Annotated in this window: 36 protein-coding genes and 1 pseudogene; 12 read left to right on the top strand and 25 right to left on the bottom strand. The window is 71.8% G+C overall.

The window, feature by feature from the left end:
* Window positions 1-620 precede the first annotated feature (620 nt).
* Window positions 621-1,652 (top strand): lytic polysaccharide monooxygenase, encoded by a 1,032-nt coding sequence (locus J7E91_RS29790; RefSeq protein WP_214909824.1) that lies wholly within the window; start codon window positions 621-623, stop codon window positions 1,650-1,652.
* A gap of 186 nt (window positions 1,653-1,838) precedes the next feature.
* Here J7E91_RS29790 and J7E91_RS29795 read toward each other — a convergent pair.
* The 4 genes and pseudogenes from J7E91_RS29795 to J7E91_RS29810 form a co-directional block, all read right to left on the bottom strand.
* Window positions 1,839-2,098, bottom strand: a pseudogene (locus J7E91_RS29795) (LLM class flavin-dependent oxidoreductase); the annotation flags it as partial.
* A 37-nt stretch (window positions 2,099-2,135) separates the two neighbouring features.
* Entirely contained in the window at window positions 2,136-2,999 is an 864-nt protein-coding gene (locus tag J7E91_RS29800) for a triacylglycerol lipase (protein WP_214909826.1), read from the bottom strand.
* Window positions 3,000-3,165: 166 nt separating this feature from the next.
* Window positions 3,166-4,143 (bottom strand): helix-hairpin-helix domain-containing protein, encoded by a 978-nt coding sequence (locus J7E91_RS29805; protein WP_214909828.1) that lies wholly within the window; start codon window positions 4,141-4,143, stop codon window positions 3,166-3,168.
* Entirely contained in the window at window positions 4,140-7,700 is a 3,561-nt protein-coding gene (locus tag J7E91_RS29810; RefSeq protein WP_214909831.1) for a DNA polymerase III subunit alpha, read from the bottom strand. Before J7E91_RS29810 ends, J7E91_RS29805 begins: the two co-directional genes overlap by 4 nt.
* A 159-nt stretch (window positions 7,701-7,859) precedes the next feature.
* On the opposite strand from J7E91_RS29810, the gene J7E91_RS29815 reads away from it, so the two are divergent.
* Window positions 7,860-8,882, top strand: a complete 1,023-nt coding sequence (locus J7E91_RS29815) for a DUF3533 domain-containing protein (RefSeq protein ID WP_214909832.1) — start codon at window positions 7,860-7,862, stop codon at window positions 8,880-8,882.
* A gap of 123 nt (window positions 8,883-9,005) precedes the next feature.
* Here the strand turns inward: J7E91_RS29815 and J7E91_RS29820 are convergent, their stop codons facing one another.
* The 4 genes from J7E91_RS29820 to J7E91_RS29835 form a co-directional block, all read right to left on the bottom strand.
* A complete protein-coding gene (locus tag J7E91_RS29820) occupies window positions 9,006-10,178 on the bottom strand; it encodes a S1 family peptidase (protein ID WP_374224799.1) in 1,173 nt (390 codons plus the stop codon).
* A 298-nt stretch (window positions 10,179-10,476) separates the two neighbouring features.
* A complete protein-coding gene (locus tag J7E91_RS29825; RefSeq protein WP_214909834.1) occupies window positions 10,477-11,379 on the bottom strand; it encodes a S1 family peptidase in 903 nt (300 codons plus the stop codon).
* Between the two features lie 262 nt (window positions 11,380-11,641).
* On the bottom strand, window positions 11,642-12,433 hold the full coding sequence (locus tag J7E91_RS29830; RefSeq protein ID WP_214909835.1) for a DUF1684 domain-containing protein: 792 nt from the start codon (window positions 12,431-12,433) through the stop codon (window positions 11,642-11,644).
* A gap of 60 nt (window positions 12,434-12,493) precedes the next feature.
* Window positions 12,494-13,717: a DUF5685 family protein gene (locus J7E91_RS29835; protein ID WP_214909838.1), complete on the bottom strand. Its 1,224-nt coding sequence runs from the start codon at window positions 13,715-13,717 to the stop codon at window positions 12,494-12,496.
* Window positions 13,718-14,008: 291 nt separating this feature from the next.
* Here J7E91_RS29835 and J7E91_RS29840 point away from each other — a divergent pair, with 291 nt between their 5' ends.
* Complete coding sequence (locus J7E91_RS29840; RefSeq protein WP_028815634.1) at window positions 14,009-14,449, top strand: cell division protein SepF; 441 nt, start codon at window positions 14,009-14,011, stop codon at window positions 14,447-14,449.
* Between the two features lie 13 nt (window positions 14,450-14,462).
* Here the strand turns inward: J7E91_RS29840 and J7E91_RS29845 are convergent, their stop codons facing one another.
* Together J7E91_RS29845 and J7E91_RS29850 are read right to left on the bottom strand one after the other, a co-directional pair.
* Complete coding sequence (locus J7E91_RS29845) at window positions 14,463-15,671, bottom strand: acyl-CoA dehydrogenase family protein (RefSeq protein ID WP_214909839.1); 1,209 nt, start codon at window positions 15,669-15,671, stop codon at window positions 14,463-14,465.
* 82 nt (window positions 15,672-15,753) lie between these two features.
* Window positions 15,754-17,469: an MFS transporter gene (locus tag J7E91_RS29850; RefSeq protein ID WP_214909840.1), complete on the bottom strand. Its 1,716-nt coding sequence runs from the start codon at window positions 17,467-17,469 to the stop codon at window positions 15,754-15,756.
* 459 nt (window positions 17,470-17,928) lie between these two features.
* Here J7E91_RS29850 and J7E91_RS29855 point away from each other — a divergent pair, with 459 nt between their 5' ends.
* Window positions 17,929-18,966, top strand: coding sequence for a phosphatase PAP2 family protein (locus J7E91_RS29855; RefSeq protein WP_214909841.1), 1,038 nt, complete (start codon window positions 17,929-17,931; stop codon window positions 18,964-18,966).
* A 133-nt stretch (window positions 18,967-19,099) separates the two neighbouring features.
* On the opposite strand, the gene J7E91_RS29860 is transcribed toward J7E91_RS29855, so the two are convergent.
* Window positions 19,100-19,315, bottom strand: coding sequence for an I78 family peptidase inhibitor (locus J7E91_RS29860; protein ID WP_214909842.1), 216 nt, complete (start codon window positions 19,313-19,315; stop codon window positions 19,100-19,102).
* Window positions 19,316-19,755: 440 nt separating this feature from the next.
* Here J7E91_RS29860 and ctaD point away from each other — a divergent pair, with 440 nt between their 5' ends.
* Window positions 19,756-21,486, top strand: a complete 1,731-nt coding sequence (gene ctaD / locus J7E91_RS29865) for a cytochrome c oxidase subunit I (RefSeq protein WP_251016465.1) — start codon at window positions 19,756-19,758, stop codon at window positions 21,484-21,486.
* On the opposite strand, the gene J7E91_RS29870 is transcribed toward ctaD, so the two are convergent.
* The 5 genes from J7E91_RS29870 to J7E91_RS29890 all read right to left on the bottom strand — a co-directional run bounded on the left by J7E91_RS29870 (window position 21,419) and on the right by J7E91_RS29890 (window position 26,616).
* Window positions 21,419-22,393 (bottom strand): YafY family protein, encoded by a 975-nt coding sequence (locus tag J7E91_RS29870; protein WP_214909844.1) that lies wholly within the window; start codon window positions 22,391-22,393, stop codon window positions 21,419-21,421. The genes ctaD and J7E91_RS29870 overlap by 68 nt on opposite strands.
* A 60-nt stretch (window positions 22,394-22,453) precedes the next feature.
* Window positions 22,454-23,341, bottom strand: coding sequence for a transferase (locus J7E91_RS29875; RefSeq protein ID WP_214909846.1), 888 nt, complete (start codon window positions 23,339-23,341; stop codon window positions 22,454-22,456).
* Complete coding sequence (locus J7E91_RS29880) at window positions 23,338-24,621, bottom strand: glycosyltransferase family 4 protein (RefSeq protein ID WP_214909847.1); 1,284 nt, start codon at window positions 24,619-24,621, stop codon at window positions 23,338-23,340. Before J7E91_RS29880 ends, J7E91_RS29875 begins: the two co-directional genes overlap by 4 nt.
* Before the next feature lie 164 nt (window positions 24,622-24,785).
* On the bottom strand, window positions 24,786-26,087 hold the full coding sequence (locus tag J7E91_RS29885) for an ABC transporter substrate-binding protein (RefSeq protein ID WP_214909850.1): 1,302 nt from the start codon (window positions 26,085-26,087) through the stop codon (window positions 24,786-24,788).
* Window positions 26,062-26,616, bottom strand: coding sequence for a hypothetical protein (locus tag J7E91_RS29890; RefSeq protein WP_251016466.1), 555 nt, complete (start codon window positions 26,614-26,616; stop codon window positions 26,062-26,064). The genes J7E91_RS29885 and J7E91_RS29890 overlap by 26 nt, the downstream gene beginning before the upstream one ends.
* Before the next feature lie 176 nt (window positions 26,617-26,792).
* On the opposite strand from J7E91_RS29890, the gene J7E91_RS29895 reads away from it, so the two are divergent.
* The 3 genes from J7E91_RS29895 to J7E91_RS29905 are packed head-to-tail and all read left to right on the top strand — an operon-like array spanning window position 26,793 to window position 30,668.
* Window positions 26,793-27,242, top strand: a complete 450-nt coding sequence (locus tag J7E91_RS29895) for a hypothetical protein (protein WP_214909880.1) — start codon at window positions 26,793-26,795, stop codon at window positions 27,240-27,242.
* 4 nt (window positions 27,243-27,246) lie between these two features.
* Window positions 27,247-29,955 carry an ATP-binding cassette domain-containing protein gene (locus J7E91_RS29900; protein ID WP_214909854.1) on the top strand — a complete coding sequence of 903 codons (2,709 nt, stop codon included), beginning with the start codon at window positions 27,247-27,249 and terminating at the stop codon, window positions 29,953-29,955.
* A complete protein-coding gene (locus J7E91_RS29905; RefSeq protein WP_214909856.1) occupies window positions 29,952-30,668 on the top strand; it encodes an ATP-binding cassette domain-containing protein in 717 nt (238 codons plus the stop codon). The genes J7E91_RS29900 and J7E91_RS29905 overlap by 4 nt, the downstream gene beginning before the upstream one ends.
* Here the strand turns inward: J7E91_RS29905 and J7E91_RS29910 are convergent.
* Window positions 30,610-31,242 (bottom strand): transglycosylase family protein, encoded by a 633-nt coding sequence (locus tag J7E91_RS29910; RefSeq protein ID WP_214909858.1) that lies wholly within the window; start codon window positions 31,240-31,242, stop codon window positions 30,610-30,612. The two genes, J7E91_RS29905 and J7E91_RS29910, sit on opposite strands and share 59 nt — an antisense overlap.
* Window positions 31,243-31,470: 228 nt before the next feature.
* Here J7E91_RS29910 and J7E91_RS29915 point away from each other — a divergent pair, with 228 nt between their 5' ends.
* Window positions 31,471-32,262, top strand: coding sequence for a hypothetical protein (locus tag J7E91_RS29915; RefSeq protein ID WP_214909860.1), 792 nt, complete (start codon window positions 31,471-31,473; stop codon window positions 32,260-32,262).
* 160 nt (window positions 32,263-32,422) lie between these two features.
* On the top strand, window positions 32,423-32,743 hold the full coding sequence (locus J7E91_RS29920; protein ID WP_251016467.1) for a hypothetical protein: 321 nt from the start codon (window positions 32,423-32,425) through the stop codon (window positions 32,741-32,743).
* Window positions 32,744-32,768: 25 nt separating this feature from the next.
* Here the strand turns inward: J7E91_RS29920 and der are convergent, their stop codons facing one another.
* From der to aroH, 5 genes are all read right to left on the bottom strand, one after another.
* Window positions 32,769-34,229 (bottom strand): ribosome biogenesis GTPase Der, encoded by a 1,461-nt coding sequence (gene der, locus J7E91_RS29925; protein ID WP_214909864.1) that lies wholly within the window; start codon window positions 34,227-34,229, stop codon window positions 32,769-32,771.
* A gap of 69 nt (window positions 34,230-34,298) precedes the next feature.
* Window positions 34,299-34,886 (bottom strand): 1-acyl-sn-glycerol-3-phosphate acyltransferase, encoded by a 588-nt coding sequence (locus J7E91_RS29930; protein WP_214909882.1) that lies wholly within the window; start codon window positions 34,884-34,886, stop codon window positions 34,299-34,301.
* Between the two features lie 53 nt (window positions 34,887-34,939).
* Window positions 34,940-35,647 carry a (d)CMP kinase gene (gene cmk, locus J7E91_RS29935; protein WP_308377498.1) on the bottom strand — a complete coding sequence of 236 codons (708 nt, stop codon included), beginning with the start codon at window positions 35,645-35,647 and terminating at the stop codon, window positions 34,940-34,942.
* 167 nt (window positions 35,648-35,814) lie between these two features.
* Window positions 35,815-36,900, bottom strand: a complete 1,086-nt coding sequence (locus J7E91_RS29940) for a prephenate dehydrogenase (protein WP_214909868.1) — start codon at window positions 36,898-36,900, stop codon at window positions 35,815-35,817.
* Window positions 36,897-37,259 carry a chorismate mutase gene (gene aroH / locus J7E91_RS29945; RefSeq protein ID WP_214909870.1) on the bottom strand — a complete coding sequence of 121 codons (363 nt, stop codon included), beginning with the start codon at window positions 37,257-37,259 and terminating at the stop codon, window positions 36,897-36,899. The genes J7E91_RS29940 and aroH overlap by 4 nt, the downstream gene beginning before the upstream one ends.
* 199 nt (window positions 37,260-37,458) lie before the next feature.
* On the opposite strand from aroH, the gene J7E91_RS29950 reads away from it, so the two are divergent.
* Together J7E91_RS29950 and J7E91_RS29955 are read left to right on the top strand one after the other, a co-directional pair.
* Window positions 37,459-37,947, top strand: coding sequence for a Rieske (2Fe-2S) protein (locus tag J7E91_RS29950; RefSeq protein WP_374224798.1), 489 nt, complete (start codon window positions 37,459-37,461; stop codon window positions 37,945-37,947).
* A gap of 19 nt (window positions 37,948-37,966) precedes the next feature.
* Window positions 37,967-38,677: a DNA polymerase beta superfamily protein gene (locus J7E91_RS29955; protein ID WP_214909872.1), complete on the top strand. Its 711-nt coding sequence runs from the start codon at window positions 37,967-37,969 to the stop codon at window positions 38,675-38,677.
* Window positions 38,678-38,715: 38 nt separating this feature from the next.
* On the opposite strand, the gene J7E91_RS29960 is transcribed toward J7E91_RS29955, so the two are convergent.
* The 3 genes from J7E91_RS29960 to J7E91_RS29970 all read right to left on the bottom strand — a co-directional run.
* Window positions 38,716-39,717, bottom strand: a complete 1,002-nt coding sequence (locus J7E91_RS29960; RefSeq protein ID WP_214909874.1) for an ADP-ribosylglycohydrolase family protein — start codon at window positions 39,715-39,717, stop codon at window positions 38,716-38,718.
* Window positions 39,714-40,478, bottom strand: coding sequence for an NUDIX domain-containing protein (locus J7E91_RS29965; protein WP_214909876.1), 765 nt, complete (start codon window positions 40,476-40,478; stop codon window positions 39,714-39,716). Before J7E91_RS29965 ends, J7E91_RS29960 begins: the two co-directional genes overlap by 4 nt.
* Before the next feature lie 259 nt (window positions 40,479-40,737).
* The coding region (locus J7E91_RS29970) for a pseudouridine synthase (protein ID WP_214909878.1) at window positions 40,738-41,840 on the bottom strand (1,103 nt) is incomplete at its 5' end.

The raw sequence follows: 41,840 nt of genomic DNA on the forward strand, positions 1-41,840 counted from the left end.
CGAATTCACCAACAGCATCCCTGTTAGTCGGCCGGGCTCACGGTCCCCGCGCGCGAGGCCCGATTCCGGATACCGCCGGAGTCGGGCCTTTGTGCACGCGGGAGCTTCGGAGACTCCGGGCGGCCCGGTCGCGGAGTCGTTCAGCAACTGGTGCTTGCCGTTGCGCTCAACCTTACAGATGGGCTGAGCGGCGCCTGGGTGGCGCCGGTCGCGTTTTCCCAGGTCACTGGGTGGCGCGAGCCCACTGCGCCCCCATGGCGACGCGTAGCGAATTTCGCGCCTCTTCGCGATTTTCCGCAGGTCAGAACGATGTCGGGGTGGCGCGTAAGTGGGGCGACGCGTGGCGAAGGGTGGCGCGCAAAGAAGGGCGGCTCGGGAGGGACTTGCCCTCTTGTTGCCGCGTCTTCCTGAGCCTCTTCTTAGTCTCGCCTTAAAGCCACCATAAAGATCGCCGCGCACCGCCGTCAGCAGCGGGTTTCGCCGGTTGTCGGGGCTAGCGTGCTGATCGCCGGGGTGGGGTTCAGTCCGTCGGCGCCGCTGGTTTCGGGGGGCTGCGCCGCCGGACTCGATCTCCGCCCCCGTACTCCCACACGCTCCCCCATCGCAAGGAGAACGTCCCGATGACCGCTCGTCGCCGTCGTACCGCAGCCTCCATCGCCACCCTCAGCATCGCGCCACTCGCACTGACCGCCCTGTCCGCCGCTCCGGCTTTGGCCCACGGTTCGATGACGGACCCGGTCTCCCGCGTGTCGGCCTGTTATGCGGAGGGCCCGGAGAGCCCCGACTCGGCGGCGTGCAAGGCGGCCGTCGCGGCCGGCGGTGTGCAGGCTCTTTACGACTGGAACGCGGTCAACATCGCGAACGCCGCCGGGAAGCACAAGCAGCTGATCCCGGACGGCAAGCTGTGCAGCGCCGGCAACGACAAGTACAAGGGCCTGGACCTGCCGCGCGCCGACTGGCCGTCGTCGAAGCTCGCCGCCGGCAAGCACACCTTCCGCTACAAGGGCACCGCCCCGCACAAGGGGTCGTTCGAGCTGTACATCACCAAGGACGGCTACGACCCGACGAAGCCACTGAAGTGGTCCGACCTGGAGGCCAAGCCGTTCGCCGACGTCACGGACCCGAAGATGGAGAACGGCGACTACGTCTTCGAGGGCAGCGTCCCCAACAAGTCGGGCCGTCACCTCGTCTACAGCGTCTGGCAGCGCTCGGACAGCCCCGAGGCCTTCTACACCTGCTCCGACGTGGTCTTCGGCAAGGACACCGGCGGCTCGGGCACGGCCCCGGCACCGGTCGCGTCCGCGCCCACCAAGGAGGACATCGCGGACGGCGCCGACGAGTCGTCCGTGGAGCACAACGGGCACGGTGACAACGACAACAAGACCGGCGCCGAGGTGACGGCCCCGGCCACCAGCCAGGACGACGCCGGGCAGCAGGCCGACCCTCCGGCCGCCGAGGAGTTCCCCGCCAACGCGCCGGAGGCGAACGGCGACGCCGGGCAGCCGACCACCGCTGCCGCCGCCGGCGAGAACCTTGCCGAGACCGGTGGCGACAGCGCCACGACGTACATCGCGATCGGCGGCGCCACCGCGCTCGCCATCGGTGCCGCGGTGCTGTTCGGCTCGGTCCGCCGCAAGGCCGCCCGCCGCTGACCGGGCCCGTATGACCGCTGCCGCCCCCACCTTGTTTCCCAGGTGGGGGCGGCAGCCCATTTCACGCCCAGGCGGGCATGATCCGTTCGTGGATGAGCCGCAGTTGAGTGTCCACGTCCGCGATGCCGTCCAGCTCCCGCCCCGTGAACGCCTTCACGAGGTTGTGGTCCGTGATCGCGCAGATCGCCGCCCGCCCGATAACTCGTCGAGCGTGGCCAGGGCCTGGGCGATCAGGGTGGGCTCGCGCAGGACGACGGAGGACAGGCTCGGGCCGAAGCGTATGCGGCTGGTCTGCCGGCCGCGGCGGCGAAGAGCAGCCACATGTCCTTGTGCCAGGTCTCGTCGGCGGCGTAACAGGCGTGGAATCCCAGCTCGTCGGCGAGCCTGATCGAGGCCAGGGACTCCTGGAGCGGGTAGTCGGGGAGCATCACGTAGCTGAACTTCATCGGGGTCGTCGACGTCATCGGTCACCTTTCCCCGCGGTCAGCCGGTGGCTGACGCGCAGGTGGTCGGGGTGGCCCGGCCCGGGTCGAGGGCGTTGGCCACCTCATGGAACGCGATCCGGTCGATCAGGCCTATCGCCACATGCTCCGAGAGGTCAACGGGGCACAGCTCCTGGAGCAGGACATTCCGCACGCCGGGACCGTCGAGGAACTGCGAGCGGTACGGCGTGACCACCTGGTCGTACCGGGTGGCGATGACCGTGTAGCGGACCCCGGGAACGGTGTCGCCGCCCTCGTTGAGCCTGGTCAGAAAGGCGGACCCGGCGATCTGGTCGGCGAGGGACGGGGTCTTGGTGGTCAGCAGGTCGCCGACGCCGGGGAAGTGGGGCAGGAGTTTCGTCAGCCCCAGCAGCGTCGTGCCGTGATTGTCGGGTGCGATGCCGATCAGGGCGTTCACCTCGTCGGCTCCGCCGAGGAACTTGAGGTAGTGACGCGGCATCATGCCGCCCTGGGAGTGGCCCACGAGATCGGCCTCGGGGGCGCCGGTGGTGGCGAGCACGTCGTCGACGAAGGTGTCGAGCTGCTGAGCCGACTTGTCGATCGGGCCGAGGCCGTGGAAGAATGGCACGTCGGGGAGTTGCCCGTAGTCGAGGGAGAAGACGCAGTAGCCCCGCTTGACCAGGTACGGGGCGAGGCCGAGCCAGTTGTCGACGGAGTTCCCGAAGGTGCCGTGGACGAGGACGACCGGGCGGGGGTGGGCGGCGGACGGCTTGCAGGAGTAGTCGTTCCACCCGCTGGTGGGGGCCGGGGTGGTGGCGTTCGCCGTGGCGGCGGGGGTGAGGGTGGCGGCGAGGGCCAGGAGCAGGGCGGCGGCCGGTCTGAGGGCGCGCTTCCAGGGCAGCATCGGGTGATCTCCTTGCGGCTCAAGGGGAAATGGCGGCGTGATCCGGATCACACAGATGCCGTGCTGCCGCTAAATTACGCGCGAGTAGGTGAAGAGTGAAGTGACTCGTCGGCAAAAATTGACGAAGAGTCAGTCAGGGGGGTGGGGCTGTCCGACGGGGGATCCGTCAAGCCGCCAGCGACCCCGGTACGACCGCCCCCGGACCGAACCTCGCCCGCGCCCGGTCCGCCACCGCCTCGATCCGGCGCGCCTTGTCGTCCGCCGGGTCGAACGTCAGCTGGTGCGCGGCCTGTTCCGCCGGAGTCAGCCCCTCCGCGCGCAGGGCGACGGCGCGCACCCTGGCCCGTTGCAGGCCGAGCGACGCGTAGAGCCCGTACGCCGTGGCGGTCAGCGCGGCCGAGTGGGCCGTCGGCTCCGCCATGGTCCGGGTGCGGGTGGTGGTGGACCGGTCGGCGTAGCGCACCGTGAGGGCCAGCGAGCGGCACACCTGTCCCTCGCCGCGCAGCCTGACCCCCACCTCCTCCGAGAGCGAGAGCAGGGCGCGGCGGTGGCGGACCGGGTCCAGTTCGTCGCGGTCGAAGCGCCGTTCGGCGGCGAGTGAGCGGGAGGCGGCGTTCGGGACGACCGGCGTACGGTCGATGCCGCGCGCCCTCTCCTGGAGTTCGCGCCCCACTCGCGCGCCGACGATCCGCTGGAGGGCGGCGAGCGGCGCGGCGGCGACCTTGCCGACGGTGTCGAGGCCGTACGCGCAGAGGGCGCGGGCGGTCGCGGGACCGACGCCGTGCAGCGAGGCGACCGGTTTGCGGCCGAGGTACGCGGCGATGGCTTCCGGGTCACCGGGTACGGCCAGGGTCTTCCCCGGCGGCGCGTCCTGCGCGGCGGTCCTGGCCAGCATGGGGTTGGCGCCCACGCCGATCGTGCAGTCGGCGCCGCAGTGCGCGAGGGTGCGTACCCGCAGCAGGGCGGCGAGCCCGGCCGCGTCCTGCCCGAAGTACCGCTCGGCGCCCCGGACATCGACGAGCGCGCCGTCGGGCGGGAGCGCCTGGACGACGGGGGTGATGTCCTCGATCAGTCCGAGCAGGGTGGGGAGCGCGGCCTCGGGCAGCTCGGTCCCCGCGGTGTGGAAGCGTACGTAAAGGATCATCCCGCGCTCCCCGGGCTCGAATGCCACAGCTTGCGGCCGGTCGGTACGCCTTCGCCCGCGGGCTGGAGGTCCGCCCAGGGGTTCATCTCGTAGCCGGTGGGGAGGTGGATGCGCCGGCCGTCGCCTGCGGACCCTTCGTCCGCCGCCTCCTCCGCCGAGGCCGAAGCCGAAGCCGAAGCCGAGGCCGAAGCCGAGGCCGAGGCCGAAGCCGAGGCCGGGGCCGGGGCGGGGACGGGAGCCGGTGCCGCCAGCCGCTCCGCGACCGCGTCGAGTCCGCCCGTACGCCGCAGTTCCACGAGTTCCGCGAGGTTCCAGGCCGCCGACCCGACCACGCTGAGGCTGCGCGGCCCGCGCCGCTGCACCACTCCGCGTACGAGCAGCAGCCAGGAGTGGAAGACGGTGTGCGCGCACGCCGCGTGGCTGTCGTCGAAGAAGGCGAGGTCGACCAGGCCCGTACCGTCGTCGAGGGTCGTGAAGATGACCCGTCGCCCCGAGCGGACCGGTGGCGTCTGGGTGGCGGCCTTGGCGCCCGCGACCAGGACGGTCTGCCCGTGTTCGGCCATCCGCAGCCGCTTGGCGGAGGTCGCGCCCAGCTCCTTGAGGAAGGTGTAGTGGTCGGTCATCAGGTGGCGGGAGGCGTCCATGCCGAGGACGCCGAGCTCGGCGCTGAGCCGCTCCGTTTCGCTGAGGTCCGGGAGCCCGGCCGGGGCCGCCCGCTGCCCCTCGCCGAGGGAGAGCTGTCCGCCGGACACGCCGGAAGTCCGCTGCGCCGCGCGGAGTTCGGACAGGTGGAGCAGCAGGTCTCGGCGGTTGGCGCCGAACGCGTCCAGCGCGCCCACCTGCGCGAGCCGTTCGGCCACGGGCCGGCTCGGGTGGGCCCGCTGCCACAGGTCGAGCAGCGAGGAGTAGGGCCGGCCCGCCACGATCCGTGCGGTTTCGGCCTCGCTGATGCCGTAGACGTCCGCGAGCCCGAGGCGGATCCCCCACACCTCTTTGACGCCCTTCATCCCCTTTCCGCCAGACACCAGTTCGATCTGATGAGCGGCCGCCGACCGGTTCACGTCCAGCGGCAGCACGGGCACGCCGCGCCGCCGCGCGTCCGCGAGCAGCAGCCGCTTCGGGTACATGCCGGGGTCGTGCGTGAGCAGTCCGGCGTAGAAGGCCGCGGGGTGATGAGCCTTCAGCCACGCCGACTGGTACGTCGGCACGGCGAAGGCGACCGCGTGCGCCTTGCAGAAGCCGTACGACCCGAACGCCTCGACGATCTCCCAGGTACGGGCGGTCACTTCGGGCGAGTAACCGCGCTGCCGCGTCCGTTCCGCGAACCACGCCCGGATCTGCGCCTGGAGTTCCCGGTCGGAGAGCCCGCGCCGCATCTGGTCCGCCTCGCCCCGGTCGCAGCCGGTCATGATCCGCAGGATCTCGATGATCTGCTCGTGGAAGACAACCACGCCGTACGTCTCCCGCAGCGCCTCCTCCAGGTCCGGATGCGGGTAACGGGCGGGCGCGCGCCCGTGCCTGGCCTCGATGAAGGGCCGCACCATGTCGGCGGCGACGGGCCCCGGCCTGAACAGCGAGATGTCGACGACCAGATCACCGAAGGTCGCGGGCTGGAGTCTGCCGACCAGATCGCGCTGGCCCGGCGACTCGATCTGGAAGCAGCCGAGCGTCTCGGTCGAGCGGATCAGTTCGTACGTCGCCGGGTCGCCCTGCGGCACCTGCCGCGGGTCGTCGAGGTCGAGCGTCACGTCCGCCGCCCGCCGCAGTTCCGCGACCGCGTGCGCCATGGCCGACTGCATCCGTACGCCGAGCACGTCGAGCTTGAGCAGCCCGAGTTCCTCCACGTCGTCCTTGTCGAACTGCGACATGGGGAAACCCTCGCCGCTGGTGGGCATGACAGGCGTACGGCGCAGCAGCGAGGCGTCGGAGAGCAGCACCCCGCACGGGTGCATGGCGATCCCGCGCGGCAGCGCGTCCAGCGCCTCGACGAGCTCCCACATCCTCCCGTGCCGGTCCTGCTCGGCGGCGACCTCGCGCAGTTCGGGCAGTTCCTCCATGGCGGCGCGGGCGTCGCGGGCCCGGATGTGGGGGAACGCCTTGGCGATACGGTCCACCTCGGCGGGGTCCATGGAGAGTGCGGCGCCCACGTCCCGTACGGCGTGCCGCACCCGGTACGTCTCGGGCATGGCGACGGTCGCGACCCGCTCGGCGCCGAAGCGGCCGATGATCGCGCGGTAGACCTCCAGGCGGCGGGCGGACTCGACGTCGATGTCGATGTCGGGCAGCGCGGACCGCCGTTTGGACAGGAAGCGCTCCATCAGCAGGCCGTGTTCGACGGGATCGGCGTGCGCGATGCCGATGAGGTGGTTGACGAGGGAGCCGGCGCCGGAGCCGCGTGCGGCGACCCTGACGCCCATGTTCTTCACGTCGTCGACGACCCCGGCCACGGTGAGGAAGTAGGAGGCGAAGCCGTGGTGGGCGATGATGTCCAGCTCGTGGTGCATCCGCTGCCAGTACGCACGGGCCCGCGGCCCGCGGTCGTAACCGCGCAGCACCATGCCCGCGGCGGCCCGCGACTCCAGCACGCGCTGCGCGGTGCGCCGCCCCGCGCCGACGAGGTGCGGTTCGGGGAAGTGGACGGTGCCGAGCCCCAGGTCGTCCTCGGGGTCGACGCGGCAGGCCGCGGCGGTCTCCTCGGTCAGGGTCAGCAGCCGGCGGGCGGCATCCTGGCGGTACCCGGCGGCCTCGGCGACCAGGTCGGCGATGTACGCCATCTCAGCCGCGCTCTTGAGCGAGCGCTCGCCGCTGTCGAGGGGCCCGCGCGGGTCGATGGGTACGAGTCTGCGGGCCGCGTCGAGCACGTCGGCGACCGGCCCGAGACCCGGGTCGGCGTACCGGACGGCGTTGGTGAGTACGGGAGCCACGCCCTGTTCGGCGGCGAGGCCGAGGGTGCGGGCGGCCAGTCGCAGCGAGCCGGGACCCGTGCCCGTACGGCCGTGGTGGACGACTTCGAGGCGCAGGGCGTCGCCGTAGATCTCCCGCCAGGGCGCGAGCAGGGTGGCGGCCCGGTCGGGGCGTCCGGCGGCCAGCGCCCGGCCGACGTCGGAGCCGGGGCCGAGCAGCACGGTGAGGCCGTCGCCGTGATTGCGCTCCCACTCCAGGACGGGGTTACGCCCGCCGGCCTCGTGGGCGGCGCTGATCAGCCGGCAGAGGTCCGCCCAGCCGGCGGCGCCGTCCCGGGCGAGGAAGGTGGCGCGGGGTGCGGACTCGTCGACGAAGGCTCCGCCGCGTACCGGTGTGCGCTGCCGCTGCGTACGTCCTTCTTCGCGGGTACGGTCGGCCGGCCCCAGCGCCAGCTCCGCGCCGAAGAGCGGCCGTATGCCCGCCTTCGCGCAGGCCTTGGCGAAGCGGACCGTGCCGGCGACGGTGTCCCGGTCGGTGAGGGCGAGGGCGTCCATGCCGTGTTCGGCGGCTCGCCCGGCCAGCCGCTCGGGGTGGGAGGCGCCGTAGCGCAGGGAGAACCCGGAAACGGTGTGCAGGTGCGTGAACGCGGGCATCGCACCTCCTGAATCCCGTGAATCCCCTGAATCAATCCTGTCTCACCTCCCCCATCTCCACCATAGACCAAGTTTCGAACGTGCGTGCGATAGCCGTGTCCTCAGCCATTCGGACCGGCCCCACCTGCGCGAACTCCGGAGGCCGCCGAGCGTGGGGGCATGACTTTCCTCGACGAGGTGAAGAACGCCGTCACGCCACGGGCCGCGCTGCTCGTCATCGGTGTGCTGGCGCTGCAGCTCCTGTTCATCGCGTCGTACGTGGGAGCACTGCACAATCCGAAGCCGAAGGACGTTCCCTTCGCCGTCGTCGCGCCCGAACAGTCGGCCGGGCAGCTCGTGGACCGGCTCGGCGCCCTGCCCGGCACACCGCTGGATCCCCGTACGGTCGCGGACGAGGCCACCGCGCGCCGGCAGATCATGAACCGGGACATCGACGGCGCCCTGATCGTCGACCCGGCCTCGAAGACCGACACCCTGCTGGTCGCCTCCGGCGGCGGCACCGTGCTGTCCTCGGCCCTGACCACGCTCGCCACCAGGGTCGAGGCGGCCCAGCAGCGGGAGGTGCGGACGGTGGACGTGGCCCCGGCCTCCGCCCAGGACTTCGACGGGCTCTCCGCCTTCTACCTGGTCGTGGGGTGGTGCGTCGGCGGCTACCTCTGCGCGTCGATCCTGGCGATCAGCGCGGGGTCCCGGCCCGCCAACGGACAGCGCGCCGTGATCAGGCTCGGCGTCATGGCGCTCTACTCGATCGCGGGCGGCATCGGCGGCGCGATCATCGTCGGCCCGATTCTCGGCGCCCTGCCCGGCAGTGTCATGGCCCTGTGGGGCCTCGGCGCCCTGGTGGTTTTCGCCGTCGGCGCGATCACGCTCGCGCTCCAGGCGCTCACCGGAATCGTGGGCATCGGCCTGGCGGTCCTGCTCGTGGTGATCGCGGGCAATCCGAGCGCGGGCGGCGCGTTCCCGCTGCCGATGCTGCCGCCGTTCTGGGAGGCGATCGGCCCTGCCCTGCCGCCGGGGGCGGGCACGTGGGTGGCGCGCTCGATCGCGTACTTCGAGGGGAACGCGGTCTTCGGACCGTTCATCGTCCTCGCCGGGTGGGCGGTCGCGGGCAGCGCGATCACCCTGGCGATGGCCTCACTGCGCAGGCCGCCCAACTCCGATTCGCACCCGGTCGGGGCCTAGGCGACCGCTGGGCGCGATCCAGCCCGTCCGGTGAAGGAAAGAGGCCCCGTCCGGCACGCACGCGCGCGCACCCGACGGGGCCTCCGGTCAGCCGGCCGGCCAGGACCGGCCAGGACCGGCCACTCAGCCGATCTCCGCTCCCAGCGCCGCCAGCGCCGCCGGCACCGGCTGGAAGAACGTCTCGCCGCCCGACGTGCAGTCGCCGCTGCCGCCCGAGGTGAGCCCGATCGCCGTGTCGCCCGCGAAGAGCGAGCCACCACTGTCACCGGGCTCGGCGCAGACCGTGGTCTGGATGAGCCCGTTCACGATGTCACCGTTGCCGTAGTTCACGGTCGCGTCGAGCGCGGTGACCTCACCGTCGTGCACCTGCGTCGTAGAGCCACTGCGGGTCACCGCCATACCGACGGTCGCCTCGCCCGCCTTGGTGATCGGCTGCGTACTGCCGTTGTAGAGGTTGACCTCGCTCGGGTGCTCGACCCCGTCGTCGTACTTCACAAGCGCGAAGTCGTTGCCGGGGAACGTCGAGGCGGCCATCGTGCCGAGCGCGCCGCCCGTGGAGTCGGTCCACTGGCTGCCGGCCTGACCGCAGTGCCCCGCCGTGATGAAGTGCGGGACGCCGTCCTTGATGACGTTGAAGCCGAGCGAACACCGCCCGCCGCCACTGAGAATCGCGTCGCCGCCCGCGATGAGCGGCTTGAACTCCCCGGCCGACTTCTTCAGTTCGGCCTTCTGGCCGAGCGCGCCGACGACCTTCTCCAGCTTCGCCCAGGCGTCGCCCTTGACCGTACGGTCGGCCGTCACGACGACCTTGTTGGTGACCGGGTCGGTGGCCCATGCGGTGCCGGGGATGGTGGCCTTGTCGGTGAGGGTGCTCCGTACGGCCTTCAGTTCGGCGAGGGAGTTCTCGACGATTTTGGCCTTGCCGCCCGCCTTCCGTACGCCCTGAGCCGCCGCCTCGTCCACGACGTTGACCACGAGCGCCTTGGACTTGCTGTCGTAGTACGCACCGGCCGCGTCGGCGCCCAGGGCCGAGCTGAGGTCCGAGGCCAGCTTTCCGGCCCCCGTCGCCGACAGCGTCTTGACGGTGTACTGAGGGGGTTCCTCGCTGGCGTTCGCAGTCTGCAACGTAACTCCCGCTGCCACCAGGGCTGCGATACCTGCTCCCGCAATTGCCACACGGCGCTTGGCTATGCGTCGGTGCTTCACGTAATGACCTCCTGTGGGGGGTTCGGCCCTGCAATGTGGGGGGCAGGTCCGAGTACACCCACTATTCCGAGGCTGATCGGTAGCACACAAGGTCGACTTCAGGACGCGCACACGACAACCTCCGCGCGCCCCCCAGGTCTTTACATGCCGGGCACCGCCTGTACCCGTCACGTTCGCGAACACCGCGTGCGACCACTCGGGCAGCAGCGCGTGAGGACTAGTCCTGTCCGGTACTCGCCCCTCCGGACGGGATTCCGGCGGCGCGGACGCGGACTGCGGTCAACTCGCCCGCCGCGAGGGTGCGTTCCGACACGACGACGAGTCCCCGCCCGGTCGACCGGGCGGGGACTCATGTGCTGCTGGCTGCGGACTTAGGGACCGGGCCCTCTTAGTACACGCTGACGCCGTACGCGCTCAGCGCTTCGGTGACCGGCTGGAAGAAGGTCGTACCACCGGAGGAGCAGTTGCCGCTGCCGCCCGAGGTCAGACCGATGGCGCGGGTGCCGGAGTAGAGCGGGCCGCCGCTGTCGCCGGGCTCGGCGCAGACGTTGGTGCGGATCATGCCGTAGACGACGTCGCCGCCGCCGTAGTTCACCGTGGCGTTGAGGCCGGTGACGGAACCGCTGTGGGTGCCGGTGGTGGAGCCGCGACGGGTGACGGACATGCCGACGGTGGCGTTGGCCGCGCTGGTGATGTCCTGGTTGCCGACGGTGCCGGGGTGCGAGAGCGAGGTGTTCGCGTACCGCACGAGGCCGTAGTCGTTGCCCGGGAAGCTGGATCCGGCCGTCGGGCCGATGCTCGTGGTACGGGAGGAGTTGGTGTACCAGGGCGGGTTGCCGTCCGTGCAGTGGCCGGCGGTCACGAAGAAGTACGTACCCGCGCTGTCGCGGACGTTGAAGCCCGCCGAGCAGCGCCAGCTGGTGGCGTAGATCGCGTCGCCGCCGGAGAGCAGCTTGGAGAGCTTGCCGGGGGTGCGCTCGACGCGGATGGCGCCTGCGTTCGTACCGGCTTCTCGCTTGATCTTGGCGATCTCGGCGGCGGAGACAGTGCTGTCGGCCGTGACGACCAGGGCGTTCTTCGCCTTGTCGATGTGCCAGGCGGTGCCGGCGACATCGGCCTCGAGGACCGCGTCACTCGCGGAGGTGAGCTGGTTGGCGCTGTACGTACTGGCCGTGTCGGCGCTGGCGCTCGGTACGGTGAGTGCGGCCGTGGCGACGAGACCTGCCGTGACGGCGATCAGGCGGGATCGTCTCGCTATACCGCTGCGGGGGGTGGTGCGCTTGATCCTCACGTTTCGTTCCTCCCAGGGGGAAGTAGGGGGCCCGTTCGTGGGGTGAGACAGGCCCGTGAGGCGCAGTCAGTTCACCTGTCCGAATTTCGAACAGGTTGTGCCCCTGACAAGCGCTCCTCGGGAGTATTCGGGGCGCCAACTGCCCGCGCAAGGGCGCCTTTCGGCCGCGCTCGGACCCCGGCACCGAAGGCGGCCCCGGCAGCGCTGGGGCCGACGGGGCTGTGCGGCACGCGTTGGGGCGCCGCTCCGGCACTGGGACGGGTCAGCGGTCGATCCGGTTCCGTTCCCCCGCCGGTACCGGGACCGACAGGGTGTTGCCCGGCGGCGGGAAGGGGCAGATGAAGTGGTCGGCGAAGGCGCACGGCGGCAGCAGGGCCCGGTTGAAGTCGACGGTCACCGTGCCGTCGGGCGCGGGCGCGGGCGGCCGCAGGAAGCGGAAGCGGTACGAGCTGTCCCCACTGGTCGCGTCGGCGAAGACGGCCCAGAGCGAGCCGTCGTCCTCGACGGCGACCTGGAGCGTGTGCTCGGTGCCGTCGATGTCGAAGGCGATCTCCCCGGCGAGACCGAGCCCGCGCTCGCGGCCGTCCGCGTTCTCGATCTGGAGGGTGGTGCGCCCTTCGGCGTACGGGCGGAACCGGCCCGGCAGCGCCCACTTCGGGTCGTACGGCGTCACTTCCATGCCCGCGAAAGCACGCCGCGCCGGGGACTCGGGGTCGAAGACCCGGATCGCCCACAGTCCTTCGCGGCGCAGCACGACCAGCCGCCGCCCGGCGGCCTCGACGCGGGACTCCGGGATGCGTCCGGTGTCCGCGGTCAGCCGGACCTCGCCGGTCAGGGGCTCCCCGTCGACAGTGATCCCGTCCTCGGGCGAGGCCGTCAGGACCACCTCGTCGCCGTCGGCCGTCCACTGCCCCAGCACGTCCGGAATCCGGCCTTCCGGGTAGTCGGAGAGCCAGTGGGTGCCGGTGAGCGAGAGCGGCCCGTACGGCGCGGAGACCGTCTCGATGCGCTGCTGGTGCCAGTGCTTCCAGTCCTGCTGAGGGTCTGTGCTCATACGCGCACCCTTCCACACGGGCGCTGCGGGGACGGGGAGCCGGGGACGCCGCCCACCTCATCAGTCGCAGCAGCCGCAGTTGCAGTGGCAGACCCAGTTCTCGCAGTCGCACTTGTGGCAGCAGCCCTCGCGCTTCTTCCGCGACCAGGGCCCTTCGTACTCCGCGGCGCAACACCACTTGCACGTGCAGCACAGCCCCACCGCGACGGCGCACCCGGCCCAGAAGCCCCGCTTGCCGGGCCTGCGCGGCTCGCCCGTGAAACCGGGCGGCATCCCACCGGGGCCACCAGGACCGCCGGGACCGCCACCCGGAACCCCGGGCCCACCGCCCCCGTAGGGGTTGCCCGAGCCGTACGCTCCGCCCCCGCCACCCCCTGACACGGGCGGCGTCGGCCCGTACGCCCGCACCTGCCCCTGGTGACCGCAGCCCGCCGTCCCGAACGCCCGGTCCACGGACCGGCCGAGCTCGTGCGCCAGCAGTACGTGCGCCAGCCTGGCATCGGTGAATTCCGCGTCGCGCAGCGCCAGCCGTACGCCGTGCACCGCGTCGTCGCACAGCCGCCGCGCCTCCGCGAGGCCGGTACCGGTCGCCGTCAGGGGGTTCCACTTACCCGACGCCGCGTCAGCTTCCAGGTCCTCCACGGCGTCCAGCAGATGCGCGAGCCGCCCGAAGAGGCGGCCCGCCTCCGCGAGCGGCGCCGCGTTCCGCGGCCTGCCCGCGAGTACGGCGGTGTGCGCGAAGGCCGCCGCGGTCGCCGTCTCGGCCGGTTCGGTGACCGTGAGGACGGAGGTGCCGGGCCCCGCCAGCGCCTCGATCCCTGCCTGCCGGTCCACCGCGTCGACCAGCAGGCCGGTGTCGAAGCCCAGCGAGGCGCCCGTACGCGCTCCCGCCCTGTCCCAGCTCGCGGCGACCCGCCGGGCGGCCGCGGCCACCGGCCTGCGGGCCAACACCCCGTCCCGGTCGGCGACGTGGTCCCGCACCTTCGCCGAGGCCAGGACCAGCGAGACGGCGGCCGCGAACCTGGCTCCCTCGCCCTGGGCCACGGGCGCGGTCCGCATCGCGCGCAGGGGACAGGGGCCGGCGGTGCGGCGCCATCCCGTCGCGCGCTCGGACTGAGCCTCCGTCAGAACCGAGACGATCAGCCCGTCGTAGTTGGTGACGACCCTCGCGAGCTGCCCGTGGTCACCGCGAAGTGCCAGGCAGAGCCCGCACAGATGGGCCATCCACTCGGTCCTGAGCCCCTCCGAGAGCCGATGACTGCAAGGCCTGACTATGCCGAACAAGGCGCTCCCCCAGGAGTCGTGAGACGGTGCGGCCCGCATCGTATCGAGACGGTTTCAGCGACCTCGTGTTCACCCGTCCGTCCCCCTCATCACCCGTGTGGCCCGACGGTCGTATTTTTCACTCTGTCAGCAGCCTGATGCAGTAGGAACCTTGACGAATCGCCACAAGTTCTGCACCAGTACCGTCACGAATCGCCTGCGCGGTGGCTATCCACTTGGCGCGTAATCCGCATGATGGACGACGATAGGGGGAGCGGTACACAGACCGACCGCGGTGAAAGGAGGCGTCCCATGGGATCGGTGCGCAAGGCCAGTGCCTGGCTCGGGCTCGTCGAGGACAGCGACGACGACCGCTACTACGACGACGAGTACGCCGAGGGAAGCAACGAGAGCGCCGAGCCCTGGGTCACGGACCCGCGGGTCAAGGCGGTCTCCGAGTCCGCCGACGACAAGAGCCCCAGAATCGCCACGGTCACCCCGGACGGGTTCCGGGACGCGCGTGGCATCGGCGAGCTGTTCCGGGACGGCGTCCCGGTCATCATGAACCTCACGTCCATGGAGCCCTCCGACGCCAAGCGCATCGTCGACTTCGCCGCCGGCCTGACCTTCGGCCTGCGCGGATCGATCGAGCGCGTCGCGAACCGGGTCTTCCTGCTGAGCCCGGCCGACACCGAGGTCGTCAGCGGTGAGGCCGCGGGCCGCGACACGCACGGCTTCTTCAACCAGAGCTAATGGGCGGGGCCGCTCACCGGAAGGCATCCAGGCCGGTGAGCGCCTTGCCCAGTACGAGCTGATGCATTTCGACGGTGCCCTCGTAAGTGAGCACCGATTCGAGGTTCGTCGCGTGCCGCATCACCGGGTACTCCAGCGAGATCCCGTTCGCGCCGAGAATCGTCCTGCTCGTGCGGCAGATCTCGATCGCCTCCCGCACGTTGTTGAGCTTGCCGAAGCTGACCTGCTCGGGCCGCAGCCGCCCCGCGTCCATGCGCTGCCCCAGGTGGTGGGCGAGCAGGATGCCCTTGTGGAGTTCGACCGCCATGTCGGCGAGCTTGGCCTGGGTGAGCTGGAAGCCGCCGATCGGCTTGCCGAACTGCTCGCGCGTCTTCGCGTAGTCGACCGCGGCCTCGAAGCTGGCGCGGGCGGCGCCCATCGCGCCCCACACGATTCCGTACCGCGCGTGACTCAGGCAGCTCAGCGGCCCCTTGAGCCCCGTGACGTCCGGCAGTACGGCGTCGGCCGGCAGCCGTACCTCGTCCATGACCAGCTCGCTGGTGACCGAGGCGCGCAGGGACCACTTGTGCTTGATCTCGGGCGCCGAGAAGCCGGGAGCGTCGGTCGGCACGACGAACCCGCGAATAGCACCGCTCCCGTCGTCCGTCTGCGCCCAGACGACGGCGACCCCCGCCACCGACCCGTTCGTGATCCACATCTTGCGGCCCGTCAGCACCCAGTCGGTGCCGTCCTTCTTGGCGTACGTCCGCATCCCGGCCGGGTCGGAGCCGTGGTCGGGCTCGGTCAGGCCGAAGCAGCCGATGATCTCGCCCGCGGCCATGCCGGGCAGCCACCGCTGCTTCTGCTCCTGGGAGCCGAAGCGGTGGATCGCGTACATGGCGAGCGAGCCCTGTACGGAGACCAGCGAGCGGATGCCGGAGTCGGCTGCCTCCAGCTCCAGGCAGGCCAGGCCGTACTGGACGGCGGAGGCGCCCGCGCAGCCGTAGCCCTCCAGGGACATGCCCAGCGCGCCGATCGAGCCGAGCTCGCGGGCCAGTTCGCGGATGCCGGGGAGTTCGCCGCGCTCGTACCAGTCGGCGATGTGCGGCAGGATGCGGTCGGCGGCCCAGGTGCGTACGGTCTCGCGGATCGCGAGATCTTCGGGGGCCAGCAGATCGTCGATGCCGATCGGGTCGCTGGGGTCGAACGGCGGAAGCTGCTGAAGTTTCGAAGTGACGGACATTCCTGGCCCTCCGGCGGCTACTGGCTCACTGTGACGCGTAAACTAGCAGTGGTAGTTACTGCTCGCGGCCGACGTTACGGGTTCAGCGCGCGGCCCGTCCAGACCCGGCCCGCTCGGCGTGCTCCCGGCATGCCGGGACCTTCACCTGCGGCGAAGGCTCGCGCACAGGCTCCTTCTCCTCGTCCCGCGCACCGCAGTCCATCAGCCGCGGCAGTCTCAGCGCCGCCAGCGCGCCGAGCAGCAGCAGCCCGGCGCTGACGAAGAGCGTCACGTGCAGGCCGTGCACAAAGGCGTGCCGCGCGGTGGAGCGCAGCGCCTCCCCGGCCGGCCCGCCGATCTGGGACGCGACCGTGTACGCCTCGCCGAGCGAGTTCGCCGCGCCCGCGCTGTCCGCCGTGGAGACCCCGGGGATCGCGGCGACTCCGGGGGCGTACGCGGCGTTCATGACGCTGCCGAGCAGGGCGATGCCCATGCCGGCGCCGAGCTGGTAGGAGGTCTCGCCGATGGCGGCGGCGCCGCCCGCGTGCTCGGCCGGGGCCTCGCTCAGCATCGACTCGTACGCCCCGAAGAGCGTGGTCTGGAGCCCGAAGCCGAGCAGCACGAATCCCGCGGTCAGCAGCGAGGGCCGGTCGTGCTGCCCCATCAGGGTCAGTACGAGCACGGCCGCGGCGGTCAGCACGAAGCCGGACGAGACCATGACGCGCGGGCCGACGCGCTGGAGGGTGTACGAACCGGTGGCACCGGCCGCCATCGCGGCGAAGGTCAGCGGCAGCAGCCGCAGTCCGGTCTCCAGCGGGCTCAGTTCGAGCACCAGTTGGAGGTACTGGACGGCGATCAGCTCCAGGCCGACCAGCGCCAGCATCGCCAGGACGATGCATCCGACGGACGTGGAGAAGGCGGGCCTGGCGAACATCGTGACGTCGACGAGCGGCTGACTCCGCGTCCTTTGCCGCCGTACGAACAGGACGAGCAGCGCGGAGCCGACGAGCAGCGGCAGCAGCGTCCTGGCGTCGGCGATGCCCTCGCCGCCGCCGACCCGCTTCACGCCGAGGACCACGCCGAGCACACCGGCCGCCGCCATCAGCGCGCCGAGCACGTCCCAGGGGCCCTGGCCGCTCCCCCGTGATTCCGGCAGCAGCCAGCGGCCGGCCGGCAGGATCAGTGCCATCAGCGGGATGTTGATGAGGAAGACCGATCCCCACCAGAAGTGCTGGATGAGGAAGCCACCGAGCACCGGGCCGGTGGCGGCGCCTATGGCCGCGACCGCGGTCCAGATGCCGATGGCGACGGCGCGCTCGCTGCGGTCGGGGAAGACCTGGCGGAGGATCGACAGCGTCGCGGGCATGATCATCGCGCCGCCGACGCCGAGCAGCGCGCGGGCCGCGATGAGGACGTGCGGGCCGTCGGCGAAGGCGGCCAGCGCGGACGCGCCGCCGAAGAGTCCGTAACCGAGCAGCAGGACGCGGCGGCGCCCGACGCGGTCGCCGAGCGTGCCGAAGAGGATCAGCAGCGAGGCGCAGACCAGCGGATAGGCGTCGACGATCCAGAGCAGTTCCATCGCGCCGGGGCGCAGGTCCTCGGAGACGGCCGGGACGGCGATGTGCAGGATCGTCGCGTCGAGAGCGACCAGCAGCAGGCTGACGCACAGGACGACCAGCACGGCCCACCGGTTGCGGGGGCCGCTCTTCGCGGCCTTCACGCTCCTCGCGGCTTTCGCGTCCCTCGCGGCCTTCACACCCGGCCGGTGCCCGGGGGCGCCCGCAGACCGCTGTGTTCCGGCCGTGGTCGTCCCTGACATGTACGTCCCTCCCAGTGGCGCATCCCTCACGCTCGGCGGACCGGCGGGAACGGCGTTGTCCAACGTCCCTGCGGGCCCGGCATCGACGGGCGAGTGAGCCGTCAGAGTACGCGAGTTCGCACCCGTGCCGCGTGGTGCACCTCTCACAGGGTCGGGCGGCGGGGTGTGGCGTGCGCCACGTCGCCGGGGACCTGCCGGGAGACCGGCCGGCGGGCCGTCAGTGATCTTGAGGGCCGCATGAGGGGGCGGGAAATTCCATGTTGAGTTCCGATGAACCCAATTCGTCGAAGCGCATTCACTCTTACGAGCGGGCCTCCGAATGAATTGCGCATCCGGCCGCCACGCATTCCCGAACGGCCTGAAATCAGGCTCTCGATGAGACACACCCCACATCACATCGTCATCACAAAGGTGCCGGATGGGCCGGGCTTCTCACTCACCCGCTGTAACGTCGATTCAGTGCGTACCGACCGAATCTTTGCCCGGCTGGACCGGGAACCGGAGCCGCCGAAGATAGAGATCCCCGGGATGAGCCGTACCCGTACGGCTCTCTTCGGTTCGACGCTGGCGTTCTACATCGCCATCGTCTGGGCCGTGCTGATCACGTCCTGGCTGGTGGCCCTCGACTGGAAGGTCATGCTGTTCCGGCCGTACGAGCAGTGGCCACAACTCCATGCCTTCCTGGACTACTTCGTGGTGCTCGGGCAGCGCGGCCCCACCGCCGTGATGGTGGCGGCCTGGCTCGGCTGGCGCTCCTGGCGCCAGCACACACTGCGCCCGCTGCTGACGCTGGGCGCCTCGCTCCTCCTGCTGAACGTGACGGTGGGCGCGGTCAAGCTCGGCCTCGGCCGCCTCGGTCCGCACTACGCGACGGAGATCGGCTCGGCCGAGATGTTCGCGGGCGGCGATATATTTCCTTCCGGTCACACCGCCAACGCCGTGGTCACCTGGGGCATCCTGGCCTACCTGGCCACCACCCCGAGGGCCAGGCGCTGGCTTTCGGTGCTCTCCGCCGTCGTCGCCCTGGGCGTCGGCGCGACCACCGTGTACCTGGGCACGCACTGGGTGAGCGACGTGCTGCTCGGCTGGGCGGCGGGGCTGCTGATCCTGCTGAGCCTGCCCTGGTTCGAGCCGCTGATCGGCCGCACCGAAGCCTGGGTCTTCGCGGTGCGCGAGGCCTGGCGGGCACGTCGCAGGCTCGGCGCCACGCGGCCCGCACCGGCCGGCGGCCGCCTGTCCCCGGCCCTGTTCCCGCAGCGCCACCCCACCGCCCGCAGCACCGCTCAGGCCGACAAGCCGGCCCGCGAGCCGGTGGGCGCGGGCAGTGGCCGCTCCACGGGCAGCACGAGGACCGCCGTTCACCTCGCGCAGCGGCCCCACCCGGTCCGCCCGGAGCGGGTCGCCGTCACACCGGCGGGCGGCCGCCGCCCGCCGCACGCCGACCGTACGGGCGCGGCGCGCCCCGGCTCGTCGCCCCGGCCGGTGGCCGGCGGCTGACCCGCCCGCAGGACGCGGGGACGGTACGCACAGGCCTCACCCCGCACGACGAAGGCCCCGGCGGCTCCCATGAGAGCCCGCCGGGGCCTTCGTCGTGTCCGGGTGGGTCGTGTCCGGCTTCGGTCGCGTCCGGTCAGCCCTTCCAGCAGCGGATGACGGTGTTGTCCTTGACCTCGAAGTTGAGGCGGCCCACCAGGTACTCCATGGTGATGATCGAGCCCGGCGGAAGCGCCCTGACGGTGGTCCAGCCCCGCTCTCGGGCCAGCCGCTCGGCGCTGGTCGCTTCGAGGCCGACGTACGCCTCAGGGGCGTCGTCGGGCTGTTCGGAAGGGGTAGGTAGAGGTGCCATGGGACTCACGGTAGGCCGCCGGGGGCGGGGAAGGAAGCGTGGGGGTCCGAGCTGTGTGTCACCGCCCCAGATACCTCAGCGGTCACACTTGTGTCACAGGATCACGACAGGCGTTTGGCATGAACTCCTTCACCCGAAAGGGCAGTCGGGTACCCGTGGAAGTTAATTGCACGCCTCTGGAATGATCACGCAATAGCAGGTTCTTAATTCATTCCCGGCGCCCCTGACGGCGCTCCCCCGCTATTCACCCGGCGGGTCCGCCGATGAAAGCTGACGGGCCGTCGCCAATTCACGTTTTCGCCACAGAATCCGCACCGGGCAGCGTGCATGCCGCAGCCCCGAAGGCGTATCCGGCCACGTACGCACCCTGTCGGACCGGGGGCCGACGCGAGCATCATGTGTCCGCAGCCTGCTACCTGAAGCCCGAGGGGAGCAAAGCGATGGGAACGGAGACGGACACCGCCGCGGCGGTCGCGGGGCCCGGACGGCAGCGGCAGCCCGGCCGCGTGGCCGTGGACTGGCTGACGACCACGGACCACAAGAAGATCGGGCATCTCTACCTGATCACGTCGTTCGTCTTCTTCCTGGTGGCCGGGCTGATGGCGCTGATGATGCGCGCCGAGCTGGCCAGGCCGGGGCTCCAGCTGATGAGCAACAACGAGTTCAACCAGGCCTTCACGATGCACGGCACGATCATGCTGCTGCTCTTCGCGACGCCGACCTTCGCCGGCTTCGCCAACGAGATCATGCCGCTCCAGATCGGCGCGCCCGACGTCGCGTTCCCCCGGCTGAACATGCTCTCGTACTGGCTGTTCCTCTTCGGCGGCCTCATCGTCCTCGGCTCGCTGCTCGTCCCGAGCGGCCCGGCGAACTTCGGCTGGTTCGCGTACGCCCCGCTCAGTGGCCTGGAGCGGTCCCCCGGCATCGGCGCCGACCTGTGGATCATGGGCCTGGCGCTCTCCGGCTTCGGCACGATCCTCGGCGCGGTCAACTTCCTGACCACCATCATCGGGATGCGCGCCCCCGGCATGACCATGTTCCGTATGCCGGTCTTCACCTGGAACGTCCTGTTCACCTCGATCCTGGTGCTGGTCGCCTTCCCCGTGCTGGCGGCCGCGCTGCTGGTCCTGGAGGCGGACCGGCGGTTCGGGTCGATGGTCTTCGAGGCCGAGAACGGCGGGGCGCTGCTGTGGCAGCACCTCTTCTGGTTCTTCGGCCATCCGGAGGTCTACATCATCGCGCTGCCGTTCTTCGGCATCATCACCGAGATCATCCCGGTCTTCTCGCGGAAGCCGATCTTCGGTTACGTGATGCTGGTCGGCGCGACCATGGCCATCACCGGGCTCTCGCTGGTCGTCTGGGCGCACCACATGTTCGCGACGGGCGCGGTGCTGCTGCCCTTCTTCTCCTTCATGTCGTTCCTCATCGCCGTCCCGACCGGAGTGAAGTTCTTCAACTGGACGGGGACGATGCTCAAGGGCTCGCTCTCCTTCGAGACGCCGATGCTGTGGGCCGTCGGCTTCCTGGTGAGCTTCCTCTTCGGCGGCCTGACCGGCGTCATCCTCGCCTCACCGCCGCTGGACTTCCACGTCACCGACTCGTACTTCGTGGTGGCGCACTTCCACTACGTCGTCTTCGGCACGGTCGTCTTCGCGACCTTCGCCGGTTTCTTCTTCTGGTGGCCGAAGTTCACCGGCAAGATGCTCGACGAGCGGCTCGGCAAGATCCAGTTCTGGACGCTCTTCATCGGCTTCCACACCACGTTCCTGGTCCAGCACTGGCTGGGCGCCGAGGGAATGCCGCGCCGGTACGCCGACTACCTGGCGGCCGACGGCTTCACGCTCCTCAACACCGTCTCCTCCATCGGCGCGTTCCTGCTCGGCCTGTCCACGCTGCCGTTCCTCTACAACCTCTGGAAGACGGCGAAGTACGGGACGAAGGTCGGCGTCGACGATCCGTGGGGCTACGGCCGTTCGCTGGAGTGGGCGACCTCCTGCCCGCCGCCGCGCCACAACTTCGTCACCCTCCCCCGCATCCGCTCCGAGTCGCCCGCCTTCGACCTGCACCACCCCGAGTTCGCGGCGCTCCAGCGGGCCACCCAGGTCAAGCCCGCGCCCCTCGATCCAGAGAGCGCGCGAGGAGATCACGGGCCCACCGGATCCGCTCCGTGAGCTCCGGCGGCTCGACCACCTCGAAGTCGAAGCCCCTCAGCATGATGTGAATGACCAGCTCGTCGAGGCTCGCAGCCCCGGTGCGCAGCAGACAGCTGTGCTCGTCGACGGCTTCGAGGACGCCGTCGCTCGGCGAGACCGCCTGCCGCGCCTCCTCCAGGGGCGCCAGCAGCCGGACCACCGCCGTCGCGGCGTACGCCCCGGTGGACACGCCCTCGCAGACGTACGCCGCGAGGTCCTCGGCCGGGGGATCGCGCGGGACGAAGCGCGGGCCGTGCGGGGGCGTGGGGGTGATCCGGTCCGCCCGGAACGTACGCCAGTCCGAGCGGTCCAGGTCCCAGGCGACGAGGTACCAGCGGCGCTCGGTGCACACCAGGCGGTGCGGCTCGACGGTCCTGCGGGTGGAACTGCCGCCGTGGTCGCGGTACTCGAAGCGCAGCCGCTCGCTGTCCCGGCAGGCGTTGGCCAGTTCGGTCAGCACCGAGGCGTCGACGGTGGCCGCCCCAGGGCCGCGCAGCATGGGGACGGTGAAGGCGTTGAGCGCGCCGACGCGGCGGCGCAGCCGGTTCGGCAGCACCTGTTCCAGCTCGGCCAGCGCGCGTACGGACGTCTCGCCGATGCCCTCGATGCCCTGTCCGGCGGCGGTGCGCAGCCCGACCGCGACGGCCACGGCCTCCTCGTCGTCGAGCAGCAGCGGCGGCAGTTCGGCGCCCGCGCCGAGCTGGTAGCCGCCGCCCGTGCCGGGGCTGGCGTTGACGGGGTAGCCGAGCTCGCGCAGCCGGTCGACGTCGCGGCGCACGGTGCGCGGGGTGACGCCGAGCCGCTCGGCCAGGTCCGGGCCCGGCCATTCGCGGTGGGCCTGGAGCAGCGAGAGCAGGCGCAGCAGACGTGCCGAGGTCTCCAACATGGAGGCGAGTCTGCCAGGGCTCGCGGACAGCCAGTGTCCTCAAGCCCTGGCCGTTCTGCTCTACTTCTGCCCCTGCTCCTGTCCCTGCTCCGGCTCCTGCTTCGCGGTGTCGAGCCGCACGCTGAGGTCGTTGTCGACGGTGAAGTACGGGTACGCCGTGGTCGGCCGGGTCACCTTCGGGCCCTGGACCGGCAGGACCGGGTAGCGGAAGACGCCCTTCTTGTCCCACACGTCGTCCAGGATGCGCCCGACGCGTATCCCGGCCGCCTGTCCGGGCTCCGCGTCCGCCGGGCACAGCCACAGGTCCCACAGCCGCTGCTCGTCGCCGCGCCCCTCGGCCAGCGGCTCGTACTCCAGGGTGAAGGTGAACGTGCCGTCGTCCCGGACCGTCACCGGCGCCCGGTACACGTCCTTCTTCGCGCCGCGCAGCCTGGCCTCGACGACCATCGCGCCGCCGCCGGGCCCGGTGCCGTACAGCCGCCCCTCCAGCGTCATCTCACCCCGCGCGAAGGTGAGGGTCCCGGCCTCCGCGTGCGGCGCGCGCAGCCAGCAGCGCACCGCGAGCTTGCCGTCGAGCGTCGGGTACGGGATGCGTACCGCGACCTGGGCGCGCCCGGGGTCGGGGGCACGGTCGACGAGCGAGCGCAGGTCCCTGATGCCGGGCTCGATGCGCTGTTCCCCGGCGTCCTCGTCCCCGTGCGTGGTGAAGGCGTCCCAACGCCCCTCCGGTATCTCGACCGTGCTCGGCAGCACTGCGCGCAGCCGGCCCTCCCCGGCGGGCGTGAGCGGCAGCCGCATGACGTCCGCGGCCGTCTTCCCGCCGCGCCGCCGCAGTACGAGCACGGCGCCCGGCGACGCGTCCCCCACGATGTCGAAGGTGATGCCGCCCGCGGAGTCCGCGATGCAGTCGGCGCGCGGCGGCTCCGTGCGGGTCGAGGTGCTGGTCATGCGGTCTGCCCTTTCCGGAGCACGGAGGCGGCCTTGTAGCGGAGGGAGTACGCCCCGTCGAGCACCGCTCCCCGGGCCAGGTACAGCGCGTCGTGGGTCCGGCTGCGGGAGCGGCCGTGGGAGCCGCGCGAGACCAGTTCGGTGAACAGTGCCTCGTGGCGCTCGGCGACGAGTCCCGGATCGAAGCGGGCGGAGCTTTCGAGCGCGGCCGCGCCCATGGCGCGCCGCAGCTCGTCGTCGTTGATCAGTCCGAGAAGCGCGTCGGCGACCGCGTCGGTGTCCCCGACCGGCACCAGCCGTCCGTCGGATCCGTCGGTGATGATCTCGCCGGGTCCGTGCGGGCAGTCGGTGGAGACGACCGGCAGTCCGGAGCGCATCGCTTCGACGATGGTCATGCCGAAGGACTCGTGGTCGGAGGTGACCGCGGCGATCGAGCCCTTGACCCACTCGGGTTCGATGGGGCTGGCCGGTCCCATCAGGAAGACGTGGTTGTGGAGCCCGAGTTCGGCGACGAGGGCGTGCAGGGCGTTCTTCTCGTTGCCGCTCGCGTCGCCGCTGCCGTAAATGCGCAGCCGCCAGTCGGGCCGGGCGGTGACGACCTTCGCGAAGGCCTTGATCAGCAGGTCGTACCGCTTGACCTTGTGGAGCCGGCCCGCCGCGACGACCCACTTGGCGCTGGAGTCGGCCGGGGCGACGAGCGGCGCGGGCACGCTGTTGGGCACGGCTTCGATCCGTACGCCCGGCAGCTTGAGGCGGGTGCGGTACGCGTGGGCATCGGCCTCGGTGACGGTGGTGACGGCGTCCAGCAGGCCGTAACGGTGGCTCAGTTCGCGGCGCAACCGGTAGCTGTGACCGGCGAGCGTGAGGTGTTCCTGGCCGACCCGCACCGGGCCGCGCCTGGTCTGCCGGCTGATGTGCACGTTGAGTCCGGGGCGGGTGCCGACGACGACGTCCGCCTCCGTGGACTTCAGGTGCGTGGCGATACGGGCGTCGGTGAGGCGGCTGTACTGCTTGTGGCGGCCGTCGCCCGCCGGGAACACCTTGGCGGGGAGCGCGAACCGCTCGTCGTCACCGTCGTATCCGTGGCTCTTCTTCCGCAGATCCACCAGGTAGTCCAGGCGTACGCCGGCGGGCGCGCCCATCGCCGGCTCGTCGCGGTGGCGGAAGACCGAGACGATCTCGACGTCGTGCTGCTCGGCCAGCGCCTGGGCGAGGTTGAACGTCGTACGGATCGTCCCGCCGATGCCGTACGCGTTGTGGAGCAGGAAAGAGATGTGCATACGCCGACGAGACCCCCAGATCTTCAGCGGACCGATCTTGTCCGCCTGCTTACAGAAATGGACTGTACTGGGCTGAAACCGATTGCTCTGGGTCGCATCAAATCGTTCTAATACGGTTGTGACATCGATAGCACAAGCAGGCAACCAAACCGCCGTTCTACGCATCAGGGCCGGTAGGGAAGCTGCGGAACGGTGAAGCAGTTGCGCGTCATGTCACCCCCCTGCGTCACCCATCCGGCCCCGTCCCGCCACCGCGCCACCGACAGGCACGTGTGCCGCGACGCGGGCGGCTCGGCCCGTCGCTCGTACGACACGGGAAGCAGCAGTCCGCGCGCGGTGTACGGCTCTTCGCGGTTCAGGTACGCCTCGACGCACGCGCGCGTGAGCGCCCGTCCGCACGACTTGGCGGCGTCCGTGAACCACATCGCGGCCGCCCAGCCCTCCAACTGCCACTGGGAGAGCTCCCGGTCCTTCCCCGCCTCGCGCATCGCCTCGCGGAACTCCCGTACGGCCGGATGGCCCACGTCGTCGTAGTTGCGGCTGGATCCGGTGGCCCACTGCGTGTTGCGGCAGCGTGGCGCGTTCCTGAAGTCCTCGGGAACGGCGGACGACCAGTTCTGCACATTGGTGACCTTGGCGGTGATCCCGACGCCGACCGCGTCCATCGCCTCGCACAGCTGAACGTTGCCGTGCGTGTCCATCGCGTCGAAGACCAGGTCCGCCCCGCGGTCCTTGAGGTCCGCCGCGACAGCACGGAAGTTGGGCAGGGCGAAGTCGACCTGTTCCGTGACGACCCGGTAGCCCTCGGCCCGCAGGCCCTTGGTGACCAGCCGAGCGTACGCCGCCGACGCGGCCTGGTTGTAGGAGACCACGGCGGCGGTGCGCGCGCCGTGCTCGCGCTTGAAGTAGCGGTAGACCTCGGTGCCGCCGTAGAGCGTGCCGTTCCAGCCCGGCTCGCCCCCGGTGCGCGGGGCGTCGCTGCCGTAGATCCCGTACAGGTGGGGGTAGGTGTCGTACGCCGGACCGATGGGCTGGCCGCCGATGTCGGGGACGCCCGCGGCGGCGACGCGCGGGGCGCCCGCGTACTCCAGGGCCGTCGTCGCGACCAGCGCGAAGACCTTCCGCTCGTCGAGGAGCCGGTGCACGCAGTCGTTGTTGCCGACGCCGCTGCCGCCGTCGTCGCAGGTGAACACCTCGACCTTGCGGCCGTCGATGCCGCCGCCCGCGTTGAGCGCGTCGAAGTAGGCCAGGGCGCCGTCCCTCGGTCCGGTGAACGCCGCGCCGCCGACCGGGCTGGTGGCGCTGGTGATGATGCCGATACGTACCGGCTCGGCCTTCCGGGCGGGCGGCGGGGCGCTGCGGCGGCCCTCGAAGTCGCGCTCGGGCAGCCTGCTGCCGCACGCGGCGCTCAGCAGGAGGAGCGCCGCGAACAGCAGGCATTCAGCAGCCCGGAGGGACAGGCGCATTGCCGCTGACCTGGACCAGCGCGCACAGGGTCTTGACGGAGACCTTCCACACGTCGCCCTGGAGGACGGAGGTGCCCTTGCTGTCGGGCAGCGCGGGCTGTCCACCGACGAGCAGGTCGTACGTCACATCCGCCTCGGTGGCGGAGGTGAACTTCACGTCCTTGACGTCCACCGAGGACCTCTTGGCGTTCGGGTCATCGGCGAAGGCGGTCAACAGGGAGCGCATCCGCTCGCCGTTCTGCAGCACCTTCGCCTTGGTCTCCACCGACGCCTTGGGGTCGAAGAACGTCTTCCAGCTCTTCTCGACCGCCGCCCTGGCCGCCGCGGGGTCGGCGGGCGCGTCCCGCTCCGGGATCGCCGGAGGGCTGGTGCCGACGGCGGGGGAACGCGGCGGTGCCTCGGGGGCGTCGTTGTCGTCCCCGCACGCGGCGGCAGCGGGTACCAGGATCAGCATGGCGGCGGCCGCCCAGGCCGCTGTTCGAGGGTGCCTGCCGTATCTGCTGTGTCTGCCCTGTCTGCTGAGGACCATCTGGCTCACCACCGGGTGTCCGATCGGGCCGTTCGGCCCGATGCTTCCAGGGTCTGACGCTTCGGGGCATAGTGCAACGTATCGCCACGAAGGGCAGGCCCGTACAGCCCGACAAGTGCCTTGAGGGGGTACCGGTGCACAGGACGCGACCGCGCGACGACAGGCCGCCGCGCCCCGTGCCGCACCCTGTCCGGCGCCCGCTGCTGTGGGCGGGCCTGGCGGCGCTGGTCTGCGGGGCCGTGCTCTGCGTGACCGGGTGGTACGGGGTGTCCGGCGAGCGCTTCGCGGAGCGGCAGCTCCCGTACATCGCCTCCTGCACGGTGCCCGGTGCGGCGCTGATCGTCGCCGGTGCGGTGCTCCTCGCGCGCGGCGACCGGGGGCCGGCGGCCACGGACGACACCGAGACGGACACGGACGCCGGGGCGGAGCCGTTGGAAGGAGCACCCACGCCGCCGCCGTCCGCGGAAGGCCCTCTCGTGCGGGTCCCCGGCGGGACGCTGCTCCACCGGCCCGACTGCCCGCTCGTCACCGGCAAACCGGGCGCCGCGCCGCCCGACGACCCGTCCGGTCTTGGCCTCTGTCCGGTCTGCGAACCCGGACCGCCCGCATCCTCCCCCGAGGCCTGACACGGTGTCGTCGCTGACCTACGACCTCACGCTGGCGGGGCTCGCCGTCGGCAGCGCGGCGGCGCTCACCGGCATCGGACTGATCGTCACCTACCGCGCGACCGGCGTGCTGAACCTGGCGCACGGCGCGATCGCCATGGTCTGCGCGTACGTACTGCGCCAACTGGCCGTGGAATGGGACTGGCCACTGCCCCTCGCGGCCGCCGTGACGCTGGTGGTGGTCGCGCCCGGCATCGGACTGCTGCTGGACCGCGCGGTGTTCCGGCCGCTGGCGGTCCTCGGCAGCGGTCCCGCGCAGACCCTGGTGGCCTCGATCGGCGTATTCGTCCTCCTCGTCGGCGGCGCGGCGCTGCTGTGGGGCACGGGAGCCCGCGCGGACGCGCCCGTGCTGCTCTCCGGCGACCCGTGGGCGCAGTTGGCGGCGGTACTGGTCCTCGCCGCCCTCGTCGACGCGGTCACGCGGTGGACGCGGTTCGGGCGGGAGCTGCGGGCGGTCGTCGACAACCGTCCGCTGGCCGCGCTGGGCGGGACGGACACGGACCGGGTGGCGGCGGCGGGCTGGGCGTTCGGCTCGTTCACGGCCGGACTGACGGGCGTACTCCTCGCTCTGTACGTACGCCTGGACCCCTACGGGCTGCCCCTCCTCGTCGTCGAGGTGATCGCGGTGGCGGTGCTGGCGCGGATGCGGAGCCTGCCGGTCGCGGTGGGCGCGGCGCTGGCGATCGGGGTGGCGCAGGCGCAGTTGACGCGTGTGCACCCGTCGTCCGCCTGGGCCGAGCCGCTGGTCCAGGCGGTCGGCGCGAACCTCTTCGTGGTGGCGCTGCTGATCGCGGCCCTGACGGTGCCCGTGACGGACACCCGCGCCGCGCTGCCCAGCACCTCGGCCCCCGCCCCCGCCCTCCCGCCCACGCCGCCGGTCGCGTGGCTGGTGGCGGGCGTCCTTTTCCTCCTCCCGTTCGGCTTCGCGGGCTCCGACCTCCAGACGTCCGTCCAGGTCCCGGCACTGGCGGTGATCCTCCTCTCGCTGGTGGTGGTGACGGGCCGGGGCGGTCAGATCTCCCTGGGCCAGGCGGCGTACGCCGGTCTGGGCGCCCTCTTCACCGCGCTCCTGGCGGCGGGCCGCTTCCCCGGCCTGCCGCCCATGCCGGAACTCCCGGCGCTGGCCGTCGCGGTGGTGCTCGTGGCCCCGCTCGGCGTACTGCTCGGCTGGCCGGCGATCGGGCGCCGGGGCCTCGCCCTGGCCCTCACCACCCTCGCGTTCGGCGTCGCGGTGAGCCGCTTCGTCTTCGCGCAGCCGTACGCCACGGCCGGCCTCGGCCTGGACCGCCCGGCCGGCTTCCACTCCGACCGCGTGTACTACGCCCTGGAACTGACCCTGCTGGCCGCCGCCCTCCTGTCGGTGGCGGCGCTGCGCCGTGGCCGCACGGGCCGCGCGCTGGCGGCGATGCGCGACCACGAGACGGGTGCGTCGGCGGCGGGCGTCCCCGTCCCCGCCCTGAAGCTCCTCACCTTCGTCACGGGCGCGGCGCTGGCCGCCCTGGGCGGCGGCATGCTGGGCCTGGGCCTGCGCGCGTTCGACCCGGCGGCGTACGACCCGGTGCGCGCGCTGCTGTGGTTCGCGGCCGTGGTGGTCCTGGGCGCCGACAACCTCCTGGGCGCGTGCGCGGCGGCGGCGCTCCTGGTGGGCGTGGACGCGGGTGTCGGGGGAGGCGCGGCGGCAGCGCTGATCGGCGTACTGGCGGTGCTGCTGGGCCGCCACCCCTGGCCGACCAGACCACCGTTCCCCCACCGCGATCAAACCCCCGGCCCCCGAACCCCCCGGCGACGGCACCCTCACCCCCCGGACGGCCTGATTCCCCCACCAGCCACTGCTCCCCCAGCACGCCCTGCTTCCTCGGCTACGCCGCAATTTCCAGCCCGTCCGGCGTTTGAGGACCGGGGTCCGGGGCGGAGCCCCCACGCGGCGGAGCCGCAAAGTGTCGCTGCGGGGAGGGGTGGGTCGGGGAAGGCCCCGCGCAGCGGGCCCGCAGCCAGGGAGAGGCGGCGGCGGGGCGGCTCACCCCGAGCCCCCCTCACCGCCCACGCCCTACGCCTCAGCTACGGCGCGTACACCGCCCTCGACGGCGTCGACCTCACCGTCGAGCCCGGCCGCGTGACCGCACTGGTCGGTGCCAACGGAGCCGGCAAGAGCACCCTCTTCCACTGCCTGAGCGGCACCCTGCGCCCCGACTCCGGCCGGGTGGAGCTGAACGGCGCGGACATCACCCGCACACCCCCACACACCCGCACCCGCCTCGGCATCGCCACAACCTTCCAGGAGCTCGCCGTCTTCCCCTCCCTCACCGTCGAGGAGAACGTCGCGCTCGGCGCCGAGCAGGGCCACGTGCGACACGGCGACCCCACCGCCCTGGAAGCCGTACTGCGCCTCCTGGACCTCGCGGGCCCCGTCCGCCACCACCGAGCCGCCGCCCTCCCCACCGGCACCCTGCGCCGCGTGGAGCTCGGCAGGGCGCTCGCGGGACGCCCGCACACGCTCCTCCTCGACGAGCCCGCCGCCGGGCTCGACACCGCCGAGGCGCAGCGCCTGGCCCGCGTCATGGCCGCACTCGCGGCCGACGGCATGGCCGTGCTCGTCGTCGAGCACGACCTCGACCTGGTCGCGGACATCGCCCACACCGTGCACACCATGACGGCAGGGCGCATCACGCCATGAGCATCGAGATCGAACTCCGCCGCGCCCGCGTCCGCTACGGCCCCCTGGAGGCCCTGCACGGGGTGGACCTCCCCGTCCCGGCGGGCGGCGCCCCCACCGTCCTGCTCGGCCGCAACGGTTCCGGCCGTACAACCGTCCTGCGCGCCCTCGCCGGTACGGTGCCCCTCGCCGGCGGCCAGGTCCTGTGGCGCGGCACGGACGTCACCCGCCTGCGCGCCCACGACCGCGCCCGCCGCGGCCTGTGCTTCGTACCGGACGGGCACGCCGTCCACCCGTCCCTCACCGTCGCGGAGAACCTCGAACTCGCCCTCGCCGTACCACTCGCCGCACCAGGAGACGACATCACTCCGGCGCTCACCGCCTACCCGGCGCTGCGCGCCCTCCTCCCCCGCCGCGCGGGAACCCTCTCCGGTGGCGAGCAGCGGATGCTGGCGGTCTCCCGCGCGTTCCTGTCCCGCGCCCGCGTGGTCCTCCTCGACGAACCCACGCAGGGCATGTCGCCCCCGATGGCCGCCCGTACGTACGAACTGCTCGCCGCACTCGCCCCCACCACGACGGTCGTGCTGGCGGAGCAGAGACTGCCGCCCGCTCTGCTGAGCCGGACGACGCGGCTCCCCGTCTTCGTGCATGAACTGCGCCGCGGAGCAGTGGTGTTCAGCGGAGAGGCGTCAGAACCGCGGTACGCGCAGTCCCGCCCGTCGCCGACGGAATGACGAGCATGGTCCCGGTACGGATCCGGTCCGGGTCGCGGCCGATCACCTCCGCGTTGGCCTGATGGAGCGCCTTCCAGCCGCCCCGCACCCGGTAGCGGCGGGCGATCGAGGCGAGCGTGTCACCGGCCTGCACCACATGCATCCGGCCGACGAGGTGGTAGCGCTTGGAGCAGGCGGGCCACGCCTTCCACCCCTGGGTGGCGAGCACCTTCTCCGCGACCTTGATCTGCTCCGCGCGGGTGGCGAGGTCGGCGCGCGGGGCGTACGCGAGCCCGCCGTGCTCCGCCCATGTCGACTGCCGGAACTGCAGTCCGCCGTAGTAACCGTTCCCGGTGTTGATGTGCCAGTCACCGCCGCTCTCGCACTCGGCGAGGCAGCCCCAGGGCCACTCGTCCGCGACGCAGCCGCCCACCGACGGCGTGCCGGGACCGGGCACGGGCGTCGGTGGCGCGGGCGGCAGTGGCGCGGCCTGGGCGCCCGTCGGGACAGCGGCCCGCGCGCCCGTCGGGCAGAGGGCCAGCAGTACGGCGAGCAGGGCGACCGGCAGGCAGCGGGACTGCGGCAGCTTCGGCATCGCGCCACGCTAAGCATCGCCTTCGCACCGGCTCACGTGCCGCGCGGCGGACAGGGAAAGCCCCACCCGGTCGGCGGACGGTACATCAACCGGGCGCCGAAGGGCGCCGACCCGGCCGACGAGTTCGATTCCGTTCCCCTCTACGCGTGACCCCGGCGACAGATCACCCGTTGTCTTCTTGACGAGCCGGGAACCGCCCGGCACCCGCACCGAGTCCGAGGAGTCCCCGTGCCGCGCATGCTCGACGTCAGCGACGACGTACGCGCCGAGATCGGCAACGAAGAAGCCGACCGTCTGCTCGCCGGCGAGAACGCCCCGGGCAACTACGACTGCACCTCCTGCCGCACCCAGGGCGACTCCGAACTGGAGCGCACGAGCACCGTGCTCTTCGTCGGCGACGAAACCGCCGTGCTCGCGTTCGCCCACGCCACCTGTATTCCTTCGCAGGTCGTCCAGGTGGCGGAGGAGCAGCTCCAGGGCGCCGTACGCAGCATCACGGGCGGCGCCCCCGACCTCCCCGGCGCCGAGAAATTCGGCGGCTCGCCCGACCAGGCCGTGCTCGGGATCACCAGCGGCCTCGTACTGATCAACGGTCGGCTGCACCCGGCGCTGGTGGTCGAGCCGAGCGGCCCCGTCGCCCGCCCCGGTTCCGGCGGCACCACCGACGAGTTCCTCGCGCTCGTCACCGAGCAGGGCTTCCGGCCGGTCACCGACATGAACCAGGTGCCCGCTCCGCTGCCCGGCTGGTCGGTCCTGCTCGCCATGGGCCAGCTGCACGCCGTACTCCAGCCCGGGGCCGCCGGCGGCAGCCCGGTCTCCTGGTGGCAGGCCCACCAGCCGCTCCAGGTCACCGATGGCTGGCGGACAGCGGCCAACAAGTCGAGCACCGTCCTCGTCTACACCGCGCCCGCCGGTTCGATCGGCCAGCAGCCGCGTGAGGACCTGCTGCGCAGCGCGCTGGAGCGGGCCGCCGCCCGTGGCGTGCTGGCCGCCGCCGCCATGCCGCTGGCCGGCACCTGACGGGCACGGGCCTTACGACGGGTCCCTGCGCACCGCTCACCCCCGCCGAGCAGGGAATCCCCTGCTCGGCCCGCATCCGACGGGCGCTGGGGTCGTTGGCACATACGTGCACTCATACGACCCCCCACGCCATCAGCCGTACCAGAGCCCGATCCCCGCGATGCGTCCCTCGCGGGAGACCCGGGCCGAACCCTCGCACACCCCGATCTACGACGCGCTCTACTTGGAGTACCGCAGGTCCTTCCGGGCGCTGCCCGGCGACCGCAGCGGCGAGGAGGAACTGGGGTTCACGGGCTTCGCCGGGCCGCGCCACGGCCAGGGCTCCACGAGTCACACCGGTCAGGGAACGCACGGCGGCCACACCGGCTTCTGGCGCGTCACGAGCAGCGACAGCAGCACCACCCCCCACAGCAACGGGCGGCAGCACACCGGGAATCGCTTCCCGGCCGCGCTGCCGCCCGCTCCCCGTCGGGGCTTCTAGGCACTCGGCCCAGGGCCTGTCCGCGTCACTTCTTGCGGCCGCGCTTCTCGCGCACCCGCACCGAGATGTGGATCGGCGTGCCCTCGAAGCCGAACTCCTCGCGCAGCCGGCGCTCGATGAAGCGCCGGTAACCGGCCTCCAGGAAGCCGGAGGCGAAGAGCACGAACCGCGGCGGCTTGGCTCCGGCCTGGGTACCGAAGAGGATGCGGGGCTGCTTGCCGCCGCGGACCGGGTGCGGGTGGGAGGCGACGATCTCGCCGAGGAAGGCGTTGAGCCTGCCCGTCGGGATGCGCGTCTCCCAGCCTGCCAGCGCGGTCTCGATCGCCGGGACCAGCTTCTCCATGTGACGGCCGGTCTGAGCCGAGACGTTCACCCGCGGCGCCCACGCGACCTGGGCGAGCTCGGTCTCGATCTCGCGCTCCAGGTAGTAGCGGCGCTCCTCGTCGAGGGTGTCCCACTTGTTGTACGCGATGACCAGCGCGCGGCCCGCTTCGACGGCCATCGTGATGATGCGCTGGTCCTGCACGCTGATGGACTCGCTGGCGTCGATCAGTACGACCGCGACCTCGGCCTTCTCGACAGCGGCGGCGGTACGCAGCGAGGCGTAGTAGTCCGCGCCCTCCTGGAGGTGAACGCGGCGGCGGATGCCGGCCGTGTCGATGAACTTCCAGGTGATGCCGCCGAGCTCGATCAGCTCGTCGACCGGGTCGCGCGTGGTGCCCGCGACCTCGTTGACGACGACGCGGTCCTCGTTCGCCACCCGGTTCAGCAGCGACGACTTGCCGACGTTCGGGCGGCCGATGAGCGCGATACGGCGCGGGCCGCCGGTGGCCAGACCGAAGGACTGGGCCGGGGCCTCCGGCAGGGCCTCCAGGATGGCGTCCAGCATGTCGCCGGTGCCGCGGCCGTGCAGCGAGGAGACGGGGTGGGGCTGGCCGAGACCGAGCGACCACAGCGAGGCCGCGTCCGCCTCGCCGCTCAGGCCGTCGACCTTGTTGGCACAGAGCACCACGGGCTTGCCGGCCTTGCGCAGCAGCCGTACGACGGCCTCGTCGGTGTCGGTCGCGCCGACCGTGGAGTCGACGACGAAGACGACCGCGTCGGCGGCCTCGATCGCGTACTCCGCCTGGGCGGCGACGGACGCGTCGATGCCGAGGACGTCCTGCTCCCAGCCGCCGGTGTCGACGATCTTGAAGCGGCGTCCGGCCCACTCGGCCTCGTAGGTGACGCGGTCACGGGTGACGCCGGGCTTGTCCTCGACGACGGCCTCACGGCGGCCGATGATGCGGTTCACCAGGGTCGACTTGCCGACATTGGGGCGGCCGACGACGGCGAGGACCGGCAGCGGGCCGTGACCGGCCTCGCCGATCGCGCCTTCGACCTCTTCGGGGTCGAAGCCCTCCTGCGCGGCGAGCTCCATGAACTCCGCGTACTCGGCGTCGCCAAGTGCTCCGTGCTCGTCGCCGGAGTGAATCTGGTCGTTCATGAAGTCCGTTCCTCGTTCATCATCATCGATGGACCACCCGATTCGCGCGGTCCACTACTCAAGTCTCGCCTAGCGCCCGGTGAAGCGCCTGGCACTTTCCAGGTGGGCGGTCAGCCGCTCCTGGATACGTACGGTGGCCTCGTCCAGCGCCTTGCGCGTGCGCCGTCCGCTGCCGTCCCCGGCCTCGAAGGGGTCACCGAAGACGACGTCCACCCGGCTGCGCAGCGGCGGCAGCCCGCGTATGAGCCGGCCGCGGCGCTCCGTACTGCCGAGCACCGCCACCGGGACGATCGGCGCCCCGCTGCGTACGGCGAAGTACGAAAGCCCGGCGCGCAGCGACGCGAAGTCGCCCTCGCCCCTCGTGCCCTCGGGGAAGATCCCCAGCACCCCGCCGTCCGCCAGCACGCCCAGCGCGTTGGAGATCGCCGTGCGGTCGGCGGTCGTACGGTCCACCTTCAGCTGCCCGATTCCGCGCAGGAACGGGTCGAGGGGGCCGACGAACGCCTCTTTCTTGATCAGGAAGTGCACCGGCCTGGGGGCCGTCCCCATCAGCATGGGACCGTCGATCATGTGCGAGTGGTTCACCGCGAGGATCACCGGACCGCTCATGGGCACCCGCCAGGCACCCAGGACGCGGGGCTTCCACAGCCCGTACATGAGGCCGATGCCGATGCCGCGTCCGACCGCCGCACCACGCAGTGTGGGTGCGGTCACTTCGCGGCCCGCTTCCCCTCGACCAGGGTAACGACACACTCGATGACCTGCTCCAGCGTGAGGTCGCTGGTGTCGACCTCGACCGCGTCGTCCGCCTTGGCGAGCGGCGACGTCTTGCGGCTGGAGTCGGCCGCGTCCCGCTTCAGCAGGGCCTCGCGGGTCGCGGACACGTCCGCGCCCTTGAGCTCGCCGCTCCGGCGGGCGGCGCGCGCCTCGGGAGACGCGGTCAGGAAGATCTTGAGGTCCGCGTCCGGCAGCACGGTCGTACCGATGTCGCGTCCCTCGACGACGATGCCGAGGCCGGCGCCCTTGGCGATGGACCGCTGCAGCTCGGTGATGAGGGTGCGCACCTCGGGCACGGCGCTCACGGCGCTCACCTTGGAGGTGACCTCCTGGGTGCGGATCGGCCCGGAGGCGTCGATTCCGTCCACCGTGATCGTGGGGGCGGACGGGTCGGTGCCGGAGACGATCACGGGCTTGCCCGCGGCGTCCGCGATGGCGACGGGGTCCGTGACGTCGATGCCGTTGTTCAGCATCCACCAGGTGATCGCCCGGTACTGGGCGCCGGTGTCCAGGTAGCTCAGGCCGAGCTTGGCGGCGACGGCCTTGGAGGTGCTGGACTTGCCCGTGCCGGAGGGGCCGTCGATGGCGACAATCACTGCTGCCGGGGCGGTCCGGGCGGCGGTTTCCACGGTGTAGGACACCTTCCTGGTACACGGGCTTGGGCGGGCGGAGGCCCAACGGACCCCACACAAGGTTACCGAGTCCCCGGGCCCGCCCTCGACGCCCATACGAAGCCCCCACAAACCGGACACCGCCGTGGACCCTGGAGGCCGCTACCGGCGGAGCCACTGGCGGACGGCGGAGCCGGCTACTGGCGGATCGACCAGCCCCGCTCCCGCAGTGACGCGGTCAGCCCGGGTGCGGCCGCCGGTTCCACCATGAGCTGGACCACGCCCGCCTGCTGGCCCGTCGCGTGCTCGATGCGTACGTCCTCGATGTTGATGCCCGCACGCCCCGCGTCGGCGAAGATCCTCGCCAGCTCGCCGGGACGGTCGCTGATGAGGACGGCGACGATCTCGTACGCCGACGGGGCGGCGCCGTGCTTGCCCGGCACCCGCTCGCGGCCGGTGTTGCCGCGCCGCAGCACGTCCTCGATACCGTCGGCGCCGCTGCGGCGCTTCTCGTCGTCGGCGGACTGCAGGGCCCGCAGCGCCTGGACGGTCTCCTCCAGGTCGGCCGCGACGCCGGTGAGTACGTCCGCCACCGGGCCCGGGTTGGCGGAGAGGATCTCGACCCACATCCGGGGGTCGGAGGCGGCGATGCGGGTGACGTCCCTGATCCCCTGGCCGCACAGCCGTACCGCCGTCTCGTCCGCGTCCGCGAGCCTCGCTGCGACCATCGAGGAGACGAGCTGCGGGGTGTGCGAGACCAGTGCGACCGCACGGTCGTGGGCGTCCGCGTCCATCACCACGGGGACGGCCCGGCACAGGGCGACCAGCTCCAGCACGAGGTTGAGCACCTCGGTGTCGGTGTCGCGGGTGGGGGTGAGGACCCAGGGGCGGCCCTCGAAGAGGTCGGCGGTCGCGGCGAGCGGGCCGGAACGTTCCTTGCCGGACATCGGGTGCGTACCGATGTACGACGTGAGGTCGCAGCCCAGCGCCTCCAGCTCGCGGCGCGGTCCGCCCTTGACGCTGGCGACGTCGATGTACGCGCGGGCGAGCCCGCGCCGCATGGCGTCGGCCACCGTCGCGGCCACGTGCGCGGGCGGTACGGCGACGACGGCCAGGTCGACGGGCCCCTCGGGCGCCTCGTCGGTGCCGGCGCCGAGGGCTGCGGCGGTGTGGGCCTGCGCCGGGTCGTGGTCGGTGAGGTGGACGGCGACGCCGCGCCCGGCGAGGGCGAGGGCCGCGGAGGTGCCGATGAGGCCGGTGCCGATGACGAGGGCGGTTCTCACTGGGCGATGTCCTTGCGGAGGGCGGCTGCGGCGCCGAGGTAGATGTGCGAGATGGAGGACTTGGGCAGGTCCGACTCGACGTGCGCGAGGATCCGTACGACACGGGGCATGGCACCCGCTATGTCCAGTTCCTGGGCGCAGATGAGCGGTACGTCGACGATGCCGAGCTTGCGCGCGGCGGCGGCCGGGAAGTCGCTGTGGAGATCGGGGGTGGCCGTGAACCAGACGCTGATGAGGTCGTCCGGGGTGAGCCCGTTGCGCTCCAGGATGGCCGCGAGCAGCTCGCCGACCCGCTCGTTCATGTGCCCGGCCTCGTCCCGCTCCAGCTGGACGGCCCCACGCACCGCTCGTACTGCCACGTCGTGCTCCTCGCTCCGTACCTCTTGTGCCCCTGCATGATTCAGCCTAGTTGGGCGGGAGCCCCGCCTGCTTTCACGGGCCTGTTCGGGCTACGGACGCCACTCTCTGCCTGTTTCGCTCCTCGGGTGCTTCGTCCTGGGGGTGTTCGGCGCGAAGATGCTGCTGCTTCGCGCCGGGGCCGCCGGCACATGGCTGGACATGAGACGACTTGAGGAGCATGTGATGGGCAAGGTTACGAGCCGCCGGGCGGTCCTCACGGCCGCCGCCGGGGCGGCGGGCAGTGCGCTGGCGGCCGGTTGCGGCGGGAACGGCGACGAGAACGGCGGGGGCACCGAAGAGACCGAGCCGGCGCCCTCGGAGCCGCCCGGGGACTCGCCGCCCGCCGAGGACCCGCCCGGCGGCCGGGCGCTCGCCGGGACCTCGGAGATCCCGGTGGGAGGCGGCAAGGTCTTCGAGGGCGAGAAAATTGTGGTGACGCAGCCGGAGGAGGGCACCTTCAAGGCCTTCTCCGCGGTCTGCACCCATCAGGGCTGCACCGTCGCCAGTGTCGAGGGCGGCACCATCAACTGCGCCTGCCACGGCAGCAAGTTCCGGGTCGCGGACGCTTCGGTCGCGAACGGTCCGGCCCGCAGGCCGCTCCCGCAGCGGCAGATCACCGTGGAAAGTGGCTCGATCCGGCTGCCCTGACTGCGGCACAATCCGCAGCATGACCGAGCCCGCCGCCCCGCCTGCCACTCCCACGCCCGAGGACCTCATACGCGACCACACGGTCTACTCCTGCGTGATGGGCTCGCGCGCCTTCGGCCTGGCGACGGACGGCAGCGACACGGACCGGCGCGGTGTCTTCGTCGCGCCGACGCCGCTGTACTGGCGCTTCGAGAAGCCGCCGACACATGTCGAAGGGCCGGCGGACGAGCAGTTCTCCTGGGAGCTGGAACGTTTCTGCGAGCTGGGCCTGCGCGCCAACCCCAACATCCTGGAGTGCCTGCACTCCCCGCTGGTCGAGCACGTCGACGCCACCGGCCGCGAACTGCTCGCCCTGCGCGACGCGTTCCTCTCCCGCCGGGCCCACCAGACGTTCGCCCGGTACGCGGCCGGTCAGCGCAAGAAGCTGGAGGCGGACGTACGGCAGCACGGCGCCCCGCGCTGGAAGCACGCCATGCACCTGCTGCGGCTCCTCGGGAGCTGCCGCGATCTGCTGCGCACGGGCGAGCTGGTGATCGACGTCGGCGAGGACCGCGAGCGGCTGCTCGCGGTCAAGCGCGGCGAGGTGACATGGCCGGAGGTCGAGCGCCGGATGGAGGTCCTGGCGGCGGAGGCGGAAGCGGCCGAGCCGAAGAGCCCCCTCCCGGCAGAGCCGAACCGCCCCCGCGTGGAGGACTTCCTGCACCGCACCCGCCGCGCTTCAGCCCGCTGACGGACCGCGCGCAGACGCTACTCGTACACGCTCATGGATCAGGCGTCCCAGAGCGCGCCGAGGGACAGCAGCTCACTCCGGTACTCGATGTGCTCCGCCCACTCGGCGGGCCACACCGCCGCGCCCAGGTGCGCTCCCGCGAACGCTCCCGCCAGGCAGGCGATCGAGTCCGAGTCGCCCTTCGTACACGCGGCCCGTCGCAGCGCGGTGACCGGCTCGCCGGGGAACTGCAGGAAGCACAGCAGCGCGGTCGCGAGCGCCTCCTCGGCGATCCATCCGTCGCCCGTCGCCAGGCAGGGATCCGTCTCCGGCGACGGCGTACGCAGCGCCGCCGCCAGCCGTTCCAGTACGGCCAGGCACTCGTCCCAGCCCCGCGCCATGAACGCCTCCGGCGAGGCGTCGTGGGCGTACGTCCAGAGGTCGCCGAGCCAGCGCTCGTGGTACCGGGTGCGGTTCTCGTACGCGTACGAACGGAGCAGCCCCACCAGCCCCGTCGGCTCCGCCCCCTGCGCGAGCAGGTACACCGCGTGGGCCGTCAGATCGCTCGCCGCCAGCGCCGTGGGGTGCCCGTGCGTGAGCGCCGACTGCAACTGCGCCGCCCCGGCGCGCTGCTCCTCGCTGAGCCCCGGTACGAGCCCGAGCGGCGCGACCCGCATGTTGGCCCCGCATCCCTTGGAGCCGAGCTGACTGGCCTGCTGCCAGGGCCGGTCGCCGTCGAGCAGCCGACAGGCGACGAGACAGGTGTTGCCCGGCGCCCGGTTGTTCTCCGGCGAGTGGTACCAGGCGACGAACTCCTTGCGCACCAGCTGCGCGAACCGCTCCGGACCGGCGACGCCGCGCTCCGACGTCTCGCGTATCGCGCGTCCCAGTGCGAGCGTCATCTGGGTGTCGTCCGTGACGATCGCGGGTGACGGCAGTTCCATCTCCCGCCACGGCCCGCACTTGGCGAGGATCGAAGGTACGTCGTTGAACTCGGTCGGGAAGCCCAGCGCGTCCCCGAGCGCGAGTCCCACGAGAGCCCCGGTGGCTGCCTGCTTCATACGGACCGTTCTCCTTCGGATCGTCGTTCTGATCGTTCTGACCGTCGTTCGGGGCGCAGCAGTGGTGGATGCAGAGCGGCGGCGGTCCCGGACCGGTAGAGCGCGGCCGGTTTCCCCCGTCCGCCGGTACGCCGGGGCGCCCCTTGCACCGGCTCCACGAAGCCGGGCGAGGCGAGCACCTTGCGCCGGAAGTTGGGCCGGTCGAGCTCCACGCCCCAGACCGTCTCGTACACCTGCTGGAGCTCGCCCAGCGTGAATTCGGGCGGGCAGAAGGCGGTGGCCAGGCAGGTGTATTCGAGCTTGGCGCGGATGCGCTCCCGCGCGTCGGTGATGATCCGCGCGTGGTCGAAGGCGAGCTCCGGCAGGCCGCCGACGGGCATCCACTGCGCGTGCGCCGCGTCGCCGCCGCCGCGCGGCTCGGGCAGGCCGGGCACGAGCGCGGTGTACGCGACGGAGACGACGCGCATCCGCGGATCCCGGTCGGGATCGCTGTACGTACGCAGTTGTTCCAGGTGGAGCGCGGTGGCGGACTCCTGCGACAGGCCGGTCTCCTCGGCCAGTTCACGCCGGGCGGCGTCCTCGGCGCACTCGCGCGGCAGTATGAAGCCGCCGGGCAGCGCCCACGCCCCGGCGTACGGCTCCTGTCCGCGCCGGATCAGCAGCACGTGCAGCCGGCTCTCGCGCACGGTGAAGACGGCGAGGTCGACGGTGACGGCGAACGGCTCGAAGGCGTGCGGGTCGTACTTCGTCTCTTCGTTCATCGCTTCTCCGCAAGGGGATGGGCGAGGGAGCCCGGACACAGGTCACGGTCACCACCGCCCGCGCCGCCGTCGGCCGGGCCTGGTCCACCCCCGTGGGTCCAGGTCCGCCGGCCTTGGGCGGCGGGGCGATGACGCCCGCCCCTTTATGGTCAAAGTGACTATAAAGGTGTTCCGTGTCGATCCACAAGCGGCAAAAAGCCCCGGCAGGTTCCTGTACGCACAGGAACCCGCCGGGGCTTCGGGTGAAAAGGGGCGTCGGTTACAGACCGACTTCCTTCATCAGCATGCCGACCTCGGTGTTCGTGAGGCGGCGCAGCCAGCCGGACTTCTGGTCGCCCAGCGGGATCGGCCCGAAGGACGTCCGCACGAGCCGCTCGACCGGGAAGCCGGCCTCGGCCAGCATGCGGCGCACGATGTGCTTGCGGCCCTCGTGGAGGGTGACCTCGACCAGGTAGTTCTTGCCGGTGTTCTCGACGACACGGAAGTGGTCGGCGCGGGCGTACCCGTCCTCCAGCGCGATGCCGTCCTTGAGCCGCTTGCCGAGGTCGCGCGGGAGCGGTCCCTGGATGGCGGCGAGGTAGGTCTTCTTCACGCCGTACTTGGGGTGGGTGAGACGGTGGGCCAGCTCGCCGTGGTTGGTGAGCAGGATGATGCCCTCGGTCTCGGTGTCCAGCCGGCCCACGTGGAAGAGACGCGTCTCACGGTTGTTGACGTAGTCGTTGAGGTTCTGGCGGCCGTCCGGGTCGCCCATCGTGGCGACGACGCCGGCCGGCTTGTTGAGCGCGAAGAAGAGGTGCGACTGGGTGGCGACCGTCAGGCCGTCGACCTTGACCTCGTCCTTGTGCACGTCGACCCGGCGGCCCTGCTCGGTCACGATCTCGCCGTTGACCTCGACGCGGGCCTGCTCGATCAGCTCCTCGCAGGCGCGCCGCGAACCCATGCCGGCGCGGGCGAGGACCTTCTGCAGGCGCTCACCCTCCTGCTCGGCTCCGGGGAACGTCTTGGGCGTCTTCACCTGGGGCTTGCTGTGCCGCTCGCGTACGCGCTCCTCGAGCTTGGCGTCGAGCTCGCGCGGACGGGAGGGGGCACTCTGCGGGCCACGGCGCAGACCGGGAGTCCTGAAGCCGCCCTGCGGTGCCTTGGGGCCACCCTTGGCGCCACCGCGCGCGGACGCGCCACGGCTGCCGGTGCCCGAGGCGCCGCCGGCGCCGCTGCCACCACGACCTGCGCCCGCGCCACCACGACCGGCGCCCGCACCCGCACCGCCACGGCCCGCGCCGGCTCCACCACGACCCGCACCCGCGCCACCGCGACCCGCGCCGGCTCCACCCGCACCCGCGCCACCGCGCCCGGCGGGGGCTC

The sequence above is a fragment of the Streptomyces sp. ISL-99 genome, from assembly GCF_018614005.1.
Classification (GTDB): Bacteria; Actinomycetota; Actinomycetes; order Streptomycetales; family Streptomycetaceae; genus Streptomyces; species Streptomyces flavidovirens.

Coding starts and splice junctions, on each gene's coding strand:
- J7E91_RS29790 (WP_214909824.1), top strand. CDS start 621: ATGACCGCTCGTCGCCGTCGTACCGCAGCCTCCATCGCCACCCTCAGC.
- J7E91_RS29800 (WP_214909826.1), bottom strand. CDS start 2,999: ATGCTGCCCTGGAAGCGCGCCCTCAGACCGGCCGCCGCCCTGCTCCTG.
- J7E91_RS29805 (WP_214909828.1), bottom strand. CDS start 4,143: ATGATCCTTTACGTACGCTTCCACACCGCGGGGACCGAGCTGCCCGAG.
- J7E91_RS29810 (WP_214909831.1), bottom strand. CDS start 7,700: ATGCCCGCGTTCACGCACCTGCACACCGTTTCCGGGTTCTCCCTGCGC.
- J7E91_RS29815 (WP_214909832.1), top strand. CDS start 7,860: ATGACTTTCCTCGACGAGGTGAAGAACGCCGTCACGCCACGGGCCGCG.
- J7E91_RS29830 (WP_214909835.1), bottom strand. CDS start 12,433: ATGAGCACAGACCCTCAGCAGGACTGGAAGCACTGGCACCAGCAGCGC.
- J7E91_RS29840 (WP_028815634.1), top strand. CDS start 14,009: ATGGGATCGGTGCGCAAGGCCAGTGCCTGGCTCGGGCTCGTCGAGGAC.
- J7E91_RS29845 (WP_214909839.1), bottom strand. CDS start 15,671: ATGTCCGTCACTTCGAAACTTCAGCAGCTTCCGCCGTTCGACCCCAGC.
- J7E91_RS29850 (WP_214909840.1), bottom strand. CDS start 17,469: ATGTCAGGGACGACCACGGCCGGAACACAGCGGTCTGCGGGCGCCCCC.
- J7E91_RS29860 (WP_214909842.1), bottom strand. CDS start 19,315: ATGGCACCTCTACCTACCCCTTCCGAACAGCCCGACGACGCCCCTGAG.
- ctaD (WP_251016465.1), top strand. CDS start 19,756: ATGGGAACGGAGACGGACACCGCCGCGGCGGTCGCGGGGCCCGGACGG.
- J7E91_RS29870 (WP_214909844.1), bottom strand. CDS start 22,393: ATGTTGGAGACCTCGGCACGTCTGCTGCGCCTGCTCTCGCTGCTCCAG.
- J7E91_RS29875 (WP_214909846.1), bottom strand. CDS start 23,341: ATGACCAGCACCTCGACCCGCACGGAGCCGCCGCGCGCCGACTGCATC.
- J7E91_RS29880 (WP_214909847.1), bottom strand. CDS start 24,621: ATGCACATCTCTTTCCTGCTCCACAACGCGTACGGCATCGGCGGGACG.
- J7E91_RS29885 (WP_214909850.1), bottom strand. CDS start 26,087: ATGCGCCTGTCCCTCCGGGCTGCTGAATGCCTGCTGTTCGCGGCGCTC.
- J7E91_RS29890 (WP_251016466.1), bottom strand. CDS start 26,616: ATGGTCCTCAGCAGACAGGGCAGACACAGCAGATACGGCAGGCACCCT.
- J7E91_RS29905 (WP_214909856.1), top strand. CDS start 29,952: ATGAGCATCGAGATCGAACTCCGCCGCGCCCGCGTCCGCTACGGCCCC.
- J7E91_RS29910 (WP_214909858.1), bottom strand. CDS start 31,242: ATGCCGAAGCTGCCGCAGTCCCGCTGCCTGCCGGTCGCCCTGCTCGCC.
- J7E91_RS29920 (WP_251016467.1), top strand. CDS start 32,423: ATGCGTCCCTCGCGGGAGACCCGGGCCGAACCCTCGCACACCCCGATC.
- der (WP_214909864.1), bottom strand. CDS start 34,229: ATGAACGACCAGATTCACTCCGGCGACGAGCACGGAGCACTTGGCGAC.
- J7E91_RS29930 (WP_214909882.1), bottom strand. CDS start 34,886: ATGTACGGGCTGTGGAAGCCCCGCGTCCTGGGTGCCTGGCGGGTGCCC.
- J7E91_RS29950 (WP_374224798.1), top strand. CDS start 37,459: ATGAGACGACTTGAGGAGCATGTGATGGGCAAGGTTACGAGCCGCCGG.
- J7E91_RS29955 (WP_214909872.1), top strand. CDS start 37,967: ATGACCGAGCCCGCCGCCCCGCCTGCCACTCCCACGCCCGAGGACCTC.
- J7E91_RS29960 (WP_214909874.1), bottom strand. CDS start 39,717: ATGAAGCAGGCAGCCACCGGGGCTCTCGTGGGACTCGCGCTCGGGGAC.
- J7E91_RS29965 (WP_214909876.1), bottom strand. CDS start 40,478: ATGAACGAAGAGACGAAGTACGACCCGCACGCCTTCGAGCCGTTCGCC.